Annotated in this window: 48 protein-coding genes and 1 riboswitch (1 of these 49 running past the window's edge); of the genes, 15 read left to right on the top strand and 33 right to left on the bottom strand. The window is 74.7% G+C overall.

Going from position 1 to position 56,695, the window contains the following annotated elements; genetic code table 11:
- Window positions 1-151: 151 nt before the first annotated feature.
- The gene (pcrA, locus tag ACSUPT_RS18460) at window positions 152-2,617 is read right to left on the bottom strand and encodes a DNA helicase PcrA (protein ID WP_351963386.1); all 2,466 of its coding nucleotides are present in this window, start codon (window positions 2,615-2,617) and stop codon (window positions 152-154) included.
- A gap of 298 nt (window positions 2,618-2,915) precedes the next feature.
- A riboswitch (cyclic di-AMP (ydaO/yuaA leader) is annotated at window positions 2,916-3,065 on the top strand.
- A gap of 8 nt (window positions 3,066-3,073) precedes the next feature.
- Here pcrA and ACSUPT_RS18455 point away from each other — a divergent pair.
- Window positions 3,074-4,168, top strand: a complete 1,095-nt coding sequence (locus tag ACSUPT_RS18455) for an NlpC/P60 family protein (protein ID WP_436944991.1) — start codon at window positions 3,074-3,076, stop codon at window positions 4,166-4,168.
- A 148-nt stretch (window positions 4,169-4,316) separates the two neighbouring features.
- On the opposite strand, the gene ACSUPT_RS18450 is transcribed toward ACSUPT_RS18455, so the two are convergent.
- Window positions 4,317-4,670 carry a hypothetical protein gene (locus ACSUPT_RS18450; RefSeq protein ID WP_351963384.1) on the bottom strand — a complete coding sequence of 118 codons (354 nt, stop codon included), beginning with the start codon at window positions 4,668-4,670 and terminating at the stop codon, window positions 4,317-4,319.
- A 257-nt stretch (window positions 4,671-4,927) separates the two neighbouring features.
- Between ACSUPT_RS18450 and ACSUPT_RS18445 the strand changes: the two genes are divergently transcribed.
- Window positions 4,928-6,031: an NlpC/P60 family protein gene (locus ACSUPT_RS18445; protein WP_436944990.1), complete on the top strand. Its 1,104-nt coding sequence runs from the start codon at window positions 4,928-4,930 to the stop codon at window positions 6,029-6,031.
- Between the two features lie 93 nt (window positions 6,032-6,124).
- Here ACSUPT_RS18445 and ACSUPT_RS18440 read toward each other — a convergent pair whose 3' ends face one another.
- From ACSUPT_RS18440 to ACSUPT_RS18430, 3 genes are all read right to left on the bottom strand, one after another.
- Window positions 6,125-7,231, bottom strand: coding sequence for an alpha/beta hydrolase (locus ACSUPT_RS18440; protein ID WP_365726660.1), 1,107 nt, complete (start codon window positions 7,229-7,231; stop codon window positions 6,125-6,127).
- A gap of 145 nt (window positions 7,232-7,376) precedes the next feature.
- On the bottom strand, window positions 7,377-8,174 hold the full coding sequence (locus tag ACSUPT_RS18435; RefSeq protein WP_436944989.1) for a LuxR C-terminal-related transcriptional regulator: 798 nt from the start codon (window positions 8,172-8,174) through the stop codon (window positions 7,377-7,379).
- A complete protein-coding gene (locus ACSUPT_RS18430) occupies window positions 8,171-9,457 on the bottom strand; it encodes a PspC domain-containing protein (protein ID WP_436944988.1) in 1,287 nt (428 codons plus the stop codon). Before ACSUPT_RS18430 ends, ACSUPT_RS18435 begins: the two co-directional genes overlap by 4 nt.
- 341 nt (window positions 9,458-9,798) lie before the next feature.
- On the opposite strand from ACSUPT_RS18430, the gene ACSUPT_RS18425 reads away from it, so the two are divergent.
- Both ACSUPT_RS18425 and ACSUPT_RS18420 read left to right on the top strand, forming a co-directional pair.
- Window positions 9,799-11,151 carry a PspC domain-containing protein gene (locus ACSUPT_RS18425; protein ID WP_436944987.1) on the top strand — a complete coding sequence of 451 codons (1,353 nt, stop codon included), beginning with the start codon at window positions 9,799-9,801 and terminating at the stop codon, window positions 11,149-11,151.
- Window positions 11,138-11,401 (top strand): hypothetical protein, encoded by a 264-nt coding sequence (locus tag ACSUPT_RS18420; protein ID WP_361654675.1) that lies wholly within the window; start codon window positions 11,138-11,140, stop codon window positions 11,399-11,401. Before ACSUPT_RS18425 ends, ACSUPT_RS18420 begins: the two co-directional genes overlap by 14 nt.
- On the opposite strand, the gene ACSUPT_RS18415 is transcribed toward ACSUPT_RS18420, so the two are convergent.
- Both ACSUPT_RS18415 and guaA read right to left on the bottom strand, forming a co-directional pair.
- A complete protein-coding gene (locus ACSUPT_RS18415) occupies window positions 11,308-11,769 on the bottom strand; it encodes a DoxX family protein (RefSeq protein WP_361654995.1) in 462 nt (153 codons plus the stop codon). The genes ACSUPT_RS18420 and ACSUPT_RS18415 overlap by 94 nt on opposite strands.
- A gap of 471 nt (window positions 11,770-12,240) precedes the next feature.
- Window positions 12,241-13,839, bottom strand: coding sequence for a glutamine-hydrolyzing GMP synthase (gene guaA, locus ACSUPT_RS18410; RefSeq protein ID WP_436944985.1), 1,599 nt, complete (start codon window positions 13,837-13,839; stop codon window positions 12,241-12,243).
- A 324-nt stretch (window positions 13,840-14,163) separates the two neighbouring features.
- Between guaA and ACSUPT_RS18405 the strand changes: the two genes are divergently transcribed.
- A complete protein-coding gene (locus tag ACSUPT_RS18405; RefSeq protein ID WP_399216994.1) occupies window positions 14,164-14,535 on the top strand; it encodes a chorismate mutase in 372 nt (123 codons plus the stop codon).
- A 486-nt stretch (window positions 14,536-15,021) separates the two neighbouring features.
- Complete coding sequence (locus ACSUPT_RS18400; RefSeq protein ID WP_351963375.1) at window positions 15,022-16,044, top strand: LPXTG cell wall anchor domain-containing protein; 1,023 nt, start codon at window positions 15,022-15,024, stop codon at window positions 16,042-16,044.
- A gap of 241 nt (window positions 16,045-16,285) precedes the next feature.
- On the opposite strand, the gene ACSUPT_RS18395 is transcribed toward ACSUPT_RS18400, so the two are convergent.
- The 6 genes from ACSUPT_RS18395 to ACSUPT_RS18370 form a co-directional block, all read right to left on the bottom strand.
- Entirely contained in the window at window positions 16,286-18,115 is a 1,830-nt protein-coding gene (locus ACSUPT_RS18395; protein WP_436944983.1) for an FAD-dependent oxidoreductase, read from the bottom strand.
- 140 nt (window positions 18,116-18,255) lie between these two features.
- Window positions 18,256-19,953, bottom strand: a complete 1,698-nt coding sequence (locus ACSUPT_RS18390; RefSeq protein WP_436944981.1) for a succinic semialdehyde dehydrogenase — start codon at window positions 19,951-19,953, stop codon at window positions 18,256-18,258.
- A gap of 104 nt (window positions 19,954-20,057) precedes the next feature.
- On the bottom strand, window positions 20,058-21,776 hold the full coding sequence (locus tag ACSUPT_RS18385; protein WP_436946233.1) for a protein kinase domain-containing protein: 1,719 nt from the start codon (window positions 21,774-21,776) through the stop codon (window positions 20,058-20,060).
- A 141-nt stretch (window positions 21,777-21,917) separates the two neighbouring features.
- Window positions 21,918-23,555 (bottom strand): serine/threonine-protein kinase, encoded by a 1,638-nt coding sequence (locus ACSUPT_RS18380; protein WP_436944980.1) that lies wholly within the window; start codon window positions 23,553-23,555, stop codon window positions 21,918-21,920.
- A 273-nt stretch (window positions 23,556-23,828) separates the two neighbouring features.
- On the bottom strand, window positions 23,829-26,615 hold the full coding sequence (locus tag ACSUPT_RS18375) for a protein kinase (protein WP_436944978.1): 2,787 nt from the start codon (window positions 26,613-26,615) through the stop codon (window positions 23,829-23,831).
- Window positions 26,616-26,762: 147 nt separating this feature from the next.
- On the bottom strand, window positions 26,763-29,234 hold the full coding sequence (locus tag ACSUPT_RS18370; protein ID WP_436944977.1) for a serine/threonine-protein kinase: 2,472 nt from the start codon (window positions 29,232-29,234) through the stop codon (window positions 26,763-26,765).
- 157 nt (window positions 29,235-29,391) lie between these two features.
- Here ACSUPT_RS18370 and ACSUPT_RS18365 point away from each other — a divergent pair, with 157 nt between their 5' ends.
- Window positions 29,392-30,741: a serine hydrolase gene (locus tag ACSUPT_RS18365; protein WP_436944975.1), complete on the top strand. Its 1,350-nt coding sequence runs from the start codon at window positions 29,392-29,394 to the stop codon at window positions 30,739-30,741.
- Here the strand turns inward: ACSUPT_RS18365 and ACSUPT_RS18360 are convergent.
- Complete coding sequence (locus ACSUPT_RS18360) at window positions 30,639-32,345, bottom strand: glycerol-3-phosphate dehydrogenase/oxidase (RefSeq protein WP_351963368.1); 1,707 nt, start codon at window positions 32,343-32,345, stop codon at window positions 30,639-30,641. The genes ACSUPT_RS18365 and ACSUPT_RS18360 overlap by 103 nt on opposite strands.
- 243 nt (window positions 32,346-32,588) lie before the next feature.
- Between ACSUPT_RS18360 and ACSUPT_RS18355 the strand changes: the two genes are divergently transcribed.
- Window positions 32,589-33,833, top strand: a complete 1,245-nt coding sequence (locus tag ACSUPT_RS18355) for a nucleotide sugar dehydrogenase (RefSeq protein ID WP_351963367.1) — start codon at window positions 32,589-32,591, stop codon at window positions 33,831-33,833.
- A 161-nt stretch (window positions 33,834-33,994) separates the two neighbouring features.
- Window positions 33,995-34,519 (top strand): hypothetical protein, encoded by a 525-nt coding sequence (locus ACSUPT_RS18350; protein WP_436944973.1) that lies wholly within the window; start codon window positions 33,995-33,997, stop codon window positions 34,517-34,519.
- Window positions 34,520-34,605: 86 nt separating this feature from the next.
- Here the strand turns inward: ACSUPT_RS18350 and ACSUPT_RS18345 are convergent, their stop codons facing one another.
- From ACSUPT_RS18345 to ACSUPT_RS18330, 4 genes are all read right to left on the bottom strand, one after another.
- On the bottom strand, window positions 34,606-35,730 hold the full coding sequence (locus ACSUPT_RS18345) for a GuaB3 family IMP dehydrogenase-related protein (protein ID WP_351963365.1): 1,125 nt from the start codon (window positions 35,728-35,730) through the stop codon (window positions 34,606-34,608).
- Window positions 35,731-35,840: 110 nt separating this feature from the next.
- Window positions 35,841-37,346, bottom strand: coding sequence for an IMP dehydrogenase (gene guaB, locus ACSUPT_RS18340; RefSeq protein WP_436944972.1), 1,506 nt, complete (start codon window positions 37,344-37,346; stop codon window positions 35,841-35,843).
- A gap of 189 nt (window positions 37,347-37,535) precedes the next feature.
- Window positions 37,536-38,141 carry a sigma-70 family RNA polymerase sigma factor gene (locus ACSUPT_RS18335; RefSeq protein WP_351963363.1) on the bottom strand — a complete coding sequence of 202 codons (606 nt, stop codon included), beginning with the start codon at window positions 38,139-38,141 and terminating at the stop codon, window positions 37,536-37,538.
- A 246-nt stretch (window positions 38,142-38,387) separates the two neighbouring features.
- Window positions 38,388-38,999 carry a response regulator transcription factor gene (locus ACSUPT_RS18330; protein WP_003948568.1) on the bottom strand — a complete coding sequence of 204 codons (612 nt, stop codon included), beginning with the start codon at window positions 38,997-38,999 and terminating at the stop codon, window positions 38,388-38,390.
- A gap of 368 nt (window positions 39,000-39,367) precedes the next feature.
- Between ACSUPT_RS18330 and ACSUPT_RS18325 the strand changes: the two genes are divergently transcribed.
- Window positions 39,368-39,688, top strand: coding sequence for a WhiB family transcriptional regulator (locus ACSUPT_RS18325; RefSeq protein WP_351963362.1), 321 nt, complete (start codon window positions 39,368-39,370; stop codon window positions 39,686-39,688).
- 88 nt (window positions 39,689-39,776) lie between these two features.
- On the opposite strand, the gene ACSUPT_RS18320 is transcribed toward ACSUPT_RS18325, so the two are convergent.
- The gene (locus ACSUPT_RS18320) at window positions 39,777-40,670 is read right to left on the bottom strand and encodes a LysR family transcriptional regulator (protein WP_351963361.1); all 894 of its coding nucleotides are present in this window, start codon (window positions 40,668-40,670) and stop codon (window positions 39,777-39,779) included.
- Window positions 40,671-40,767: 97 nt separating this feature from the next.
- Here ACSUPT_RS18320 and ACSUPT_RS18315 point away from each other — a divergent pair, with 97 nt between their 5' ends.
- Window positions 40,768-41,448 carry an MOSC domain-containing protein gene (locus tag ACSUPT_RS18315; protein WP_436946232.1) on the top strand — a complete coding sequence of 227 codons (681 nt, stop codon included), beginning with the start codon at window positions 40,768-40,770 and terminating at the stop codon, window positions 41,446-41,448.
- Between the two features lie 117 nt (window positions 41,449-41,565).
- Window positions 41,566-42,339 carry an SDR family NAD(P)-dependent oxidoreductase gene (locus ACSUPT_RS18310; RefSeq protein ID WP_351963360.1) on the top strand — a complete coding sequence of 258 codons (774 nt, stop codon included), beginning with the start codon at window positions 41,566-41,568 and terminating at the stop codon, window positions 42,337-42,339.
- 147 nt (window positions 42,340-42,486) lie between these two features.
- Here ACSUPT_RS18310 and ACSUPT_RS18305 read toward each other — a convergent pair whose 3' ends face one another.
- Window positions 42,487-43,380 (bottom strand): LysR family transcriptional regulator, encoded by an 894-nt coding sequence (locus ACSUPT_RS18305; RefSeq protein WP_351963359.1) that lies wholly within the window; start codon window positions 43,378-43,380, stop codon window positions 42,487-42,489.
- A 99-nt stretch (window positions 43,381-43,479) separates the two neighbouring features.
- On the opposite strand from ACSUPT_RS18305, the gene ACSUPT_RS18300 reads away from it, so the two are divergent.
- Entirely contained in the window at window positions 43,480-43,848 is a 369-nt protein-coding gene (locus ACSUPT_RS18300) for a YybH family protein (RefSeq protein WP_365728537.1), read from the top strand.
- 108 nt (window positions 43,849-43,956) lie between these two features.
- On the opposite strand, the gene groL is transcribed toward ACSUPT_RS18300, so the two are convergent.
- From groL to ACSUPT_RS18285, 3 genes are all read right to left on the bottom strand, one after another.
- Complete coding sequence (gene groL / locus ACSUPT_RS18295) at window positions 43,957-45,585, bottom strand: chaperonin GroEL (RefSeq protein ID WP_351963357.1); 1,629 nt, start codon at window positions 45,583-45,585, stop codon at window positions 43,957-43,959.
- Window positions 45,586-45,703: 118 nt separating this feature from the next.
- On the bottom strand, window positions 45,704-46,012 hold the full coding sequence (gene groES, locus ACSUPT_RS18290) for a co-chaperone GroES (protein ID WP_010471835.1): 309 nt from the start codon (window positions 46,010-46,012) through the stop codon (window positions 45,704-45,706).
- Window positions 46,013-46,475: 463 nt separating this feature from the next.
- Window positions 46,476-47,462 carry a polysaccharide deacetylase family protein gene (locus ACSUPT_RS18285; RefSeq protein ID WP_403505460.1) on the bottom strand — a complete coding sequence of 329 codons (987 nt, stop codon included), beginning with the start codon at window positions 47,460-47,462 and terminating at the stop codon, window positions 46,476-46,478.
- A gap of 93 nt (window positions 47,463-47,555) precedes the next feature.
- On the opposite strand from ACSUPT_RS18285, the gene ACSUPT_RS18280 reads away from it, so the two are divergent.
- The gene (locus ACSUPT_RS18280; RefSeq protein ID WP_436944970.1) at window positions 47,556-48,746 is read left to right on the top strand and encodes a class I SAM-dependent methyltransferase; all 1,191 of its coding nucleotides are present in this window, start codon (window positions 47,556-47,558) and stop codon (window positions 48,744-48,746) included.
- Here ACSUPT_RS18280 and ACSUPT_RS18275 read toward each other — a convergent pair.
- From ACSUPT_RS18275 to tsaB, 5 genes are read right to left on the bottom strand one after another with little or no spacing between them, the layout of a single operon-like run.
- Window positions 48,688-49,353, bottom strand: coding sequence for a hypothetical protein (locus ACSUPT_RS18275; protein ID WP_436944968.1), 666 nt, complete (start codon window positions 49,351-49,353; stop codon window positions 48,688-48,690). The genes ACSUPT_RS18280 and ACSUPT_RS18275 overlap by 59 nt on opposite strands.
- Before the next feature lie 44 nt (window positions 49,354-49,397).
- Complete coding sequence (locus ACSUPT_RS18270) at window positions 49,398-49,661, bottom strand: hypothetical protein (RefSeq protein WP_436944966.1); 264 nt, start codon at window positions 49,659-49,661, stop codon at window positions 49,398-49,400.
- Window positions 49,658-50,758, bottom strand: a complete 1,101-nt coding sequence (tsaD, locus tag ACSUPT_RS18265; protein WP_351963353.1) for a tRNA (adenosine(37)-N6)-threonylcarbamoyltransferase complex transferase subunit TsaD — start codon at window positions 50,756-50,758, stop codon at window positions 49,658-49,660. The genes ACSUPT_RS18270 and tsaD overlap by 4 nt, the downstream gene beginning before the upstream one ends.
- The gene (locus ACSUPT_RS18260) at window positions 50,751-51,449 is read right to left on the bottom strand and encodes a GNAT family N-acetyltransferase (protein WP_436946231.1); all 699 of its coding nucleotides are present in this window, start codon (window positions 51,447-51,449) and stop codon (window positions 50,751-50,753) included. Before ACSUPT_RS18260 ends, tsaD begins: the two co-directional genes overlap by 8 nt.
- A gap of 20 nt (window positions 51,450-51,469) precedes the next feature.
- Window positions 51,470-52,123: a tRNA (adenosine(37)-N6)-threonylcarbamoyltransferase complex dimerization subunit type 1 TsaB gene (tsaB, locus tag ACSUPT_RS18255; protein WP_351963352.1), complete on the bottom strand. Its 654-nt coding sequence runs from the start codon at window positions 52,121-52,123 to the stop codon at window positions 51,470-51,472.
- A gap of 102 nt (window positions 52,124-52,225) precedes the next feature.
- Between tsaB and ACSUPT_RS18250 the strand changes: the two genes are divergently transcribed.
- On the top strand, window positions 52,226-52,804 hold the full coding sequence (locus ACSUPT_RS18250; protein ID WP_399217007.1) for a L,D-transpeptidase: 579 nt from the start codon (window positions 52,226-52,228) through the stop codon (window positions 52,802-52,804).
- Between the two features lie 59 nt (window positions 52,805-52,863).
- On the opposite strand, the gene ACSUPT_RS18245 is transcribed toward ACSUPT_RS18250, so the two are convergent.
- The 5 genes from ACSUPT_RS18245 to ACSUPT_RS18225 form a co-directional block, all read right to left on the bottom strand.
- Window positions 52,864-53,079 (bottom strand): hypothetical protein, encoded by a 216-nt coding sequence (locus ACSUPT_RS18245; RefSeq protein ID WP_351963351.1) that lies wholly within the window; start codon window positions 53,077-53,079, stop codon window positions 52,864-52,866.
- Window positions 53,080-53,390: 311 nt separating this feature from the next.
- On the bottom strand, window positions 53,391-53,942 hold the full coding sequence (gene tsaE, locus ACSUPT_RS18240; RefSeq protein ID WP_351963350.1) for a tRNA (adenosine(37)-N6)-threonylcarbamoyltransferase complex ATPase subunit type 1 TsaE: 552 nt from the start codon (window positions 53,940-53,942) through the stop codon (window positions 53,391-53,393).
- 10 nt (window positions 53,943-53,952) lie between these two features.
- Window positions 53,953-55,173, bottom strand: a complete 1,221-nt coding sequence (locus ACSUPT_RS18235) for an alpha/beta fold hydrolase (RefSeq protein WP_436944963.1) — start codon at window positions 55,171-55,173, stop codon at window positions 53,953-53,955.
- 10 nt (window positions 55,174-55,183) lie between these two features.
- A complete protein-coding gene (gene alr / locus ACSUPT_RS18230; protein WP_351963348.1) occupies window positions 55,184-56,368 on the bottom strand; it encodes an alanine racemase in 1,185 nt (394 codons plus the stop codon).
- A gap of 161 nt (window positions 56,369-56,529) precedes the next feature.
- Window positions 56,530-56,695, bottom strand: partial view of a helix-turn-helix domain-containing protein gene (locus ACSUPT_RS18225; protein WP_436944961.1) — the 3' end only. It continues 1,055 nt past the right edge of the window; the window shows 166 of its 1,221 coding nt (coding positions 1,056-1,221); the start codon falls outside the window, past its right edge; its stop codon occupies window positions 56,530-56,532.

Here is a 56,695-nt window from a genome sequence, read left to right as displayed (position 1 = left end):
CCACCCCAGGCCCGCGCGGGCACCCCACGTCAGGTGGCCGGACACCCGCCCCCGTGCCGCGCGCGACGGGCATCCCGCGACGGCACCACGCGTCGGGCGAGGCGGCGGCCGGCCGGTGCCCGGCCAGGCCGCCCCGCCTCCGCCCGTACGGCTACAGCTTCTCGACCGGCGCGAACCGCAGCACCAGCCGCTTCGGCTTGGCGTCGCCGAAGTCGATGGTGGCCTGGGCCCGGTCGCCCGAACCCGTCACCTCCATCACCGTGCCCAGCCCGAACTGGTCGTGCGTGACCCGGTCGCCGACCGCCAGGGAGACCACCGGCTTGTCGCCCGCCCGCCGCGTGGCGAAACCGGACGGGCCCGAGCGGGCGCGCGACGCCGACAGGGACGCGGCGACACCCGACGCGGGGCCCGACGGGCCGGACGAGGCGGCGGCCGTCCTGCCGGTGCGCTTCCACTCCAGGTACTGCGGCGGAATCTCCTCCAGGAACCGCGACGGCGGGTTGTACGACGGCTGGCCCCACGCGCTGCGCATCGCGGACCGCGTCAGATAGAGCCGCTCCCGCGCGCGGGTGATGCCCACATAGGCGAGGCGGCGCTCCTCCTCCAGCTCCTTGGTCTGGCCGAGGGCCCGCATGTGCGGGAAGACGCCGTCCTCCATGCCGGTCAGGAACACGACGGGGAACTCCAGGCCCTTGGCCGTGTGCAGGGTCATCAGCGTGATGACGCCGTCGCCCTCCTCGTCGCCGTCGGGGATCTGGTCCGAGTCCGCGACGAGCGCGACCTGCTCCAGGAACTCCGCGAGCGTGCCCGTCCCCTCGCCCTCGCCGCGCTCCTGCTCGAACTCCAGGGCGACGGCGGCGAGCTCCTGGAGGTTCTCCACGCGGGTCTCGTCCTGCGGGTCCGTCGACGCCTGGAGCTCCGCGAGGTAGCCGGTGCGCTCCAGGACGGCCTCCAGGACGACGGCGGGGCCCGCGCCGGACTCGACGATCGTGCGCAGCTCCTCCATCAGCGTGTTGAACCGCTTCACGGCGTTCGCCGAGCGGGCCGCCATGCCGTACGCCTCGTCCACCCGCTTCAGGGCCTGCGGGAAGGTGATCTTCTCGCGCAGCGCGAGCGCCTCGATCATGGCCTCGGCCCGCTCGCCGATGCCGCGCTTGGGCACATTGAGGATGCGGCGCAGCGGGACGGCGTCCTCCGGGTTCGCCAGGACGCGCAGGTACGCGAGGATGTCGCGGACCTCCTTGCGCTCGTAGAAGCGGACGCCGCCGACGACCTTGTAGGGCAGGCCGACGCGGATGAAGACCTCTTCGAAGACACGTGACTGGGCGTTGGTCCGGTAGAAGACGGCGACGTCGCCGGCCTTCGCCTCGCCCGCGTCGGTGAGCCGGTCGATCTCCTCGGCGACGAACTGCGCCTCGTCGTGCTCGGTGTCCGCGACATAGCCGGTGATGCGGGCGCCCTCGCCGGCGTTGGTCCACAGGTTCTTGGGGCGGCGGCTCTCATTGCGCTCGATCACGGCGTTCGCCGCGGAGAGGATCGTCTGCGTGGAGCGGTAGTTCTGCTCCAGCAGGATCGTCGTCGCGTCCGGGTAGTCCTCCTCGAACTGGAGGATGTTGCGGATCGTCGCGCCGCGGAAGGCGTAGATCGACTGGTCGGCGTCGCCGACGACGCACAGCTCGGCGGGGACCGGGTCGTCGTCGCCGCCCGGCTGGCCGACCAGCTCGCGCACCAGCGTGTACTGCGCGTGGTTGGTGTCCTGGTACTCGTCGACGAGGACGTGGCGGAAGCGGCGGCGGTAGTGCTCGGCGACGTCGGGGAACGCCTGGAGCAGGTGGACCGTCGTCATGATGATGTCGTCGAAGTCCAGGGCGTTGGCCTCGCGCAGCCGCGCCTGGTACATCCGGTACGCCTCGGCGAGGGTCTTCTCGAAGCCGTCGGCCGCCTGGTCGGCGAAGGTCTCCTCGTCGATGAGCTCGTTCTTGAGGTTGGAGACCTTGGCGCTGAACGACTTCGGCGGATACCGCTTCGGGTCGAGGTCCAGATCGCGGCAGACCAGGGCCATCAGGCGCTTGGAGTCGGCGGCGTCGTAGATCGAGAACGACGAGGTGAAGCCGAGCTTCTTCGACTCGCGGCGCAGGATGCGCACGCACGCGCTGTGGAACGTCATGACCCACATGGCGTTCGCCCGCGGGCCGACGAGCTGCTCGACGCGCTCCTTCATCTCGCCCGCGGCCTTGTTGGTGAACGTGATCGCCAGTATCTGGCCGGGGTGCACATGGCGCGTGGCGAGGAGATGGGCGATGCGGTGGGTGAGCACCCGCGTCTTGCCGGAGCCCGCGCCGGCGACGATCAGCAGCGGCGTGCCGTGGTGGACGACGGCGGCGCGCTGCTGCTCGTTCAACCCGTCGAGCAGGGCCTCCGGGCTCACGACGGGGCGGGGCGAGCCGTCCCGGTAGTACGGGTCGCGGGCCGGGGGCACGTCGAACTTCCCCTCGAAGAGGTCGTACGGGACCTCCTCCGCGGCCGGGGGGACCTCGGAGTCCTCGGGCGGCGGGGGCTCCTCCGCGGGGTGGTTGCGGAGATCCGCCAGGAAGCTGTCGTCAAAGAGGCTGCTCATCGCCTACCGAGTCTAGGCGGCCCCACTGACAGGCCGGGCCGGAACGCGGACCCTCACGCTCAGCGACGCGGAAGCGACGGTGCGCGGGCGCACGGGTGCCGGCAGCGGCCGCGTACGGGTGAGGACGCCGGTTACGGCCAGGACACGGAAACGTATCGGGCATATCGCGCGACGTCCTTCACAGCCCCGCCGCGGGTTGGCTAGCGTGCTCGCACGAGCGGCCCGTCCCCCGTTTCGGCGACCCGCGCCGACCGGGCCGCCCCCGCCGAATCCGGCGCGCCGCCGCCTGCCCGCCCACGGCAGGCGCGCGCACCCTCCGGAGCCGGGGACCCACCCAGTACCACCGGGGTGAATCGGCTCACGCCGCTGCCGCGGCGGGGCCGTAGGGCACCTTCCGTTCGCGCCCGAACCCGTCAGCTAACCCGGTAGGCGGTCCATGGAAGGAGATGCCGAGCCTTGGCATCGCATCGCAAGCCGCGCAGCCGGAGCACCGCACGCATCATCGGTGCCCAGTCCCCCGCTGTCGGTTTCACCACGGCCGCCGTGGCGTCCGTGACCCTGCTGTCGGCGCAGAGCGCGGCCGCCGCTCCGGCGGCCGGTACGGCTCCGGCCGGCAAACCGAGCGTCGAGGAGGTCCAGCGGAAGGTCGACGACCTGTACCGGCAGGCCGGTACGGCGGCCGGCAGGAACCACCGGCCCGGGGACGCCGCGGGCGCGCAGCCGCGCGCGGTCGACGCGGCGCCGGCCGGGGCGCCGCGCACCCGTCCGGGGGCGCTCGGCCCGAGGGCGTCGCTGCCGCTCCCGGACGCTTCGACGGCGGCCGGGGACCGGGCCCGGCCGCTGGACCTGCCCGCGGAGCCGCGGGGGCGGGCGGGCGAGTACCCGGCCGGGCGGGCGGAGGCGGCGCCGGAGCGGCAGCCGGCCGACGCGCAGGCGTCGCTCCGGGCGGCGAAGCGGACCACGCGCGCGAAGCTCGCGGAGGCGCGGGCCGTGCTGCACCGGGTGACGGCCGGCGACCGGGAGCAGTTGCCGCCGGGGCCGGCGTGGGAGCGCACGGGTGCGGGTTCCGGCACGGAGGCCCTGCCGGGGGGCGCGTCCGGGGCGGTGGCCGGTCCGGACGCGAGCGCTCCCGCACCGGAGGGTGCGGAGGGCGCGACGCGGCTCTGCGGCGGCGCGGCGGGTACGGGCGGCGGCTCCTATGCCGCCAAGGCCGAGAAGGTGCTGGCGTTCGCCCGCGCGCAGCTCGGCAAACCGTACGTCCGCGGGGCGGCGGGCCCGTCCTCGTACGACTGCTCGGGGCTGACGCAGGCGGCGTGGAAGGCGGCGGGTGTGGAGCTGCCGCGCACCGCGCCGGACCAGGCGGAGGCGGGCCGGCGGGTCGACGCGGACGAGCTGCTCCCCGGTGACCTGCTGTTCTTCGGCGACGGGCTGCGCCACGTCGGGATCCACCTCGGCGACGGGCGCGTGATCCACGCTCCGGAGCCCGGCGCCGCCGTCCGCGAGGAGCCGGTCGCCTCCCTGCCCTTCCGGTCCGCCGTCCGTCCCGCCTGACGGCCGGGTGCGGCCCCGGCCTCGCACAGGGCCGGGGCCGTCTGCCTGGCGCGGGACCGGACCGGCTGCGGGGCCGGGGCCTGGGCGCCGGACCGGGGCCCTGCTGCCGACCGGCTGCGGGGCCGGATGCTCCGGTCCGCCGGGGCGGTCAGGTCCAGAGGGTGGCGATGAAGATGTTCGCCGTCGTCAGGGCGCCCACGGCGAGGAACGGGCCCTTGCCCGCGCGCTCGTCGTCCCGCTTCACGTAGACCAGGCCGAGGATCACCACCAGCAGCGCCAGCTTCACGCCGATCTTGACGTTGTCGACGGCGGCGCCCTCGGCCTGGTTGAGGCCGACCAGGACCATGCCGGTGACGAGCATGGTCAGGGCGCCGTGCAGCATGGCCGGAACCATGCGGGCCGTGCCCGGTCCGATCGCCTTCATCTGGGTCAGGAAGCCGCCGAGGAGGGCGGCGATGCCGATGACGTGCAGGGCGACGAAGACGTTGATGAGGACGTTCATGGGCCGGAGCCTAGTCCCGGCCATACCACCGCCCGTCAGCCAGGGCCACCTCTTTCGCCACAACGATCACACGCGATACGGAATGCATGGTTCCGATCGTCGGAGTGCGATCGCAAGGCGTCCCGGAACCGCCAGCTACCGCCAATTCCGGTCACCCCGTCACCTCTCCCCCGGCCGCGCCCCTAGCGTCCTCCCCCAGCGGCCCGGCCCTCGCCGGACGCGCCGCAGTACAGCACCGAAGGGAAGTGACCACCCCCGTGGCAGCGCATCGGAAGCCCAGGCAGCGCGCGTTCGGCGGACAGGCCGGGCGCACGGCCGCCACCCTGGCCCTGGCCGGGGCGGCGACCGCCACCGCCTTCGAGGGCCCGGCGCACGCCGACCCGCGCCTCACCGCCGCCCAGGTCAAGGCCCAGGTCGACCGGCTGCACCGGGAGGCCGAGGCCGCCACCGAGAAGTACAACGGCGCCAAGGAGAAGGCGGACACGGCGCGGGCCAGGCTCGACGCGCTGCGCGACGAGGCCGCCCGGCGCACCGAACGCGTCAACGCCACGCGCGACGCCCTCGGCTCCACCGCCGCCGCCCAGTACCGCGCGGGCGGCCTGAGCCCCGCCCTCCAGCTGGCGCTCTCCTCCGACCCCGCGCGGTATCTGCGGGGCGCGGCGCTCGCCGAGCGGATCGGCGCCCGGCAGGCCGACACGATGGCGGCGCTGCGGGCCCAGCTCGTGGGCATCGACCGGCTGCGGTCGGAGGCGGACGGGCACGTACGGGAGCTGCGCGGGCACGAGGCGGAGCTGCGGCGGCACAAGGCGGCCGTGCGGAACCGGCTGGCCGCCGCCGAGAAGCTGCTGGCCCGCCTGACCGCCGCCGAGCGCGCCGCGTACGAGGCCGCCGAGCGCGCCAAGTCCGGCCCCGCCGCCTCCGGCCGCCCCGACGGCTCGGACCAGGACCGCGCCGCCCGCGCCGGCGGGGAGACCCGTACGGCGTCGGCGCCGGGCGGCGTCCAGGCGCCCACGTCGCGCGCGGCGCGGGCCGTGTCGTACGCGTACGGGGCGATCGGCAAGCCGTACGTCTGGGGCGCGACCGGCCCGTCCGGCTACGACTGCTCGGGGCTGACGCAGGCCGCGTGGCGGGCGGCCGGGGTGTCACTGCCCCGCACGACGTACTCGCAGATCAACGCCGGGCAGCGGGTCGCCCGCTCCGAACTGGCCCCGGGCGACCTGGTGTTCTTCTATCCGGGCGTCAGCCATGTCGGCCTGTACATCGGCGGCGGCAAGATGATCCACGCGCCCCGCACGGGCTCGACGGTCCGCGTGGCCTCCATCGACGAGATGCCCTGGGCGGGCGCGACCCGCGTCGCCTGACGGCCTGCCCGCGCGGCCCGCTCGCCGACGGGCGCTCAGCGGGGTGCGTGCGGCGGGGCCCCGGTCAGCGGCGGCCCGTTCGCCGGGGGACGCTCAGCGGCGGAGGGAGGACGCCGTCGCGCCCGCGCCCTCCAGGCGGCCGGTGAGCCAGGTGAAGACCGAGGGGACCTGGTCGGCCCAGGTGGAGGTGCGGTGGCCGCCGGTGACGCGGCGGACCTCGATACGGGTCGGGGGCTCGGCCGCAGCCCGCAGGTCCAGGCCCTGGCGGTAGCCGTCGTCGCCGTCGCCCGTGACCAGTAGCGACAGCCGGGGCGGGGCGGGGGCCTCGCGCAGGAGCGTCAGCGGGTTGTTGGCGTGGCGCAGGGCCGGGTCCTTCGCGGTGATCGAGTCGGGTTCGGCCGCCGGGTCGTTGTAGCCGGACATGGTGACGGCGTACCGGTAGCGGTCGGGGTGCGCCAGGGCGATCTTCGCCGCGCAGTGGCCGCCCGCCGAGAAGCCGGCGACCGCCCAGCCGTCGGCGGTGGGGACGGCGCGGAAGTGGTCGGTGACCATCTTCCGTACGTCGACGCTGACCCAGCTCTCGGCGTTGACGACGCCCGGCACGTTGGCGCAGCCCGCGTCGGCGTCGCCGAGCAGCTTGGTCCGGGGCGCCACGAGGATGAACGGCGCCACCGTCCCGTTCCGCATGAGCGGCTCCAGCCGCTCGGTGACGCGCAGTCCGGCGAACCAGGACGCCGGGGTGCCCGGGTAGCCGGAGAACAGCTCCACCACCGGGAACCGGACGTTCCGGTAGGCCGGGTCGTCGTACTGCGGCGGCAGCCACACGTACACCTCGGCGGTGACACCGGAGACCTGGCCCCTCAGGAGCGTGGTGCGCACGCGCCCGTCGGGGACGGCGGCGGCGGGGCGGAACGTCTGGGCGGTCTTCGGCAGATCGGCGATCCGTCGCCCGCCGAGCCCGTCCCGGCCCAGGTCGGGGGCGGCGGCGACATGGTCCCCGCCGCCCAGGAGGTCGTCCCAGTCGCTGAACAGGCCGTTGGTGTTGTTCACCGCGACGAAGACCACCAGGACCGCGGTGACCTGGGCGAAGCCCACCATGGCCAGCCGCGCCAGGCCCCGGACGAGAAGCGGCCCGCGCACCCGGCCCCACAGCGCGAGCGGCAGCACGACCGCCAGGACGGCGAGCACGATCACCGTCACGAGAAAGGGAGTACCCGTCAGGCTCATCACGGCCAGTAGGAGGGCGTGGCGGCCTCGCTGGTTGCCGCGCTTTTGCGCCGGTTGCCCCACAAAGGCGACGGACCGGCGGCCCGCGGTCACACCTGGCGGCGGCCGTGGCCCGCGGTCACACCAGGCGGCGGGCCGTGGCCCAGCGGGTCAGCTCGTGCCGGTTCGACAGCTGCAGCTTGCGCAGCACCGCCGACACATGCGTCTCCACCGTCTTCACGGAGATGAACAGCTGCTTCCCGATCTCCTTGTACGCGTAGCCGCGCGCGATGAGCCGCAGCACCTCCCGCTCCCGCTGGGTGAGCCGGTCCAGGTCCTCGTCCACGGGCGGCGCGTCCGTGGACGCGAACGCGTCGAGCACGAACCCGGCCAGCCGGGGCGAGAACACCGCGTCGCCCTCCTGGACCCGGAAGATCGAGTCGATCAGGTCCCGGCCCGTGATGGTCTTGGTGACATATCCCCGGGCACCGCCCCGGATGACGCCGATGACGTCCTCCGCCGCGTCCGACACGGACAGCGCGAGGAAACGCACCGGACGCTCCGCCGCCGACGCCAGGGCCGCGCAGCGGCGCAGCACCTCCACCCCGCCGCCGCCCGGCAGGTGCACGTCGAGGAGGACCACCTCGGGCCGGGCCGCGCGGATGACTGCCACGGCCTCGTCCACGTCGGCGGCCTCGCCGACGACCTCCACACCGGTCTCCTCGGTGCGCCCGATCTCCGCCCGCACGCCCGCCCGGAACATGCGGTGGTCGTCGACGAGCACCACCCGCGCCCGGCGCTCGCGCTCCTCCCCGCCCGGCACCGGGTCCGCCGCCGGACCCGCCGGCCCGCGGTCCGCCGCCGGGCCGACCGGCCGCGGCCGCCGCCCCGTGCCCCCGGCCGGGTCCCCGTCCGGCTGTCCGTCCACCGTCGTCATCCGTCCGCCTCCTGCACCCTGTCCATCTCCAGCTCGACCTCCGTGCCCTCGCCCGGCGCGGTGCGCACGCGCGCCGTGCCGCCGTTGCGCCGCATCCGGCCGACGACCGACTCCCGCACGCCCATCCGGTCCTCGGGCACCGCGTCCAGGTCGAAGCCCGGCCCCCGGTCCCGCACGGAGACGAAGACCCTGGTGCCCTCGGCCTCCGCGTACACCGTCACGGCGCCGCCCCCGCCACCGTACTTGGCGGCGTTGACCATCGCCTCGCGCGCGGCCTGCATCAGCGCGGCCACCCCTTCGTCGACCGGGCAGTCGCCGACGACCACGACCTCCAGCGGCACGCCGTGGGCGTCCTCGACCTCGGCGGCGGTCCTGCGGACGGCGGCGGCGAGCGTGTCCGGCTCGTCGGCCTCGTCCTTGCCGGTGCCCTCCGGCCGGTACAGCCAGTTCCGCAACTCGCGCTCCTGGGCGCGGGCGAGCCGGCGGACCTCGGCGGCGTCGTCGGCGTTGCGCTGTATCAGCGTCAGCGTGTGCAGCACCGAGTCGTGGACGTGCGCGGCGACCTCGGCGCGCTCCTGCGCCCGGATGCGCATGGTCCGCTCCTCCGACAGGTCCTGCGACATCCGTATGAGCCACGGTCCCGCCAGCAGCGCCATGCCCGCCAGTACCGCCATGGCGGCCGTCAGCGCCGTGCCGAGCTGGGCGACGGAGCCGCGCACGAGCAGGAACACGGTGAGGCCCATGCCGACGAGCGCCACCCCGGCCAGCCCGCGCGCCAGGTGGAACAGCCGCTTGCGGCGGTCCGAGTCGGCCCACTGGGCGCGGCGGGCGTTGTCGGCCTGCCGCCACACGAGGACGACGCCGACGCCGACGAGGAGGGCGGGCCACACATACCGTCCGGCCTCGCCGCCGAGGTCGACGGTGCCGACGAACACGGCCGCGCCGACGAGCAGCACGACCAGTGCGACGACCTGTCCCCGGTCGGGCTTGCGCAGGCGCCGCCGCCCGTCCGGGGTCGTCTCGAACAGCGTCCTCGGCTCATGGGAGCGCCCGCCGACACCGAGCGGGACGGCGATCCAGAACGTCGCGTACAGCAGCACGCCGAGCGGGCCGTGCGCGAGCAGCAGCCCGAGGAACGCCAGGCGCACCCATACGACCGGCAGGCCCAGGTGGCCGGCCAGACCGCGCGCGACACCGCCGAGTATCCGCCCGTCGGCGCTGCGGTACAGCCTGCGCACGGGCGGATCGTCGGTCGTCTCGGGCATGCGAGCGGTGACGGGCATGGACCGATCGTCACACGCCCCGGGCACCGGGACATCAGGGTCGATCCCTGAACCAGCCCTGAGAATGCCCTGATCGACCCTGAGGCCCGCCCCTGGCCGGCGGCCACCGGCCGTGGGCGCCGAGCCGGGGCGACGAGCCGGGAGGCCGCCGACCGGTTGCCGCTCCGCCGTGGTGACCGGGTCGGGGGAAGGCCCGGCGCGTCATGCCTCTGCCGCGCCGGACACGGTCTGAGCGGCGCGGCCACGCCCGGCGGAGCCTCGGGGTCCGGTGGCGGAATATCAGGGACGGGCCAGGGTCGTGCCGGATGCCGCCGCGGGCCGCGGCCGGTCACCATGGTCGTATGACGAGCGCGACGCCCACTGCACCGGAGGCGCCCGAGGCCCCGCCCCACCAGCCGCCGCTGCGGCGCACCCCGCGGCAGAGGATGGTCGCCGGGGTGTGCGGTGGGCTCGGGCGCCACTTCGACCTGGATCCGGTGGTGTTCCGCGTGGCGACCGGCGTGCTCGCCGCGGCCGGGGGCATCGGCCTCATCTTCTACGGCTTCGCCTGGCTGTTCGTCCCCGCGGACGGCGAGGAGGAGAACGAGGCGCGGCGGCTGCTGACGGGCCGTGTCGACGGCGCGTCCCTGATCGCCCTGCTGATGGCGGTGGCCGGCTGCGGTCTGTTCCTGTCGATGGCCGCGGCCAACAGCGGCATGATCGGCTTCGCGGTGCTGCTGGTGTGCGCGGTGAGCGGCGCGGCCGTCTGGTCGGAGCGGCGGCGGCACGCGGCGCCCGCGGAGCGGACGGAGGCGGACGCGCACCCGGCGGGCCCGGACGCTCCGCCGGAGACGCAGGCGCCGCCCCCGCCGGACTCCCCGTCCTGGTGGCGCGACCGCATCGTCAAGGACGGCTCGACCGGGCCGTTCCCGGTCGGTTATCTGTGGGGTCCCGCCGACGGGGCGGCGCCCGGCGCGGGGCACCGGCACGTGCCCTGGGGCCTCGCGCCGCCCGCCGCCCCCGCTCCGCAGGCGCCCGCCGCGCCGCGCGGGCCCCGGTCCATCGGCGGTCTCGTCCTGTTCCTCGCGTCGGTGGCCGGCTGCATAGGCACCACGGCCGCCTGGGGCGGGCATCCGCTGGGCGTGAGCCTCCAGTTCGGGCTGGTGTCGGCGCTCGCGGTGTTCGCCGCGGGTCTGGTCGTCAGCTCCCTGCTGGGCCGCACCGGGTTCGGGACGGTGCTCATGACGGTCGTGACGGCGGTGCTGCTGGCCGCCGTGTCGGCCGTGCCGCGGCAGATCGGCACGGTGTGGACCCGCACGGAGTGGTCCCCCGCCTCGGTGGCGGACATACGGCCGCGCTACACGGTGGACTCGGGTGTCGGGACGCTCGACCTGGCCGCCTTGGACGTGCCGCGCGGCCGGACGGTGAAGGTGGCCGCCGACGCGGGCGCGGGACGGATCGTCGTGACCGTGCCCTCCGACGTGACCGTCAAGGTCCGCGCGCGGGCCGCCCTCGGGGACGTACGGCTGCCCCCCGTGCCGGCCGCGGACAGTGGCGGTACGGGTTCCTCGGCAGGCGGGGACCTGGGGGTGGCCGCCGACCGGGACGTCACCCGGACCGTGCCGCCGCCTCCGGGTGTCCGGGCGGGCGGCACGGTGGAGCTGGATCTGCGGATCGTCGTCGGTCAGTTGGAGGTGGCACGTGCTGCGTCATGAGTTCCGCCCGGGCCGGCTGGTCGCCGGGGTGACGGGCCTGGCCGTCGCGGTCGTGTACGGCGGTGACGCGGCGGGCCGCTGGGACGCCGAGTGGTACGCGGCGCTGCCGATCCTGGGCGGCGGGATGGCGTCGGCCGCGCTGGCGGGCTGGGCCGGCTACCGGCTGCGGCGGCGGCGCGCCGCGAGGGCCGCGTCGACGGACGGCGCGGACGCCCCGGCGAGGACGAGCGGCAGCCACGCCATCAGATAGGCGAGGTCGTTGCCGTAGTAGTAGGGGTCGCTCTGCCAGCTGACCGTCAGCCACAGGCTCAGCGAGATCAGCGCACCGCCGGCCGCGGCGACCCGTGCCCACAGCCCGGCGAGCGTGCCGAGCCCCACGGCGACCTCGCCGACGCCGATCGCGTAGCCGAACAGGACGGGGTCGCGCAGCGCCGTGTCCACCAGCCAGGGCACGGCCGAGCCGTCCCGTACGGACCGCATCAGCTCACCGAGGGAGCCGGTGCCGGAGGCGGCCAGGAAGCCGGGGTCCGTCAGCTTGTCGAGCCCCGCGTAGACGAACGTCACACCGAGGAACACCCGCAGCGGCAGCAGCGCGTACCGGGAGGCGGCCGCCCGCAGGGCACCCGGGCCCCCGGGCCCGCCCCGCGTGCCCGGACCGGCCCCGCCGCTCCCGCCCGCAGGGCGCCCCCTGCGGCCGCCCGCGCCGCCACCGGGCCGCTCGCCCCGGCCGCCCGCGCCGCCACCGGGCCGCTCGCCCCGGTCGTCCGACACCCGGTCGTCGTCCCGGTCCTGGCCGGCCTCCCCGCTCCCGTACCGCGCCAGGCCGTCCCGCCCCAGGCCGTCCCGCCCCGGGCCGGGGAATGCCCCTCCCCGCTGCCCGCGGCCGTCCCGGCCGGGGCCGTTCGGTGTGTGTGCCATGGTCCTCACCCTCGTTTCGCCACCGCGCGACGCGCGCGTGCCGTGTCCGCCAGTACGGGGCGGGGGCCGCGCCGGTTCACCCCGACACCACCAGCGTGCCCGCGGAAAGCGGCGAGCCGCCGCCCACGGCTGTGGACGGCGGCTCGGCGGACGGCTGGGGTCACCCGGAGGTCACTCCCACTCGATGGTGCCCGGCGGCTTGCTGGTGACGTCGAGGACGACGCGGTTGACGTCCTTGACCTCGTTGGTGATCCGCGTCGAGATGCGGGCCAGCACGTCGTACGGCATGCGCGTCCAGTCCGCCGTCATGGCGTCCTCGGAGGACACGGGGCGCAGCACGATCGGGTGGCCGTAGGTGCGGCCGTCGCCCTGGACGCCCACGGAGCGGACGTCGGCGAGCAGCACGACGGGGCACTGCCAGATGTCGCGGTCCAGACCGGCCGCCGTCAGCTCCTCGCGGGCGATGGCGTCGGCCTCGCGCAGCAGGTCCAGGCGCTCCTTGGTGACCTCGCCGACGATGCGGATGCCGAGGCCGGGCCCGGGGAACGGCTGGCGCTGGACGATCTCCTCCGGCAGGCCGAGCTCCTGGCCGACCATGCGGACCTCGTCCTTGAACAGCTTCCGCAGCGGCTCGATCAGCTTGAACTCGAGGTCCTCGGGGAGGCCGCCCACATTGTGGTGGGACTTGATGTTGGCCGTGCCGGTGCCGCCGCCGGACTCCACCACGTCCGGGTAGAGGGTGCCCTGCACCAGGAACTCGACGGGCTGGTCGCCGGACGCCTCCGCGATGATCTCGGCCTGCGCCTGCTCGAAGACGCGGATAAACTCCCGGCCGATGATCTTGCGCTTCTCCTCGGGGTCGGTGACCCCGGCGAGCGCGTTGAGGAAGCGCTCCTGCGCGTCGACGACCTTCAGCTGGACGCCCGTCGCGGCCACGAAGTCCTTCTCGACCTGCTCGGTCTCGCCCTTGCGCATCAGGCCGTGGTCGACGTACACGCAGGTCAGCTGGTCGCCGATGGCGCGCTGGACGAGGGCGGCGGCCACGGCGGAGTCGACGCCGCCGGACAGGCCGCAGATGGCGCGCTTGTCGCCGACCTGCTCGCGGATCGCGGCGACCTGCTCCTCGATGACGTTCCCCGTGGTCCAGGACGGCTGGATGCCGGCGCCCCGGTAGAGGAAGTGCTCCAGGATCTGCTGGCCGTGCGTGGAGTGCATCACCTCGGGGTGGTACTGCACGCCGTACAGCTTCTTCTCGTCGTTCTCGAAGGCGGCGACCGGCACGACGTCCGTGGACGCGGTGACGGTGAAGCCCTCGGGGGCGGCGGAGCAGGCGTCGCCGTGCGACATCCACACCGACTGCTCGGCGGGCGTGCCCTCGAAGAGGGTGGAGCCGCTCTTGCTGACGTGCAGCGGCGTACGGCCGTACTCGCGGGCGCCGGTGTTGTCGACCGTGCCGCCGAGGGTGGTGGCCATCAGCTGGAAGCCGTAGCACATGCCGAAGACGGGGACACCGGCCTCGAAGAGGGCGCGGTCGAGGCGGGGAGCGCCCTCCTCGTACACGGAGGACGGGCCGCCGGAAAGGATGATCGCCTTCGGGTTCCTGGCGAGCATCTCCTCCACCGGCATGGTGGACGGGACGATCTCGCTGTAGACCCGGGCCTCACGGACGCGACGGGCGATGAGCTGGGCGTACTGCGCGCCGAAGTCGACAACGAGGACTACGTCCGGGTTGGTGTCGAGCGAGGCGGCAGCGGGGGTCGCTGATGACACTACGGCGGCCTTCCGGCGGTGGGAGGGGGTCGGTATCAGTCAATTCTACCGGCGTGGCCGACAGTCCTTTCGTCTCACCATCCGAACCGTGCGGGGGCGCGGCTGGCCCCGGCGCCGTCCGCGGGTCCATACTGGCGGCCATGCACACGCACGCGACCTTCGTCTTTACCTATGGCACCGGCTGGTCCGGCTGCCGTGGTCGTGCTGCTTGAGCAACTGACGACTTCACCAGGCGCCCCGGGCCGAAAAGGCCCGGGGCGTCTGCCGTCTCCGCCGGGCCGTACGCGTCCCGGGGCCCCGTCCGAGAACGAGGAGCCCCCAGCGATGACCCCGACGACCACCACCCCCGCCGCCCCCGCGGGCACCCGCACCGAGGACCGCGGCACCGGCCGCGCCCCCGACCGGGCCGCCGCCAGGTCCGCCGCCGACGTCACCGGCGCGCGGACGGACGCCGCCGCCGAGCTGATCACCGGCGCCCGTGAACGCATCGACGCGCTGGACGACCGGATCATCGGCCTCATCCAGGAGCGCATGGCCGTGTCGGCCGTCATCCAGGAGGCCCGCGTCTCCTCCGGCGGGCGCCGGGTGAACCTCGCCCGCGAGATGGAGGTCCTGGACCACTACAGGACCGCCCTCGGCAAGCCCGGTACGGCGCTGGCGATGACGATGCTGGAGCTGTGCCGGGGCCGCGTCTGACGGGGGTGCGTCTGACGGGGGTGCGCGTCCCGCCCGTGCGCGCTCCCGCAACTCTCACCCGTACGGAGCGTGACCCGGGCCACACCGGGTCGTTGGTCCCGGTGTCCGCGCCAGCGCGTGACTTCGCCGGAGCGTGTGGCGCATCGCGTGTGCGCCGTGGGACCGCGCTCCGGCGTGTGTGACCGGACGGCAGGGGACAGCAGCCCGGTCACCCCAGAGGGGCGGTCGGCCCGGGGACGCCCGGTGCCGGCCGCCCCCTCCATGTGTCCGCGCGCCGTCCCGTACACCTGTGACCGCCCCGCGGGCGGACCGACACGCGACACGTGACGCAGCACACATAAAGAATCTGTCAGTTCGCGGGCAACCATCCCCCCTCGTCGCAGGTCATGCATGCGAAACCACGGCCTCGCCTGTCCCACGGACAGCGCGGGGCCCACCACGCTCCCGTGCCGCATCCGGTGGTACGCCCCGACCACGAGGTCTGACTTGAAGCTTCGCCGCGCCATGGCCGTCGCCGCCGCGACCGCCGTCATCACGCCCGCCGCCTTCCTGATGGCCCCGGCCGCGTACGCGACGGACTCCACGCCGTCCGCGACGGAGTCCTCCGCGCCGGCCGCGACCCCCTCGCAGGACGCGGCGACGTCCGAGACGACGTCCCCCGCCGAGGACGAGAAGTCCCAGGAGACGGGCACGCCCGAGGAGCTGTCGAAGACCGAGGAGCCGAAGACGGAGGCCCCGGCGGCCGGCGCCACCACCCCGGCGCCCTCCGGCAGCGCGTCCGCCCCGGCCCCGTCCACCACGCCGAGCGGCTCCGCGTCGCCGTCCGAGCCGGCGATGGAGTGCGAGAAGTTCGAGGACAACGAGGGCCTGCGCACCTCGCTGGTCGGCCTGCCGTCGAAGGTCGTCGCCGGTTCCGGCTGGCAGAACTTCTCCTTCCGCGTGGAGAACAAGACGGGCCACGACGTCGAGGGCGTCGACGCCTACCTGTACGCCGACGCCATCGACGGCGAGGACTTCGACTCCATGGCGCAGTACCTCACCGTCCAGGCCCACATCGGCGGCACCTGGGTGAACATCGCGGACGAGGACGGCTACTTCGGCACCTCCAACGCCCTCAAGGAGAACGAGTTCACCGAGGCGCAGATGCGTCTGAAGGTCGACGCCAAGGCCCCCGCCGGCTACGGCTTCGCCTTCGCCTCCGGTGTCAGCTTCACCCAGGACGGGCTCTGCGAGTTCGGCGAGGAGATGGAGTACGAGTTCGAGATCCTCGCCGCCGGCACGGACGCGGGCGACGTGGACGACGCCGAGGGCAAGCCGGGCAAGGGCGACAAGAAGCCCGACACCAAGCCGCAGGGCGAGCTGGCCGAGCTGCCCGTCACCGGCACGCTCGCCGAGACCGGCTCCAGCTCCATGCTGCCGACCATCGGCATCGCGGGCGGCATCGCCATCGTCGCCGGCGCCGGTGTCGTCTTCGCGCTGAAGCGCCGCCAGAACGGTGCCGCCGCGTAACGGCACCGTCTGAGGACTGGGGAGGCGCTGCGCTCGGAGGGGGGCGCAGCGCCTCTCTGTGTTTTCCGGGGGGCGCCACGCCTCGTCCTCCGGGGGCGGCCCCACCTCGTTCTCCGGGACCGTGCCGCCTCCGCGGCTTCCGGTCGTGCCGGCTCCGGGGCGTGCCGCCTCCACGGCTTCCGGCGTCGTGCCGGCTCCGGGCCGTGCCGCCTCTGGCACGTCGTGGGGGCTTCCGCGGGCGCTACGCGTCCGTCTTCCTCGGCGGGACCTTCGGCATCCCCAGGAAGGGCAGGCGGAGGGCGCCGTAGGCGTGGGGCGGGACCGCCGGGGAGACGGGTGGCACGGGGGCCAGGCGCCGGTACGGGGCGTCCTGGGCGGGGCGCGGGTCGGGTTCGCCCTTGTTGGGCCACAGCGACATGGCGCGTTCCGCCTGGGCCGTGATCGTCAGGGACGGGTTCACGCCCAGGTTGGCGGAGACCGCCGCGCCGTCGACGACGGAGATCCCCGGGTGCCCGTACAGCCGGTGGTACGGGTCGATGACGCCGTCCCGCGCGGTGGCGCCGATGGGGCAGCCGCCGAGGAAGTGCGCCGTGAGCGGGGTGCCCATCAGCTCGCCGATGTTGGAGCCGGCGAAGCCGTTGATCTCCTCGGCGATCAGGGTGGCGGCGCGGGTCGCCTCGGGGATCTGCTTCGGGTTCGGGGCGCCGTGCCCCTGGCGGGCGGTGAGCAGGCCCTTGCCGATGCCGCCGCGCTTCAGGTGGGTCGTCAGGGAGTTGTCGAGCGACTGCATGACGAGCCCGATGATGGTCCGCTCCGACCAGCGGCGGTTGGACAGCGACCGCAGGGTCTGGAGCGGGTGGCGGACGCTGTTGCCGAGCCAGGCGGCGACGCGGTTCTTCGCGTAGGGCACCTGGAGGATCGACAGGGACCCCATGGCGTTGGAGCCCTTGCCGTAGCGGACGGGCTCGATGTGGGTGTTCTCGTCGGGGTGGATGGACGAGGTGATGGCGACGCCGCGGGTGAAGTCCAGGGGCGCGCCGTGCCGCTTGCGGTAGCGGCGGTCGGTGGTGAGGGAGCCGACGAGGGCCTCGGAGTTGGTGCGGGTCAGCTCCCCGAGCCGGTCGGAGATCCGCGGCAGCAGCCCCTGGTCCTTCATGCGGTGCAGCAGCGTCTGGGTGCCGTACGTGCCGGCCGCGACGACCACGTACCGGGCGCGGTAGGTGCGCGGGGTGCCCGTGCGGCGGCGGTCGGTGGGGACGGCGCGGACGAGGTGGCCGCCGTCGCGGTCCTCGGTCACGGCGGTGACGGTGGTCATCGGGTGGATGACGGCGCCGGCCCGTTCCGCGAGGTGGAGGTAGTTCTGCGTGAGGTTGTTCTTCGCGCCGTGCCGGCAGCCGGTCATGCACTCGCCGCACTCGGTGCAGGCCCGCCGCGCGGGCCCGGCGCCACCGAAGTAGGGGTCGGGCACCTCTTCGCCGGGGGCGGCCTCGGCGGTGCCGTCGGCGTCCTTGCCGTCGCCGAAGAACACCCCGACGGGCGCCAGGTGGAAGGTGTCGCCGACGCCCATGGCCCGCGCCGCCGCCTTGAGGTGGACGTCGGAGGGGGTCATGGTCGGATTGAGTCGGACGCCCAGCATCCGCTTGGCCTGGTCGTAGTACGGGGCGAGCTCGGCCTGCCAGTCGGTGATGCCGGCCCACTGCCGGTCCTGGAAGAACGCGGGCGGCGGTACGTAGAGGGTGTTGGCGTAGTTGAGGGAGCCGCCGCCGACGCCGGCGCCCGCGAGGACCATCACGTTGCCCAGCAGGTGCACGCGCTGGAGGCCGTACAGGCCGAGGGCCGGGGCCCACAGGTAGTTGCGCAGGTCCCAGGAGGTCTTCGGCAGGGTGGCCGGGGTGAAGCGGCGGCCGGCCTCCAGCACGCCGACGCGGTACCCCTTCTCGGTGAGGCGGAGCGCCGAGACGGAGCCTCCGAACCCGGAGCCGATGACGATGACGTCGTAGTCGTACGCGCGGGGGCCGCGGGCGTCCGGGGCGGATTCCGGCTGGTTCTGGGCAGGGGGGACCTCGGGCATGGCTCTCCTCGTACAGAAGGACCGAAAGAGGGAGGGAAGGGCGGGGCGGCGGCCGCCCGCCCCGTCGCGGCGGGGCGCGGCGCGGCGGACGTGTGCCGCCCCGTCCCGGCGCGGGCGGACGTGTGGCGCCCCGTCCGTCGTCAGCGCAGGCGCAGGGCCTTCATCACCTTCAGGCTGCGGCTCATGAACGCCGCGTACTTCTCGTCGTCCATCCCGAACGCGGGCGCCAGCGGCATCAGACGCTGCTGGGCGACCGTCTGGGCCTCCGTGTACTTGAGGATGCCGTCCGAGCCGTGCCGGCGCCCCAGCCCCGAGTCCTTCATCCCGCCCATGGGGGCCTGGACGCTGCCGTACGCGGCGCCGTAGCCCTCGTTGACGTTCACCGTCCCGGCGCGCAGGCGGGCGGCGACGGCGAGGCCCCGGCGGGCGTCCTTCGTCCAGACGCTGGCGTTGAGGCCGTACGCGGTGTCGTTGGCCCGCGCGATCACCTCGTCCTCGTCGGTGAACCGGTACACGGAGACGACCGGGCCGAAGGTCTCCTCCGCGCACACCGCCATGGAGTCGTCGACGCCTTCGAGGATGGTCGGCTCGTAGAAGAGGGGGCCGATGTCGGGGCGGGCGACACCGCCGGCGAGGACCGCGGCGCCCTTGGCGACGGCCTCGTCGACATGCCGCGTGACGGCCTCCAGCTGCCGCTCCCCGACCAGGGAGCCCATGTCGGCGCCGTACGCGAGGGACGTGCCCAGGCGCATCGCCTTCGTCCGGGCGACGAACCGCTCCAGGAAGGCGTCGGCGATCGACTCGTGGACGTACAGCCGCTCGATGGAGATGCACAGCTGCCCGGCGGAGGAGAAGCAGGCGCGGACGGCGCCCGCGGCGGCCTTCTCCACATCGGCGTCGCGCAGCACGAGCATCGGGTTCTTGCCGCCCAGCTCCAGGGAGACCCCGACGAGCCGGGCCGCCGCGCCGCGGGCGACCTCGCGGCCGGTGCGGGTCGAGCCGGTGAACGACACGTAGTCGGCGTGCTGGACGACCTCCGGGCCGACGACCGGGCCCTCGCCCAGCACGACCTGGAACACCTCGGGCGGCAGTCCCGCCTCGACCAGCAGGTCGCGCGCCCACAGGGCGGTCAGCGCGGTCTCCGTGTCGGGCTTCATGACGACGGCGTTGCCGGCGGCGAAGGCGGGCAGGGCGTCGCCGACGGACAGCTCCAGCGGGTAGTTCCACGGAGCGATCTGGCCGACCACCCCGCGCGGCTGGCGCAGCTCGGTCACCTTTGTGAGCACCGGAACGGCTCCGGTGCGGCGCTTCGGGCCCAGGTACGCGGAGGCCTTGACGCCGTAGTGGCGGGCGGCGATGGCGACCGCCTGGATCTCCTCGTGGGCGTGCAGCCGGGCCTTGCCGGTCTCCAGCTGGATCAGGTCGAGGACCTCCGCCTGGCGCTCCAGCACCAGGTCGTGGAAGCGGAGCAGCACGGCGGCGCGGCGGCGGACGGGCCAGGCAGCCCACGCGGTCTGGGCGGCGCGGGCGCGGGCGAACGCCTCGGCCACGTCCTCGGGAGTGGACTCGGGCAGCTCCGCGAGCCGCTTCCCGGTGAACGGGGTGTGGTTCGCGGTGCGCCCGGAGCCGACGACGCCCTTGGTGAGCCGGGCGACCAGGTCGGGCGTCACGACATCGGCGGCGGTGCGGGCCCCGGCGGGGGCGGGGGCCACGGGGTTGGTGGGAGACGCGGGGTGCCCCCGTCGCGGGGCGGGCACCGCCGACGCCGGGGCGGCCGGCGTGGACGCGGCGGGGGGCGTGGGTCCGTTGGCGTGGGCGGAGGCCTGCGTGTCCGTCATGGGGGCGAGGGTATGCGGGGTACGGGCCGTTTGGGTACCCGGCGGTAACGTCTTTTCACCGTGCGTCCACATCACGCCAGCGTTCACTGGCAAATAAGCCCTGATCAGCGCGTTGTCAGCAGCAGGACGACTCCGAGAGTGACCGCGACGGCGATCGCCGCGACCAGGGCGGCGACCAGCGGCCCGGTGGCGGGCCCACCCGCGCGGCGCGCCTCGCGGGCCCCGTCGTGCGGCGGTACGCGGTCGGGCGCCGCGCCGTCGGAGGGCGGGGTTCCGTAGGGCGCCGCGTCGGAGGGCGGGGACCCGTAGGGGGACGCGCCGGGGACCCCGTACGGGGAGGCGTCGGGGGATCCGTAGGGGGAGGCGTCCGGGGTCCCGTAGGGGGAGGCGGCGGGGGGCGGGATCCGCGGTGGGGCGCCCTCCCGTGGGAGCCCGCCGGGCGGCGTGGCGGATGCGGGCGGGGACGGCGACGGGGCCGGGATGGAGGACGGAGCGGGGGCCGGGGCCGCGTACGGCCGTTCGGCGCCCTGCCCCGGGCGGTCCTCGGTGGCGACGGCGTCGGGGAGCACGGCGTCCTGGGGCTCGACGCCCGCAGGCGGCGCCACGGGCAGGGCGGGCGCGGCGGGACCCCGGTCCGGCGCGCCGCCCACCGGCCCGAGCGGCGACACGCCGGGCAGGTCGGCCGCCTCGGGGACGTCCGGCACCTCTGGCACCAGGGGCACCTCCGGTACGGCGGGCGCGTCGCGAGGGGCGGGCGACGACCGGCCGGGCAGCACCCTGGCCCGGTGCCGCACCCGGTCCCGGGCCCGCGCGGGCGGTACGGCGTGCGAGCGGGCCCCGGTCGGCGCGTCCCCCTGCCCCACCTGGGCGCCCGGCCGGGCCTCGTCGGGCCGGTCGTGGGCGGCCGGCGGGTCACCGGGCAGCGCCCCGCCCGGAGCCGCCACCGCCGCCGCGCCCATCCCGGCCGCGCCGAGGACGGCGCCGCCCGCGCCCGTCGCGTACGCCCGCAGCAGCCGTTCCGCCTCCGCGCCGTCGAGCCTGCGCGCCGGGTCGCGTTCCAGCAGCCCCCGTACGACCGGCAGCAGCGGCCCCACCACGGCGGGCGGCCGGATCTCGGCCTCCACGACGGCGTGCAGCACCCCGCCCAGCGAGTCGCGGTGGAACGGCGAGCGGCCCGTCATCACCGCGCACAGCAGGACGCCCAGCGACCACAGGTCCGCCGCCGGCCCCGCCCGGTGGCCCTGCATCCGCTCCGGCGCGGTGTACTCGGGCGAGCCGACGAACATGCCCGCCTCGGTCAGCGTGGTCGCCCCGGCCAGCTGGGCGATCCCGAAGTCGGTGAGGACGACCCGCCCGGTGGCCTCCTCGACCAGGACGTTGGCCGGTTTCAGATCCCGGTGCAGCACCCCGATCGCGTGCGCGGCGCGCAGCGCGGACAGCAGGGCCAGACCGATCCCGGCCGCCTCCCGCGCGTCCACCGGGCCCCGTACGGCGATCCGCTCGGCGAGCGACACGCCCTCGACGAGCTCCATCACGATGTACGGGACGCCGTCCTCCTCCACCACGTCGTGGACGCACACGATGTGCGGGTGGTGCACCCGGGCCACCGCCCGCGCCTCCCGCAGCGTGGCGTCCACGGCCGCGTCAGCCCCGCCGCCCGCACCCGCCCCGCCCGGCGCGCCGCCGCTGCCCCCCGCGTCCACGTGCAGTTCCTTGACGGCCACCTGACGGCCCAGCAGCTCGTCGTGGGCGCGCCACACGGTGCCCATGCCGCCGCGCCCGAGGCGGGCCTCCAGCCGGTAGCGGCCCATGATGCGGCGCATCTCGCGCGACGCCGGCCCGGGCGGCTGGTGCCGCCCCGCCCCGCGCTCCCCCGCCTCGCCCTGTTCCCCCTGGTCCCCCTGCTCCCCCGCTCTCCACCCTCCGACCGACACGGCCCATCTCCTCCGCTCGCGCCGAGGAGGTCACCCCCCGGCGGGTCGCCAGTGGCGCAGCACGATGTCGAACTGCTCCCGTGTGGTCGCCCAGTCTTCCTCGGGAGACGACATGTACAGCGCGTACTCGGTTCCGTCGTCCGTGTAGTACACCTGATCAATCGCGTGGCGCTTACCGGGGTGTGTCCTTTTCTCGTACCAGGTGAACTCCCAGAGACAGGATTCCAGCTGATCACGGAACGTATTCTGGTCGAGCTTCACACGGCGGTATTCCGGCAGCCTCTCCCGCAGGGACTTCTCCACATCGAGCATGTGCATATACGGGTTCTCGAAATCCGGCGTGTCGTCGACGCTGACGCGAATGCGATGCCTGCCGTTGTCCGGCGTGTAGTCGATCTGGTCGCCGTCCATCTGCCTTTTCCAGCCGACCGGTACGGCCAGGCTGAAGCCCAGCGGGTCCTGGACGCGCTGCCACCCCTCCGGGAGCCCGCCGGGTATCGGCGCGGCCGTGGCGTCTCCGGAGGGCGTCGGTTCGGCGGCGATGTTCGTGGTGGCCGGGCCGCCCCTGTCGGCGTACCGCATGACGGCGAACCCGGCGCCCGCGCCGACGGCCGCCGCGAGCAGCACCACCATGGCGGCGCGACGCCAACGGGCCGCGCCCGCCCGGACGGTGGTGGCCGGACCGTGCGGCGCGGCGGGCGGCGCGGTGGCGGTGGCGGTGTCCCCGGCGGCCCCTTCGGGCCGGCGCGCGATGCCGTCCGCCACCTCCCGCAGCTCCTCCGGTGACACCGACCGGGTCGGTACGAACGCCTGCGCGGCGCTGGGCGTGCGGCCCTCCATCGCCTCGATCAGCATCCGCTCCAGCTCACCGGCGGTGGGCCGGTCGGCCGGGTCCTTGCGGAGCAGCGCCGTGATCACCGGGGCGAGCGGGCCCGCGTGCGCGGCGTCCCCGGCCTCCTCGGTCACCACGGCCTGCATGGTGCTGATCGGCGATGAGCGGCGGAACGGCGACTCGCCCTGGACGGCCGTGTACAGCGTGGCGCCCAGCGCCCACAGGTCGGAGGCCGGGCCCGGGTCGGAGCCGCGCACCCGTTCCGGCGCCAGATAGTCGATGGAGCCGACCAGTTCACCGGTCCGGGTGATGGTCGAGTCGCCCTCGATGGCGGCGATGCCGAAGTCGGTGAGGAGGACGCGCCCGTCGCGGGCGAGCAGCACATTGCCCGGCTTGACGTCCCGGTGGAGCACCCCGGCGGCGTGCGCGGCGCTCAGCGCGCCGAGCACGTGCAGTCCGATCCGCGCGGCCTCCCGGGGTGATATCCGGCCATCCGGCGCGGACTTGACCGTGTCGGCGAGGGAGGAGCCGTCCACGTACTGCATGACGATCCACGGCCGGTCGTCGTGTTCCAGCACGTCGTGGACGGTGACGACAGCGGGGTGGGTGATCCGCGCGGCGGCCCGGGCCTCCTTCTGCGTACGGGCGTGCAGGACGACCCGGTCCGCCTCGGAGACGAACTGTCCGGCCGTCAGCTCCTTGACGGCGACGGTACGGTGGAGCACCTCGTCGTGGGCCCGCCACACCTTGCCCATCCCGCCCCGGCCGATGGTCTCGCCCAGCCGGTAGCGCCCCGCGAGCACCAAGCCCCCGCCCATGCCCTGAGTCTGTTCCACGTGTCTCCGCTCAGCCCCGCCCCGCTGCTTCGGAGCAAGGTTACGGAGGGTGTGCGACGCGCGGAACCTCGGGGCGGCCACGGAGACCGCAACGTGATACGGGTCCCGCTGATTGGCGCGATTTCGCCACTGTGGGTGATCTGAACGAGTGAACAGACGCCCCGTCAGTCCACCGACTCGCGAGCTGCTGTGGCCTGTTCGCAGCGCTCCGTGACCCCTCCTCCGCCCGACCGCGGTCGAGGTGGCCGCGCCGTCCGGCGCGGCGAGGCCCCGTCAGCGGGTGGCGTGGTAGGCCTTGGTGGCCTGTTCGAAGACCTCCGTGACCTTGTCCCGCTCGGCCTCGGGGCCGATGACCTGGACGACGTGGTAGCGGTCGCCGATCAGCAGCGCGCGGTTGCGCACGTACACCTGGCGTCCGTTGGCGTCCTGCCAGGTGAACTGACCCTCCGCCATGGCCTGCCGGCCGATGTCCACGCGCCGCAGTCCGGTCGCGGTCGCCCAGGTCGAGTCCCGCCACGGCTGGAGCTCGCGCTCCTTGCTGCGCTGGTACTCCAGCGGGTCGGCGCCGGCCGTGCGGACGGTGTCGCGGCCGGGGACGATGATCAGCGTGTAGTCGCCGTCCGAGTAGCGGACCTGCCCGATGTCGTTGATGGGGCTGCGGCGCCAGGTGCTGTCGACGGCGACGCGGAAGCCCTCCGGGTCGGTGCGCACGACGTACCCCTCCGGCACGGCGGGCGCGGTGGGCGTCCCGGCGTTGGTGGACGGCGCCTGGCCGGTGGGCGACGGGCTCCGCGGGGCGGGCGCCCCGGCGCCGGTCGGGGTCGGGTCGTGCGGGGTGGTGGCGGTGGGGCGTGCGGTGCCGGTGGGACGCTGCGACCGGTCCTGCGTACCGGCCTCGGGCATGAACAGCACGGCGTACGCGATGGCGCCGGCGAGGCCGAGCAGTATCAGCAGCAGGAGGGTGCGGCCGAGCGCGCGGGGGCTGCCGCCCCCGGGATGCCGGTCCCGCTTGTGGCGGTGCCGGGCGGGCGCGGCCGGGACCGCCTCGGGGACGGGGGCCGCGGCGCGGGCGGAGGCGCGGGTGCGCCCGGCGGTGCGGGTGCGGGTGCGGCGCCTGCGGACCAGGTCGCCGCGGCGGCGCAGGATGGGCAGGCGGGCCGCGTCGGCGGAGGGCATCGGCACGACGTGGGCGCCCGCGTCGGGCTCGGGCGCCGACCGGACGAGGGAGCGCAGCCAGCCGCGCAGCTCCTCGAAGTCGGGCCGCTCGGTGGGGTCCTGGCGCAGCAGCGACTCGACGACGGGGCGCAGCGGGCCGCACTCCTCGGCGTACGCGGGCGGCTCGGAGCACACCATCTGGACCAGCTCGGCGGCATTGTCCTCGGGGTACGGGGCGTGTCCTTCGAGGACCCGGAACAGCAGCGCGCCGAGCGCCCACAGGTCGGTCGCCGGCCCGATGGGCGGGGCGAGCCGCCAGGTGCCGTACACGGGGCCCGCCTGCTCGGGAGCCCAGCGCTCGGTGACCGCGCCGACGAGGGCGATGCGCGTCTGGCGGGCGCGCTCGGCGGCGAGCGGCGTGGTGGGGCCCCGGTAGACCTCGTCGGCGTCCCCGGCGGGGGCGGTGCCGGGCTCGTCGCGGGGGCGCGGGGGGCGGCCGACCGGCGCTCCGGGGTGCTGCGGGGTCCCGCGCCGCGCGTCGGCGCGCAGGCCGGCGCGGGCGCCGCCGTACGGGGCGACGTCTCCGTACGGGGACGCGCCGCCGCCCGCCGGGACGGGGCCGTCCCGCCACGTGCCGGTGAGCAGCGCGCGCGGCGGCCGGACCTCGCCGTCGTCCTCGTCGTCCTCGTCCCCGTGGGCGTCGTCGGGCCCGTAGGGGCTGTGGGGGTCGTACGCGGTGTACGCCCCGTGGCGCGCCGGGCCGTGGGCGCGGCCGGAGTCCCGGTCGCCGTACGCCTCGTGGTCGCCGTACGCCTCGTGGTCGCCGTAGTCGTCGGTGTCGTCCCCGTCCTCGGCGAACCGGTCGGCCGCCTGGGCGACGTACTGGGGCTCGTAGCCGCTGGGCAGCGCCGGCGGGCCGGGCGGGAGCGGCGCGGGGGCCATGGCGCGCGGCGCCCCGTAGGGGTCCTCGTACACGTCGTCGTACGCGTCGTCCTCGTCCCGGTCCTCGTCGTACGCCCGCACACGCCCGCTGAGGATCCGGCCCCCGGAGCCGTCGTACGCGTCGTCGTCCTCGTGGTCCCCGGCCTCCTCGTGGTGCTCGGCGGGACGGGCGCGATCGTCCCCGTAGGGGTCGCCGTCTCCGTACGCGTCGCCGTCCTCGTAGGGGCCGTCCTCCTCGTAGGGGCCGTCCTCCGCGTAGGGGCCGTCCTCCGCGTAGGGGTCGCCGTCCGGCTCGGCGTACGGGGTCTCCGCCTCGTCCGGCAGGGGCACGGGCGCGTAGCCGCACAGGGCCTCCTCGGCGGCGCCGGTGGCGAGGCCGCTGAGGACCACCCGGCCGTCGTCGCAGACGAGGACCGTGCGGGCGGTGATGTTGCGGTGCGTCCAGCCGTGGGCGTGCAGCGCGCGCAGCGCCGTGACCACGTCGTTGGCGATCTCGGCGGCCCGGTAGGGGGTGAGCGGCTCGTCGCGGACGAGGGCGGCCAGCGGCCGGGCGGCGATCAGTTCGCTGACGATCCAGAGCGAACCGTCCTCGGTGAAGACGTCGAAGACCTGGTCGAGGCGCGGGTGGTCGGGGATGCGGGCGACGGCCTGGACGGCCTCGACGGCGCGCCGCACGGCCGGGTCCGCGGCGGCACGCGCCGCGGCGCGCCTCGGCGCGTGCCCGTAGGGGCGGCCGTAGTCGTCGGCGTCGAGGACCTCGGCGTCCACGGTCTCCGGCAGGGGCAGCTGCCGGACCATGACCTCCTGGCCGCTGTACGTGTCGAAGGCACGGGTCTCGACCGGCCCGTACGCGCCGGCGTACCCCGTCCCGTCGCCGTAGCCGTAGCCGTCCCCGTCCTCGTCGTCGGGGAGGACGGGCAGGCGATAGCGGTCGGCGAGCACCCTTCCCGCGTAGTCGTCCACGACGCCTCCCCAGCAGCGCGCTGTCCCCCCGGCTCCGCCGTTCGCACGCACGTGGTGCGGAGCCGTCGATCCTGGTCCTTGCCTGTGCAGTTACCCGTTCGCTTCAGCTTCGTACGGTCCGCGCGCTCTCACGATACGTGCCGAGGCTCAGTCCGTGGGCCGGAACGTCGCGAACGCGGTGTTCCGCAGGGTGGTGCACTCGGGGCCGTTCCACTCCGAGGACTTGCACGAGATCATGATCGCGTAGCCGTGCTCGGCGTCCACCTTGAAGCCCCGGTTGAGGACCCACACGCGCATGCCGCCCTGGTTCCGCTCGAACTGCCAGTCGGCGACGGTCGGATAGCCGTTGTACGAGACCGGCTTGATGCCGTGGTGCTTGTAGCCGTTGCTGCTGGCGGCGACGGCGCCCATGGCGGCGGTCCACGCGGCGGCCGCGTCGCCGCCGGGGCTGTCGGTGTAGTCGACCTGCACGCGCGGGAAGCCGCCCGACGCGCTGAAGATGCCGCCGGAGCCCCGGCCCGCGACACCGGTCATGCGGAAGTCCGCGGGCATCGCCATGGAGAAGTGGAACCGCTTGTCGGTGACCGTCTTGTACCCGGCGGGAAGCGCGGGCTTGCCGCCCGTGCCCGTGCCGGGCGACGCGGTCGGCTTGGTGCCGGTCCCGGCTGTGCCCGCCGTGCCGCCCGGGTCGCCGGCGCCGCCCGCGGTCTGGCCGCCGTCCTGCTCCTTGCCGGTCTCCCCGTCGGGGCCCGTGCCGCTGCCGCCGGTGCTCCCGTTGGAGCCGCCGCCGGTGGTGGCGCCCGCCGATGCGGCCTTGTCGCCGCCCTGGGTGCCGCCGCCCTTGGCGGTGGTGCCGTCGTCGCCGCCGAGGGTGACCGCCAGGATGGTGGCGATGACCGCGAGGACGGCCACCAGCGCGATGGTGACCAGCGTGCGGCGGGGCACCACGTCGGTGATCGGCGCCCGCACGGGCGCGGGCGGACCGGAGCGCTCCGGCTTGGCCTGCCGGGAGGCGGCGGCCGCCGCGGCGGCGTTCCGCACGGAGCGCAGGGCTCCGCGCAGCCGTTCGGCGGTGGCGTCGCCGGGAGCCGAGGCGCCGGCGCCGGTGCCGGCCGCGGTCGTGGCGGCCGGGGTCGCGGTGGGCGTGGCGGCCGGGCCCGGCGGCGGAACCGGCGGGAGCGGCACCACGCGCGTGGCCTCGGGGGACGGCTCGGGCGCCGCCGCGGAGGCCGCGGTCACCGCCAGGACGTCGTTGAGCAGCTTGCGCGCTCCGGCGTCGTCCAGGCGCTGCGCGGGGTCCTTGGCGAGCAGCCCGTAGATGACCGTGTCGAGCGGCCCGGCGTTCCTCGGCGGGTCCAGCTGCTCGGTCATCACGGCGGTGAGCGTCGCTATGGCGGAGCCCTTGTCGTACGGCGGGTGGCCCTCCACGCAGGCGTAGAGGAGGCCGCCGAGCGACCACATGTCGGCGGCGGGGCCGGGGCGCTGGCCCCGGGCGCGCTCGGGCGAGATGTAGGAGGGCGCGCCGACGAGCATGCCGGTCGAGGTGATGGACGGGTCGCCCTCGACCTGGGCGATGCCGAAGTCGGTGAGGACGACGCGGCCGTCGTCGGAGATGAGGACGTTCGACGGCTTCACGTCGCGGTGCAGGATGCCCTGGCGGTGCGCGGCGCGGAGCACGTCGAGGATGGCGAGGCCGACCTCGGCGGCGCGGCGCGGGGTGAGCGTGCCGTCCTCGCGGATGACGTCGGCGAGGGACCGGCCCTCGATGAGCTCCATGACGATCCAGGGGCGGTCGTCCTCGTCGACCACGTCGTAGACCGTCACGGCGCTGTTGTTGCGGATGCGGGCGATGGCCTTGGCCTCGCGCAGCGTCCGGGTGATGAGGCGTCGCTTCTCGTCCTCGTCGATGGCGTTGGGGAAGCGCAGTTCCTTCACCGCGACGGTACGGCTGAGGGTCTCGTCGACGGCGCGCCACACGGTGCCCATGCCGCCGCGCCCGAGGACGGCGCCGAGCCGGTAGCGCCCGGCCAGCAGCCGGCCCTCGGTGGTCACATGGGGGGCCACGGGCTTCTTCACCAGGTCGGCCCGGGAGGCCGCGCCCGCCTTGCCGTCCCCGGCCGCCTTGCCGGTGGACGCCGTGGACGCCGCGGGGGCCTCGGCCGGCGCGGGCCCGGCGGTCGTGTCCCGTGCGGACGGCTCCGCCGGCGCGGGGTCCGCCGCAGCGGGCGCCTCCCGCGTCGCGGCGTCCTCGCGGCCCTCGCGCGTCGGCGCGGCGCCGGACGGGGACGCGCCTTCCGGCGCCCCGCCCGTGACGTCGGCGCCCTTCACCGGAGCACCCTCCGCCGAAACGCCTTCGGCCGGAGCGCCCTTCACCGGAGCGTCCTTCACGGCGTCACCCTTCACGGCGTCAACCCCCGCGCCACCGGCGTCCTTACCGCCGTCCGCGGCGGCGTCCTCGCCGCCGCCCTTGCCGGCGTTCGCCCCCGCGTCGTCCGTGGAAGCCGCGGCCTGACCGGCCTCGTCACCCTTCACCGTCGCACCCTTCGAGGTCGTGCCCTCGCCGTCGGCGCCCCGCTGAGGTTGCCGCGCCGCGTCCCGCGACTGCTCCGCTCCCGACATGCGTCCCCTCTGCGATCCTGTTCCTCGCCCGCGCCTGCCGCGTCCGCGCGATGCGGTAACCCGCCCTGGTGGAGCCTTCATTGTCCCTCACTCCGGGACCGGTGGTGGTGCCGGGTCCGGCGTCCGCGAGGATGACGGTGAGGGAGGGTGCCGCGCGATGTCGAAGTTCAGGACGAGACTCGTGGTGCCGTTGGTTCTGGCCATCTGCGGACTGACTGTCAGTGACCCCCCGGCCACACCGCCCTCGGCCCTGACGCGGCTGGTCACAGCGGGCGGGGCCCCGGCCGCGGCGCTCCTGTCGGAGACGTACGGGTCCTCGGGCACCGCGCGGTTCGAGACGACGGGACCGGCCATCGGACGCGCCGACCACTTCCGCGCGGGCAGCCTCACCAAGACGTTCGTCGCGACCGTGGTCCTCCAGCTGGCGGCGGAACGGCGGCTGGACCTGGACGCCCCGGTGGCCGCCGTCGCCCCCGGTCTGCTCCCTCCCCCGCTGGACCGGCGGGTCACCGCGCGCCGCCTGCTCACCCACACGAGCGGCCTGCCCGACCTCACCCGCCCCTCCTCGCCGGCCGTCCCCCCGGAGGGGCTGCGCGCCGCCCTCGGGTCCCGTACCGCGAAGCCCCCCGGCGCCTTCGCCTACGCCAACACCAACTACGTCGTCCTCGGACGGATCGTCGAACACCTCACGGGCCGCTCCTACGCCTCCGAGGTGCGCCGCCGCGTCATCGTCCCGCTCGGCCTGGACGGCACCTCCTTCCCCGGCGCCCGTACGGACCTGCCCGCCCCGCACGGCCGGGGCTACGACTCCGCGGGGCGCGATGTGACCGACCTGGACCCGCGGGTCGCGGGCGCGGCCGGCGAACTGGTCAGCACCCTCGCCGACCTGAACCGCTTTTACTCCGCGCTCCTCGACGGCCGCCTCCTCGCCCCGCCCCAGCGGGCCGCGCTCCTCGACACCTCGGCCGCACAGGGCCGCTACGGCATGGGCCTGTTCCCCACGCTGCTGTCCTGCGGCGTCACGGTCTGGGGTCACAACGGCCGCATCCCGGGCAGCTACGTCCGCACGGCGGCCACCCGCGACGGCCGCCACCTCCTCACCTTCCGCGCCAACACGGACACCCTCTCCCCCGGCCCACCCCTGGAACGCGCCCTTCTGGAAGCCGAGTTCTGCCCGCCCAAGGACGGCACCACGCCCCCGGCGGACGCCCGGCCCCAGGCCCGGTCCGACGCACCGCCCACGACCCACGCCCGGCCCCAGGCCCCGCCCACGACCCACGCCCAAGCCCCGGCGGACGCCCGGCCCCGGGCCCGGTCCGAGGCGCCGCCCGGGACCCGGCCCGGCGTCCCGGACGTGCGGGGCCGGGACACCAGGGCCTCCGGTCAGCGCCCTTGCGCCGCCCCCTACAGCGGCACGATGTCCGGTGCGCCCAGCCGCGCGGCGTCCGCCGTCTGGTCGTCGGGCTGGCGCTGCGACTCCCGCTCGGCCTCCACCCGCTTCTCGTAGTGCTCCACCTCCCTGGCGACCTGGTCCTCGCCCCAGCCGAGCACCCGCGCCATCAGTCCGGCGCACTCGCGGGCGCAGCCGGTGCCCCGGTCGAAGGTCTCGATGGAGATGCGGGTGCGGCGGGTGAGGACGTCGTCCAGGTGCCGGGCGCCCTCGTGGGAGGCGGCGTACTGGATCTCGGCGCGCAGATAGTCGTCGGCGCCGGTCAGGGGTTCGCCGAGCGCCGGGTCCTCGGCGATCAGGTCGAGCAGCTCCTCCGCCAGGGTGCCGTACCGGTTGAGCAGGTGCTCGACGCGCACGACGTGCAGGCCGGTCCGGGCGGCGATGCGGGCCCGCGCGTTCCACAGCGCCCGGTATCCCTCGGCGCCGAGCAGCGGCACCTCCTCCGTGACGCAGGGGGCGACGCGCATGTCCAGGCCGTGGACGGCCTCGTCGACGGCGTCCTTCGCCATGACGCGGTACGTCGTGTACTTGCCGCCCGCGACCACGACGAGTCCCGGCACGGGGTGGGCGACCGTGTGCTCGCGGGACAGCTTGCTGGTGGCGTCGGACTCGCCGGCCAGCAGCGGCCGTAGGCCCGCGTAGACGCCCTCCACGTCGTCCCTGGTCAGCGGGGTGGCCAGGACGCTGTTGACATGGTCGAGGAGATAGTCGATGTCGGCGCTGGACGCGGCCGGGTGGGCCTTGTCGAGGTCCCAGTCCGTGTCGGTGGTGCCGATGATCCAGTGGCGGCCCCACGGGATGACGAACAGGACGCTCTTCTCGGTGCGCAGGATGAGGCCGGTCGTGGAGTGGATGCGGTCCTTGGGGACGACCAGGTGGATGCCCTTGGAGGCGCGGACGTGGAACTGGCCGCGCTCCCCGATGAGCGCCTGCGTGTCGTCCGTCCAGACACCGGTGGCGTTGACGATCTGCTTGGCGCGGATCTCGTACTCGCCGCCCGCCTCCACGTCCGACACGCGCGCGCCGACGACCCGCTCGCCCTCCCGGAGGAAGCCGATGACACGGGCCCGGCTCGCCGCGTGCGCCCCGTACGCCGCGGCGGTCCGCACCAGCGTGGCGACGAACCGGGCGTCGTCCATCTGGGCGTCGTAGTACTGGAGGGCGCCGACCAGGGCGTCCTTGCGCAGGGCGGGGGCGACGCGCAGGGCGCGGCGGCGCGAGAGGTGGCGGTGCACGGGCAGGCCGCGCCCGTGGCCGGACGAGACGGACATCGCGTCGTACAGGGCGACGCCCGAACCGGCGTACAGCCGCTCCCAGCCCTTGTGCTGGAGCGGATAGAGGAACGGCACGGGCTTGACGAGGTGCGGCGCCAGCCGCTCCAGCAGCAGACCGCGCTCCTTGAGAGCCTCCCTGACCAGCGCGAAGTCCAGCATCTCCAGATAGCGCAGGCCGCCGTGGATGAGCTTGCTGGATCTGCTGGACGTGCCCGAGGCCCAGTCGCGGGCTTCCACCAGGCCGGTGGCGAGGCCGCGGGTCGCCGCGTCGAGCGCCGTACCGGCCCCGACCACACCGCCGCCCACGACCAGCACGTCCAGCTCACGCTCGGCCATGGCCGCCAGGGCCGAGGCCCGCTCCGCGGGTCCCAGTCTCGCTGTCCTCACCGCTGCCTCCCGTCGCCGCCGTCCCCCTGTGTGCTCGGGCTCACAGACTCGATTCTGTCCCCGCACACCGACATCGGCCACCGGCCCGGCGCCACCCTGTGGACAACACTCGGGCGACCCACGACCACGCAATACCGCATAACGGTCATATTTACGCCTAGTCTGACATTGCGTCCGCTCGTTCTGTCCACAGGACTTGCGCGTCTCGCCCCCTCCGGCTACTGGGAAGGACGGCTCACGCCCATGCCCGCAGACCTCGCCGTCATCGGCCTCGGCCACCTCGGACTGCCCCTCGCCCAGGCCGCCACCGCCGCGGGTATCGCCACGATCGGCTACGACACCGACCCGCGGCCGGCCGCCGAACTGGCCGCCGGAAGGCCGCCGGTCGACGGCTCCCTCACCCCGTCCGAGATCCGGCGCATGCTCTCGTCGGGTTTCCGGCCCCTCACCAACCCGGCGGAGCTGGGCCGCGTCCGCACCGCCGTCATCTGCGCGCCCACCCCGCCCGGCACCGCACACGGCACCCTGGACCTGACCGCCGTCACGGCCGCGGCCCGCGCGCTCGCCGCCCGGCTGCGCCCCCACACGACCGTCCTGCTGGAGTCGCCCGTACCGCCCGGGACCACCGAGGACGTGCTGCGCCCCCTCCTCGAGGAGGGCTCCGGGCTGCGCGCCGGCCGGGACTTCCACCTCGCGTACTCCCCCGCCCGCCTCGATCCGGGCGACCGCGCCCACGGCCACGCCCATACGCCGAAGGTCATCGGCGGCCTCACCCCCGCCTGCACCGAGTCCGCCGCCGCCTTCTACGGACGCCTCACCGACAAGGTCGTCCGGGCGCGCGGCCCCCGGGAGGCCGAGACGGTCAAGCTGCTGGAGACCAACTACCGGCACGTCAACATCGCCCTGGTCAACGAGATGGCGGTGCTCTGCCACGACCTGGGCGTCGACCTGTGGGACGTCATCCGCTGCGCCGAGACCAAGCCCTTCGGCTTCCAGGCCTTCCGGCCCGGCCCCGGGGTCGGCGGCCACGGCGCGCCCGTCGACACGATCGGCGCGTACCGCCCGCTGCGGCTGGTGGAGACGGCGAGCCGGATCAACGAGCGCATGCCGCAGTACGTCACCCAGCGCTGCGCCACGCTCCTCAACGAGCACGGCAAGTCGGTGCGCGGCGCGCGGGTGCTGCTGCTGGGCATCACGTACAAGCCCGACCTCGCCGACCGGGAGGGCTCCCCCGCGCCGGAGATCGCCCAGCGGCTGATGGACATGGGCGCGGCGGTCAGCTACCACGACCCGTACGTCCCGGTCTGGCGGGTGCGCGACCTGCCGGTGCCGCGCGCCGACTCGCTGTACGAGGCCGCGGCGGGCGCCGATCTGACGATCCTGCTCCAGCACCACCGCACGTACGACCTGCAGGGCCTCGCCGTGAAGGCCCAGCTGCTGCTGGACACGCGCGGCGCCACGCCGGTCGGCGCCGCCCACCGCCTCTGAGCCGGGGCCCCGCCGGTCTCGGCTTGCTTCCGGGCCGGTCACGGTCGGAAATCGCCGGGGCCGCTGTCACAGGGGGCTGCTAGTGTCCGCCTCTGATTCGCGCGCGGCCGTGCACACGTCAGGTGCCGGCCGCCTCGCTCCGTTCAGGGGGGATTCCCAGCATGAGCCAGTCCGTTCCGCCGCCGCCGAAGTCCGGCAACCCGTTCGCCGCCGGTCCCGGCACCGACCCGGCGGGACAGCCGCAGCCCTTCCCCCAGTACCCGGTGCAGCCCCCGGCGCCCGCGCGGAACAACCTGGTCCTCGGCCTGCTCGCCGCGTTCGGCGCCGCCCTGGTCGCCGCCGGCGCGTACGGCGGCATCGCCGGCGCCATCGACCGGGAGGTCGGCTACGCGGCGGTCGGTGTCGGCCTGCTCGTCGGCTTCCTCGCCGGCAAGGTCGGCGGCCGCAACCCGGTCCTGCCGTTCGTCGCGGCGGTCATCGCGGCCGGCGCGGTCTACCTGGGCCAGCTGGTCACCATCGCGGTCCTGCTGGACAAGCTGGGCGAGGGCTCGTTCGCCGAGATCTTCTTCCAGAACTTCGGCGGCGTGATGGAGCTGTGGAAGCTGGCGGCCGACGGCATGACGTACGTCTTCATCGCCATCGGCGCGGTGGCGGCCTTCGCGGGCGCCAGGAAGGGCGCCGCGTAACCGGCGCCTCCTCAGGCCGCGACGCCACGGGGAGGGGCCCGCACCCGACTGGTGCGGGCCCCTCCCCGTAGCCGTGAAGCGGCAGGTCAGCGGCGGTGCTGCGAGTCCGCGACGGTGACCTCGACGCGCTGGAACTCCTTGAGCTCGCTGTAGCCCGTCGTCGCCATGGCGCGGCGCAGCGCGCCGAAGAAGTTCATCGACCCGTCGGGCGAGTGGGACGGACCGGTGAGGATCTCCTCGGTCGTCCCGGCGACACCGAGGTCGACCAGCTTGCCGCGCGGCACGTCCTCGTGGACGGCCTCCATGCCCCAGTGGTGGCCCTTGCCGGGCGCGTCCGTGGCGCGGGCCAGCGGGGAGCCCATCATCACGGCGTCGGCACCGCACGCGATCGCCTTCGGCAGGTCGCCGGACCAGCCCACGCCGCCGTCGGCGATGACGTGGACGTACCGGCCGCCGGACTCGTCCATGTAGTCGCGGCGGGCCGCGGCCACGTCGGCGACGGCGGTGGCCATCGGGACCTGGATGCCCAGGACGTTGCGGGTGGTGTGGGCGGCGCCGCCGCCGAAGCCGACGAGCACGCCGGCCGCGCCGGTCCGCATCAGGTGCAGGGCCGCCGTGTACGTGGCGCAGCCGCCGACGATGACGGGGACGTCGAGCTCGTAGATGAACTGCTTCAGGTTCAGCGGCTCGGCGGCGCCGGAGACGTGCTCGGCGGAGACCGTCGTCCCGCGGATGACGAAGATGTCGACGCCCGCGTCGACCACGGCCTTGGAGAACTGGGCCGTGCGCTGCGGGGAGAGCGCGGCGGCGGTGACGACACCGGCGTCGCGGACCTCCTTCAGACGCTGCCCGATCAGCTCCTCCTTGATGGGGGCGGAGTAGATCTCCTGCAGACGGCGGGTCGCGGTCTCCTCGTCGAGCTCGGTGATCTCGTCCAGGAGCGGCTGCGGGTCCTCGTAGCGGGTCCACAGGCCCTCGAGGTTGAGCACGCCGAGACCGCCGAGGCGGCCGATGGCGATCGCCGTCTGCGGGGAGACGACGGAGTCCATGGGGGCGGCCAGGAAGGGCAGCTCGAAGCGGTAGGCGTCGATCTGCCACGCAATCGAGACCTCCTTCGGGTCCCGCGTGCGCCGGCTCGGTACGACGGCGATGTCGTCGAAGGCGTACGCCCTGCGGCCGCGCTTGCCGCGCCCGATCTCGATCTCAGTCACGATGTGTGGCCTTTCCCTCTGCGTCTGCGCCTACCAGTATCCCCGACGCGCGCGCGAAGGGGCGGCCCGGGCAGTGCCGGGCCGCCCCTTCGGCGGTGTCGGGAGGGCGCTCAGCGCTTGCTGCTGTAGTTCGGCGCCTCGACGGTCATCTGGATGTCGTGCGGGTGGCTCTCCTTGAGGCCCGCCGACGTGATGCGGACGAACCGGCCGCGCTCCTGGAGCTCGGGCACGGTGCGCCCGCCGACGTAGAACATCGACTGGCGCAGACCGCCGACCAGCTGGTGGACGACCGCGGAGAGCGGGCCGCGGTAGGGCACCTGGCCCTCGATGCCCTCGGGGACCAGCTTCTCGTCGGAGGCGACGCCCTCCTGGAAGTAGCGGTCCTTGGAGAAGGACTTGCGGTCGCCGCGGGACTGCATGGCGCCCAGGGAGCCCATGCCGCGGTACGACTTGAACTGCTTGCCGTTGATGAAGAGCAGCTCGCCCGGGGACTCCTCGCAGCCCGCCAGGAGCGAGCCGAGCATCACCGTGTCGGCGCCCGCGACGAGGGCCTTGGCGATGTCGCCCGAGTACTGCAGGCCGCCGTCGCCGATGACCGGGATGCCGGCCGCCTTGGCGGCGAGGGACGCCTCGTAGATGGCGGTGACCTGCGGGACGCCGATGCCAGCGACGACGCGGGTGGTGCAGATGGAGCCGGGGCCGACGCCGACCTTGATCGCGTCGGCGCCCGCGTCGACGAGCGCCTGGGCGCCGTCGCGGGTGGCGACGTTGCCGCCGATGACGTCGACGGCGGAGTTCGACTTGATCTTGGCGATCATGTCGCCGACCAGCTTGGAGTGGCCGTGGGCCGTGTCGACCACGATGAAGTCGACACCGGCCTCGATCAGGGCCTGGGCGCGCTCGAACGCGTCGCCGGCGACACCGACGGCCGCGCCGACGATGAGGCGGCCCTCCTTGTCCTTCGCGGCGTTCGGGTACTTCTCCGCCTTGACGAAGTCCTTGACGGTGATGAGGCCCTTGAGGATGCCGTCGTCGTCGACGAGCGGCAGCTTCTCGATCTTGTGGCGGCGCAGCAGCTCCATGGCGTCCACACCGGAGATGCCGACCTTGCCGGTGACCAGCGGCATCGGGGTCATGACCTCGCGCACCCGGCGGGCGCGGTCGGTCTCGAAGGCCATGTCGCGGTTGGTGACGATGCCGAGCAGCTTGCCCGCCGGGTCGGTGACCGGGACGCCGCTGATGCGGAACTTGGCGCAGATCGCGTCGGCCTCGGCGAGCGTGGCGTCGGGGTGGATCGTGATCGGGTCGGTGACCATGCCCGACTCGGAGCGCTTCACCAGGTCGACCTGGTTCGCCTGGTCGGCGATCGACAGGTTCCGGTGGAGGACGCCGACGCCGCCCTGGCGGGCCATGGCAATGGCCATCCGGGACTCCGTCACCTTGTCCATCGCGGCGGACAGCAGCGGGATGTTGACCCGGACGTTGCGCGACAGCTGCGAGGAGGTGTCGATCTGGTCGGGAGCCATGCCCGACGCGCCCGGCAGCAGCAGCACGTCGTCGTAGGTCAGCCCGAGCGCGGCGAATTTCTCGGGCACTCCGTCGACGTTGGCAGTCATGACACCTTCCCCAATGGCCTTGATCGGTGCGGATGTCCATGCTAACGGGCTGCGGGCGTGTCTCATTCCACGAGCAAGATCACCCGGCAGCTTTGTACGTTCACACGTATGACATCCGCCATACGGCTCCGCGCCACCCCGCTCCGGTAGGCGGTACGGCCGCCCAGCCGCGTACGGCCCGGCGTGGGCCTACTGCTCCGCGAGGGCGCGCAGGCGGCTGAGGGCGCGGTGCTGGGCAACCCGTACGGCCCCCGGGGACATGCCGAGCATCTGGCCGGTCTCCTCGGCGGTCAGTCCGACGGCGACACGCAGGACCAGCAGCTCCCGCTGGTTCTCCGGGAGGTTGGCGAGCAGGCGCCTGGCCCATTCGGCGTCGTCGCTGAGGAGGGCGCGCTCCTCGGGGCCGAGGGAGTCGTCGGGGCGCTCGGGCATCTCGTCGGAGGGCACGGCGGTCGAGCCGGGGTGCCGCATGGCGGCCCGCTGGAGGTCGGCGACCTTGTGTCCGGCGATGGCGAAGACGAACGCCTCGAAGGGGCGGCCCGTGTCCTTGTAGCGGGGCAGGGCCATGAGGACGGCGACGCAGACCTCCTGCGCCAGGTCCTCGACGAAGTGGCGGGCGTCACCGGGCAGCCGGTTCAGCCGGGTACGGCAGTAGCGCAGGGCCAGGGGGTGGACATGGGCGAGGAGGTCGTGCGTCGCCTGTTCGTCGCCCTCCACCGCGCGGTGCACGAGTGCTCCGATCGTCCCCGGCCCGGCGGGGGGCGTCGGGGTGGCCGGCGTCTGGTCGTCGCGCATCGGTCCATGGTGCCTTGACCGCGTCCGCTCCGAGGCACCGCGTCCAGCCTTGTGCACCGAAGCGTTATGAGCAGGTGCGCCGGAAGTCATCCCCTGCGCCCTCCCCTCCCGCTCGATCGACTCGTCCCCGAGGAACTCCACCCCTCAAGGATGCGGCATCGCGCAGGAAACAGACATCGGGCCTGCGCCGCCCCGCCCGCCACCCGGCGGACGGGGACCGAAACGGCCTCGTCAGGGGCCGGGCTGCTACCGGACCAGGCCCCAGCGGAAGCCGAGCGCCACGGCGTGGGCGCGGTCGGAGGCGCCGAGCTTCTTGAACAGCCGGCGGGCGTGGGTCTTGACCGTGTCCTCGGAGAGGAACAGCTCGCGGCCGATCTCGGCGTTGGACCGGCCGTGGCTCATGCCCTCCAGCACCTGGATCTCGCGGGCGGTCAGCGTCGGCGCGGCGCCCATCTCGGCGGAGCGCAGCCGGCGCGGGGCGAGCCGCCAGGTCGGGTCGGCGAGGGCCTGGGTGACCGTGGCCCGCAGCTCGGCGCGCGAGGCGTCCTTGTGCAGGTAGCCGCGGGCGCCGGCGGCGACGGCGAGGGCGACGCCGTCGAGGTCCTCGGCGACCGTGAGCATGATGATCCGGGCACCGGGGTCGGCGGAGAGCAGTCGGCGGACGGTTTCCACACCGCCCAGGCCGGGCATGCGCACGTCCATCAGAATCAGGTCCGAGCGGTCGGCGCCCCAGCGGCGGAGGACTTCCTCGCCGTTGGCCGCCGTCGTGACGCGCTCGACGCCGGGCACGGTGGCGACGGCGCGGCGGAGCGCTTCTCGGGCAAGCGGGGAGTCGTCGCAGACGAGGACGGAAGTCATGGCCGTCCTCCGCAGCTGATGCGCGTCACCTTGGGCCTCCAGGCTGGTTACGAATCGTCACCTGTGCGGTTGACGCCCTCGGACGGCTGCCCGAGCGCTTGTTCTTTCAACCGCCTCCGCACTCTCAACGACGGTCACTCGAAAGAGTTACGGGTAGGAGCACCTCTTCAACACAGAGCGTGAGGAGGCGCGTACGGAGCAGAGCACCGCAGGTCACCGCCGCTCCACTCAGAGCTATGCCCCATTTAGCGGCTTTTCCTTCCCTTTGGCGGTGTCTGTAGCTAGATTCGCAATGAGTCATATTTACATCTACTGCGACAAGTAGTCCGCTCAGTAAGCTCAGTACCGGCATCAAGGGGACATGCGCCATGGCAGATTTCTCCCGCCTTCCCGGACCCAACGCCGACCTGTGGGACTGGCAGCTGCTCGCGGCCTGCCGAGGGGTCGACAGTTCGCTGTTCTTCCACCCCGAGGGAGAGCGTGGCGCGGCACGGAGCGCGCGTGAGAACTCGGCGAAGGAGGTCTGCATGCGCTGCCCGGTGCGCGCCGAGTGCGCGGCCCACGCACTGGCCGTGCGCGAGCCCTACGGCGTATGGGGCGGCCTCACCGAGGACGAGCGCGAGGAGCTGATGGGCCGGGCGCGGACCCGGCTGGTCTCCACGTCGGCGGCGACGGCGGGGAACAACTGACGCCGCGTCGGCCCCGATGATCTGAAGGAACGTTTCAGCAGGCACCCGTACGGGCCCCGGCGGGGCCGGGTGGCCCGCGGGCGGGGCGCTACGCGCGCGTGGCGGCGTCGGCCAGGCGGTCCAGGGTGGCGGCGACGGCCGGGACCTGCGCCAGGTCCGGCAGGGTGAGGGCGACGATCTCCCGCTCCACCGGCGGCTCCACCGCCACGGTGCGCGCGCCCCGGGGCCGTACGGACTCGACGGCGAGCTCCGGCAGGACGGCCACGCCCAGGCCCGCGCCGACGAGGCCCACCACCGCCGGGTAGTCGTCGGTCGCGAAGTCGATGCGGGGCGTGAAGCCGGCGTCCTCGCACACCTCGACCAGCTGGCGGCGGCAGCGGGGGCAGCCGGCGATCCACGGCTCGTCGGCCAGTTCGCCGATCGAGACGGCCCGCGCGCCCGCCAGCCGGTGCCCCTCCGGGACCAGGCCGACGAGCCGGTCGGTGAGCAGCGGCCGTACGACCAGGTCGTCCCACTCGGTGCCGCCGCCCGCGTACCGGAAGGCCAGCGCGATGTCGCAGTCGCCCTCCCGGAGCATCTCGACCGAGCGGGGCGGCTCGGCCTCCACGAGGGAGACGCGGGTGCCGGGGTGCGCGGCGCGCAGGGCGGCGAGCGCGGTGGGGACCAGGCTGGAGCTGCCGCTCGGGAAGGAGACGAGGCGGACCCGGCCGGCGCGCAGGCCCGCGATGGCGGCGACCTCCTCCTCGGCGGCGGTGAGCCCGGCGAGGATGCCCGCCGCGTGCCGGACCAGCGCCTCGCCGGCCTGGGTCAGGCGCATCTCGCGGCCGGTGCGGATGAGCAGCGGCGTACCGGCGGACGACTCCAGGGCCTTCATCTGCTGGCTGACGGCGGGCTGGGTGCAGCCCAGCTCGCGCGCCGCGGCGGAGAAGGAGCCAGTGGCGGCGACGGCGCGGAGGACTCGGAGGTGACGGGCTTCGATCACCCTTTGAATATAAGGGCAGCTTTAGGCGGATGCGCGATATCGCATGGATTCTTTGAGTCTGGGCGGTTAGCGTGCCGCCATGACCGAGACGACGAGCATGCGGGTGCTGACGGTGAACGCGGGGCGCGCGCGGAAGGTGGACTACACCAGCGCGCCGAGCGGCGAGACCGGTATCGGGAAGGTGCCGGTGGTGGGGGCCGTACGGGTGGAGGACCCGGGCCCCAAGGGGCTCGCGGGCGGCGGCGTGGCCGGGGACGCGGTGTGCGACCTGCGCCACCACGGGGGTACGCACCAGGCGGTGTACGCCTTCGCGCGCGAGGAGCTGGACCGCTGGGAGCGGGAGCTGGGCCGGCCGCTGGCGAACGGCCTGTTCGGGGAGAACCTGACCACGCTGGGCGTCGACGTGGACGGGGCGCTGCTCGGGGAGCGGTGGCGGATCGGGGCCTCGCTGGTGCTGGAGGTGACGGACGCGCGGATCCCCTGCCGTACGTTCGCGGGCCGGATGGGTGAGCCGGGGTGGGTCAGGCGGTTCACGGAGCGGGGGGCGCCGGGGGCGTATCTGCGGGTGGTGGAGCCGGGCGAGATCCGGGCGGGCGACCCGGTGGAGGTGGTGTACCGGCCCGATCACGAGGTGACGGTGGCGCTGGCGTTCCGCGCGCAGACGACGCGGCGGGAGCTGCTGCCGCTGGTGCTCGCGGCGGGCGGGGCCGCCCATCCCGAACTGCTGGAGAGCGCCCGGACGTACGCGGCGAGCACGGCCGGGGTGTCCGCTTCCTGAACGCCGGCGTACCACGGGGTGAGCTGTTCCGTACGGGTCGTGTGCCCCGTACGGGACGAACCGGGGCCCTTCCGGGCGCGTGCCGCGACGGGCGGGCGGGGCACTAACGTGCCGCGTATGACGAGTGCACTGATTACTGGCGCGACCGCGGGTATCGGGGCCGCGTTCGCGCGGCGGCTGGCGGCCGACGGCCATGACGTGATCCTGGTCGCCCGCGACGCGGAGCGGCTCAGGGAGCAGGCGACCGAACTGCACGACCGGCACGGCGTGGAGGCGGAGGTGCTGCCGGCGGACCTCGCCGACGACGCGGGCATCGCGGCCGTCGAGGCGCGGCTCGCCGACCCGAAGCGCCCGGTGGACCTGCTGGTCAACAACGCGGGCTTCGGCAACAAGGGCCGGTTCCTCGAAGTGGACATGGCCGACGAGCTGCGGATGCTGAAGGTGCACTGCGAGGCGGTGCTGCGGCTGACGGCCGCGGCGACGTCGTCGATGCGGGAGCGGCGGCGGGGCGGCGTGGTGAACGTCGCGTCCGTCGCCGCTTTCGTACCGCGCGGCACGTACGGCGCGTCGAAGGCGTGGGTCGTGCAGTTCACCCAGGGCGCCGCGCGGGACCTGGCGGGGAGCGGGGTGCGGCTGATGGCGCTGTGCCCCGGATTCGTACGGACGGAGTTCCACCAGCGGGCCGGGATGGGCACGGACAACATCCCGGGCTGGATGTGGCTGGACGCCGACAAGGTGGTGTCGGACGCGCTCGCGGACCTGGCGCGCGGGCGCACCCTGTCGATCCCGGACCCGCGGTACAAGGCGCTGATGGGCGTGGTGAAGCTGGCCCCGCGCGGTCTGCTGGGCGGCTTCACCTCCCGCGCGGGCCGCAAGTACGGGCCGCGGTAGCGGGGTTCCGGGCGGGTGCGGGCGGCCCGCGTCCGGTGCGCGGCGACGCACCGGACGCGGGCCGTGTCGCGTCACGCCCCGTCGGGGCGCGCGGCGCTGGGCGGCCGGCGGAGGGCGGCCGTCGGCACGTCGCCCCGGGACGCGGGCCTACGGGGTGGGCGCCTGCGTGTCGAACGCCCGGCGGCTGTGGGCGAGGAACGCGCGGACCGCCGGGTCGCGGGTGTTCTTCCAGACCAGGGCCAGCAGCGCCGGATCGCGCGCGTCCTCGATGAGACGGGCCGTCAGGCGCCCGCCGTGCGGCGCCGCCATCGACTCGCTGAGCACGGCGACGGCGAGCCCGCGCGCGGCCAGGTCGGCGATGGCGTCCCCGGCGCCCGCCTGCAGGGTGATGGCGGGCCGTACGTCCGCGTCGGCGCACGCCCGGTCGAAGACGGCGCGCAGTCCGGTGCCGGGCGGCATGCAGACGACCGGGTGGGCGGCGAGGTCGCGCAGGGTGACCCGGGGCAGCGCCGCCAGGGGGTGGCCGGGCGGGACGGCCGCGACGAGCCGTTCGCTGAGGAGGGCCAGCGCCTCCAGCCCCTCGGGCGGCGGGGCGGGGGTGCCGACGAGCGCCAGGTCGAGGGTGCCGGCGCGGACCGCTTCGACGAGCCGGTCCGAGTCGTCCTCCCGCAGCAGGACCTCCACGCCGGGGTGGGCCTCGTGGAAGGCGGCGAGGGCGTCGAACAGCGGGGTGAGGGTGCAGCCGACGACCATGCCGAGCGCGAGCCGGCCCCGGACCAGGCCCGTCACCTCCCCCACCGCCCGCCCGAGCGCGTCGGCGGCGGCGAGCGCGGCGCGGGCGTGCGCGAGGGCGGCCTCCCCGGCGGCGGTGAGCGTGACCGTGCGCGCCGACCGGTCGAACAGTTCGGCGCCCAGCTCCTTCTCCAGGCCGCGGACGCGCGCGCTCACCCCCGACTGGCTGATGTGGACGCGCTCGGCGGCGCGGGTGAAATTGCGCTCCTCGGCGACCGCGACGAAGTACTCCAGCTGCCTCAGATCCATGAGCCCGGATTCTAGTCGCGAGCAGAACCATCTGTTGGACTTCTGATCGCGGGCTGGCGAGGCTGGGAGGCGCAAGCCCGCACATGCCAGGAGGAAGCCATGCCGGAGCAGTACGAGAAGGCCATGCGGCCCGAGGACCTCACCCGCCTGTTCGTGGAGCGGTCGAACGCGGGCGACGCGGCCGGGGTCGCCGCGCTCTACGAGGAGGACGCCGTGATGGCGTACCCGCCGGGGCAGCGGACGGTGGGCCGGGAGGCCATCCGGGCGCTGTGGGAGCGGGTGCTGGCGGACCGGCCCCGCTTCGAGCCGGAGCCGCCGCTGCCGACGCTGGTCTGCGGCGACCTCGCGCTCACCTCGACGCCGCCGAAGGACGGGGCGGGGGCGCGGGCGCAGGTGGCGCGGCGCCAGCCGGACGGGAGCTGGCTCCGGGTGCTGGACCAGCCGGAGTTCACCCGGCCGCGCGACTGAGGCCGCGCGGCCGATCCGGGAACGGGCGAGGCCCGGCCCCCCTCGCGGGGGTACCGGGCCTCGTCGTATGCGGGCCGGCCGGGGCCGTCTCGCACGGATGACCGTGGGTCAGTGGGAGTGGCCGTGGCCGTGGCCGTGACCCGCGTCCGCCGGCTCCTCTTCCTTCTTCTCCACCACGAGGGTCTCGGTGGTGAGGAGGAGGGAGGCGATCGACGCGGCGTTCTCCAGCGCCGAGCGGGTGACCTTCACCGGGTCGATGACGCCGGCCTTGACCAGGTCGCCGTACTCGCCGGTGGCGGCGTTGAAGCCCTGGCCCTTGTCGAGCTCGGCGACCTTCGAGGTGATGACGTAGCCCTCGAGGCCGGCGTTCTCGGCGATCCAGCGCAGCGGCTCGACGGCGGCGCGGCGGACGACCGCGACACCGGTGGCCTCGTCGCCGGTCTTGCCGAGGTTGTCCTCCAGCACCTTCACGGCGTGGACGAGCGCGGAGCCACCACCGGAGACGATGCCCTCCTCGACCGCGGCGCGGGTCGCGGAGATGGCGTCCTCCAGACGGTGCTTCTTCTCCTTCAGCTCCACCTCGGTGGCGGCGCCGACCTTGATGACGCACACGCCGCCGGCGAGCTTCGCGAGGCGCTCCTGCAGCTTCTCGCGGTCCCAGTCGGAGTCGGTCGTCTCGATCTCGGCCTTGATCTGCGCGACGCGGCCGGCGACGTCCTCGGACTTGCCGCCGCCGTCGACGATGGTGGTGTCGTCCTTGGTGACGGTGACGCGGCGGGCGGTGCCCAGCACGTCCAGGCCGACCTGGTCGAGCTTGAGGCCGACCTCCTCCGCGACGACGGTGGCGCCGGTGAGGGCGGCCATGTCGCCGAGCATCGCCTTGCGGCGGTCGCCGAAGCCGGGCGCCTTGACCGCGACGGCGTTGAACGTGCCGCGGATCTTGTTGACGACCAGCGTGGAGAGGGCCTCGCCCTCGACGTCCTCGGCGATGATCAGCAGCGGCTTGGAGCCACCGGACTGGATGATCTTCTCCAGCAGCGGCAGCAGGTCCGCGATGGCGGCGATCTTGCCCTGGTGGATCAGGATGTACGGGTCGTCGAGGACGGCCTCCATACGCTCCTGGTCGGTGACCATGTACGGCGACAGGTAGCCCTTGTCGAACGCCATGCCCTCGGTGAAGTCGAGCTCCAGGCCGAAGGTGTTGGACTCCTCGACGGTGATGACGCCGTCCTTGCCGACCTTGTCCATGGCCTCGGCGATCAGCTCGCCGACCTGCTGGTCCTGGGCGGACAGCGCGGCGACCGCGGCGATGTCGGACTTCTCGTCGATCGGGCGGGCCGTGGCGAGCAGCTCGTCGGAGACGGCCTTGACCGCGGCGTCGATGCCCTTCTTCAGGGCGGCCGGGGAGGCGCCCGCGGCGACGTTGCGCAGACCCTCGCGGACCAGCGCCTGGGCCAGGACGGTGGCGGTGGTGGTGCCGTCACCCGCGATGTCGTTGGTCTTGGTCGCCACCTCCTTCACCAGCTGGGCGCCGAGGTTCTCGTACGGGTCCTCGACCTCGACCTCGCGGGCGATGGTGACACCGTCGTTGGTGATGGTGGGCGCACCGAACTTCTTGTCGATGACGACGTTGCGACCCTTGGGGCCGATCGTCACCTTGACGGTGTCGGCAAGCTTGTTGACGCCGCGCTCAAGGGCGCGACGGGCGTCCTCGTCGAACTTCAGGATCTTCGCCATGGGAGCGATTCAGCCCTCTCGGTACTGGGTGGAGAAAGAACGGCGCCCCTCGCCGCCCGGCGCACGTGCGGCAGCACAGCAGCGGGGGCCAGGGGCGCGGTTCACGGCACGTGGTGGATTACTTCTCGACGATGGCGAGCACGTCGCGGGCCGAGAGGACGAGGTACTCCTCGCCGCTGTACTTCACCTCGGTGCCGCCGTACTTGCTGTAGAGCACGATGTCGCCGGTCTTCACGTCGAGCGGCAGGCGCTCGCCGTTCTCGAAGCGGCCCGGGCCGACGGCCAGGACGACGCCCTCCTGGGGCTTCTCCTTGGCGGTGTCCGGAATGACCAGGCCAGAGGCCGTGGTCTGCTCGGCGTCGAGCGGCTGGACCACGATGCGGTCCTCGAGCGGCTTGATGGCAACCTTGGAGCTGGTGGTCGTCACGATCCGACCTCCCCCTTCGGAGATCTCACGGGGTCAACTGTCTGAGGTGGCGACCAGGTCGATCCGTCGTCGCGGGTGCCGGACCTGCCCGTCGCTGTGTTGGCACTCTCCTGTGGGGAGTGCCAGGGCCGAGACTATGACCGCGATTAGCACTCGGTCAAGCGGAGTGCCAGTCACGGCCGCGCGCCGCGCTCCCACCCGCACTGACGTGCGAGGCAGACCGCGTCCCCGCCGCGGCGAGGCGGGCCCCGGCACGCCACGCCGGGCCGGTACTCCACGCTGGGTCCGGCACTCCATGGCGGCCCGGTACTCCACGCCCCGTCCGGCACTGCACGCCCGGCCCGGCACTCCACGCCCGGTCCGGCACTCCATGGCGGCCCGGCGCTGCACGCCCGCTCCGGCACTCCATGGCGCGCGCCGCGCCCGGCGGCGGGTGCGCCCGACCGGAGCGCCAGGGCGCCGGCTAGACGTAGTCCTCCAGGCGGGCCACCGCGTATCCGCGCGCGGTGATGGTGTCCATGGCGCGGCGGATCATGTCGGCCATCGACCCCTTCCACTCGCCGCGCCCCCGGAAGTGGGTGAGGACGATGTCGCCGGGGTGGAGGTCGCGGTCCCATTCGCGCCACTCCATGCGGTCGGGGAACGCCTCGGCGGACCACAGCGGCACCGCCTTGATGCCGCAGTCGCGGGCGGCGCGCAGCGTGTCGGCGTCGTAGTTGCCGTACGGCGGGCGGAAGAGGGTGGGCCGCTTGCCGTACTGCCGCTCGATGACGTCCTGCTGGCCGCAGATCTCGCGCTTCTGCTCCTCGTACGACAGCGCGGGCATGTACGGGTGGGTCAGCGTGTGGTTGTGCAGGGCGACGCCGAGGCCCTGCATGCGCTTGAAGTAGCCGTAGTCCTCCTTGACCAGGTAGTCGCTGAGGAAGGCGCTGTACGGGATGTCCAGCTCGGACATCATCCGCAGCAGCTCCGGGTCCTTGTCGGAGCCGTCGTCGATGGTGAGGAAGACGACGCGGTCCTTGGTCGGGACGGTGGTGAAGACCGGCGGGAGGCTGGGGTCGCCGACCCCGAAGCCCTTGCGGAAGGTGATCTCCGGTTTCGTCCTGGGCGGGTCGGGGGGCAGGAGCGGGGTCTGCTTCAGCCCCCAGCGGCGGGCGACGGCCGCGCGGCGCGCCTGGGCCTTGCGGAACCGCTCGACGTACGCGGTCAGCGCCCCGGAGGCGGTGTCCGGCCGCGCCTGCGGGCCCTGCGCCCGGCCCGGCCCCTGGCCGGCCTGTGCCTCGCGGCCGTGCTGACCGGGCGGGGCCGCCGCCGCGCCGGGCGGGCGGGTCCCCTCCGCGGCGCAGGCCGTCCCCAGGGCGGCGACGAGCAGGCCCGTGACCATCCCCGTACGCACACGAGCCTTGGTCCGATTTACCGATGATGGAGGCTTTTGTCGTACAAGCTGCATGGCGCCGCATCCTGTCAGCGCGGCACCGCCGCACCCCGGCGACACCGCCGCCGGGCCGGCGCCCATCCCCCGGCCGGCCCACACTCGGCCAGAATGGGACGGGTGACCGATCTCGCCGCCTTCGAAGCCCTCCTCACCGACGAGGGCCGGGGCCTCCTCGCCGACCTGCGCCACTACGACCCCGCACAGGAGCTGGCCGTCGCCTCCCGGCTGCGCCGCGACCACCCCGCGGAGCTCGTGTCGGCGGCGCTCGGGCAGGCCCGGCTGCGGCAGCGGGCGGTGGCGAAGTTCGGCGCCGACGACGCGTACGCGATGTTCTTCACGCCCCACGGCGTCGAGCAGTCCACGCGCGCCTCCGTCGCCCGGCACCGGGCGGCGGCCTTCACGCGGCTCGGGGTGCGCAGCGTCGCGGACCTGTGCTGCGGCGTCGGCGGCGACGCGATCGCGCTGGCACGGGCCGGCATCGCCGTCCTGGCGGTGGACCGCGACCCGCTGACCGCGGCGGTCGCCCGCGCCAACGCCGCGGCGCTGGGCCTGGCCGACCTGATCGAGGTGCGCTGCGCCGATGTGACGGAGATCGACACCTCCCCGTACGACGCCGTGTTCGTCGACCCGGCGCGGCGCGGCGGACGGGGCCGGATCTTCGACCCGGAGGCGTACTCGCCGCCCCTGTCGTGGGCGGTGGACGCGGCGCGCCGGGCCCCGCACGCGGCGCTGAAGGTCGCGCCGGGCATCCCACACGAGGTGATGCCCGAGGAGGCCGAGGCCGAGTGGATCTCGGACGGCGGCGATGTGAAGGAGGCCGTGCTGTGGTTCGGCACGGCGCCCGGTTCGGTGCGGGCCACGCTGCTGCCGTCCGGCGCGTCGCTCGCCGTGCGCGGTACGCCACCCGCGCCGCCGGTGCGGAAGGTCGGCCGCTATCTGTACGAGCCGGACGGCGCCGTCATCCGCGCGCACCTGGTCGCGGAGGTCGCCGCGCGGCTGGACGGCGGCCTGGTGGACGAGACCATCGCGTACGTCACGGCCGACGAGCTGCGCCCGACGCCCTACGCGGCCGCGTACGAGATCACCGACGAGCTGCCGTTCAACCTGAAGCGGCTCAAGGCGCTGCTGCGGGAGCGCGAGGTGGGCACCCTGACGGTGAAGAAGCGCGGCTCGGCCGTGGAGCCGGAGGAGGTCCGCCGCCGGGTGAAGCCCAAGGGCCCCCACGCGGCGACGGTGTTCCTCACGCGTGTGGCGGGCGCTCCGACGATGCTGATCGGGCAGCCGGCGGGCCGGGGCTGACGAGCCGCAGGGCCAGCCGGTAGTGGGCGACCGCCTTCGCGGCGCCCGCCAGCCCGTGCACCCACAGCAGCAGCCCGGCGCCGACCCCGTAGGCCACCCCGGTGTACGAGGAGGAGCCGGGCCGCGCGGTGTACGGCACCGCCAGGCAGAGCCACAGCCCGGCCGCGCCCAGCGCGAACGACACGAGCAGCCACGCGAGGCTCCGCCCCGGCGCCCGGTGCCGGGCGTCGCGCGCGGGCACGGGCGCGAGCGCGGCCCACCGGACGAACAGCCGCCGGGCGGCCGCGTCCCGGCGCAGGCCGGCGACCTGGAAGTAGGCGGCCGGAATGAGCGCCCCGACACCCAGAGCGGCGGGGACCACGGCCACGAGGACCCCGAACGGGGCCAGGGCGTCGTCGGCGATCCGCAGCGCGGCGCCGATCAGTCCCCAGCCGGCCTCCAGCACCAGCAGCCACACCAGGAACACCGCCAGGCGGCCGCCGCCGAGCGCCGTCCGCCCCAGCTCGCCCATGGCGCGGTCCCGGTCGGCGAGCATCGCCTCCCGGTCGGGCCAGCTCCGCAGGTGCTCGGGCGGCGGGGGCGGCGGCAGGGCACGGAGGGAGGGCACGGGGCGAGCCTAGCCAGCCGCCCGCGCGCCGCCCGGGGCGGGTGCTATCCGGCCACGTCCCGCGACACGAACCGCCAGCGGTGCACCGGGCGCGTCAGCAGCCCGGCCGGCGGCTCGGGCAGCTCCGGCAGCTCCGCGTCCTCGTCCGGGGCGTCCCACCAGGTCAGGACGAGGACCCGGTCCTGCGCGGCCGTGAAGGTCTCGCGGCGCAGCGGTAGGGCCTGAAGCTCCTGGGCCCGCGCCCACTCCAGCAGCTCGGCGCCCCGGCCGGGCACGGCGCGGGCCTCCCACATGAGCGTGACCGTCACGAGTACAGGTTCTCCTTGCTGATCTCGTGCAGGTGGTCGTGGTCGTGGTCGTGGCCGCCCGGCACGTGCGGGTCGGTGACCGGCAGCGACGAGTCGGCGGACAGCTCCAGGTCGGAGGCGGGCCGGTTGCGGGCGACCATCTCGGCGCCGAGCGCGGCGACCATGGCGCCGTTGTCGGTGCACAGGCCGGGGCGCGGCACGCGCAGCCGGATGCCGGCCCGCTCGCAGCGCTCCTCGGCGAGGGCCCGCAGCCGGGAGTTGGCCGCGACGCCGCCGCCGATCATCAGATGGTCGACGCCCTGGTCCTTGCAGGCCCGCACGGCCTTGCGGGTCAGCACGTCCACGACGGCCTCCTGGAAGGACGCGGCCACGTCCCGGACGGGCACGTCCTCGCCGGCGTTGCGCTTCGCCTCGACCCAGCGGGCGACGGCGGTCTTGAGGCCGGAGAAGGAGAAGTCGTACGCGGGGTCGCGCGGCCCGCTCAGTCCGCGCGGGAACGCGATGGCGTCCGGGTCGCCCTCCTTGGCCAGCCGGTCGATGACGGGCCCGCCGGGGAAGCCCAGGTTCAGCACGCGGGCGATCTTGTCGAACGCCTCGCCGGCCGCGTCGTCGATGGTGGAGCCCATGGGCCGCACGTCGGAGGTGATGTCGGGTGCGAGCAGCAGCGAGGAGTGGCCGCCGCTGACCAGCAGCGCCATGGTCGGCTCCGGCAGCGGGCCGTGCTCCAGCTGGTCGACGCAGATGTGCGAGGCCAGGTGGTTCACCCCGTACAGCGGCTTGTCCAGGGCGTACGCGTACGCCTTCGCCGCCGAGACGCCGACGAGCAGGGCGCCCGCGAGGCCGGGGCCCGCGGTGACGGCGATGCCGTCGAGGTCGCGCGCCGAGACCCCGGCGTCCTTCAGGGCCCGCTCGATGGTCGGGACCATGGCCTCCAGGTGGGCCCGGGAGGCGATCTCGGGGACGACGCCGCCGAACCGGGCGTGCGCGTCCACGCTCGACGCGACGGCGTTCGCCAGCAGGGTGGTGCCGCGGACGATGCCGACGCCGGTCTCGTCGCAGGAGGTCTCGATGCCGAGGACGAGGGGTTCGTCAGCCATGGGTCTCAGCGCTCTCAGGGGTCGTCAGGTCGGTGGGGTGGTTCGGGTCGTCGGTGGTTTCCGGCTCCGGGCCGGGGGAGGCCGGGTCCTGGACGGTCAGCCGCATCACGAGCGCGTCGACGTTGCCCGGCTGGTAGTAGCCGCGGCGGAAGCCGATGGGCTCGAAGCCGAACCGCTCGTACAGCCGCTGGGCGCGGGTGTTGTCCACCCGCACCTCCAGGAGGACCTCCTCGCACTCGAAGGCGGTGGCGTGGTGGAGGAGTTCGGTCAGCAGGCGGGCGCCGAGGCCGGTGCCCCACTGGTCGCGGGCGACGGCGATGGTCTGGACGTCGCCGAGGCCGCCGGCCGCCGCGAGGCCCGCGTACCCGACGATACGGGCGGGACGCCCGGCGTCCGCGGGGCCGCGCTCGCCGGAACGCTGGTGCGGGCGCGCGCCGGGCAGCGCGGGGCCGGTCTGCGGGCGGGCCTCGGCGCGCGTCCGCGGGAGGACGTCGGGGCCGTCCTGCGGGAGGGTGTCGGGGCGCTCGTCCGGGCCGTCCCCGGGGAGTTCCTCCGCGACGATGTACCGGCGGGTCGAGCGGGGGCCGCGCGCGTGGGCCAGCTCGGACCAGAACATCCCCTCCGACCACGCGTCGTCGGGGAACAGCTCCCGTTCGAGTTCCAGCACCGGCGCGATGTCCCACCAGCGCATCTCACGCAGTACGGGCCCGGTCACTTCGGCGTGACCACCTTGTAGTTCTTGGGGACCTGCGCGTCGGGGCGGCGCAGGTACATCGGGCGCGGCTCCAGCAGCTCCTCGCCCGCCGCGAGCCGTTCGGCGGCCAGCGCGGCGAGCGCGGCGGCGGACTGGTGCTCGGGGTCGCGGGCGTCGGGGAAGACCTCGCCGTACAGCCGCGCGCCCGCGCCGACCGCCGGGAGGCCCGCGACCTGCTCCGCGATGTCGGCGGGCCGGTCGACGGAGGGCTCGGTGGCGCGGGTGCGGTGGTCGTCGTACCGCGCCCAGTACACCTCCTTGCGGCGCGCGTCGGTCGCCACGACGAACGGCTCGTCGATCCCGGAGGCGTACGCGAGGCCGTCGAGCGTGCACAGCCCGTGGACGGGGACGCCCAGCGCGGAGGCGAACGTGGCGGCCGTGACCAGGCCGACCCTCAGCCCCGTGTACGGGCCGGGTCCGACGCCGACGACGACGCCCGTGACGGCGCCGAGCTTCAGCCCGGCCTCGCCGAGGACGCGGTGGACGGCGGGGAGCAGCAGCTCCCCGTGGCGCCGGGCGTCGACCTGGCTGGACTGGGCGATGACCGACTGCCCGTCGTGGAGGGCGACGGTGACGGCGGGGGTGGCGGTATCCATGGCGAGCAACAGCACGCGAACAGCCTACGGCGCCCGCGGGCCGGGCACGGCGCCCCCGTACCGGCCGGGCGCTGGTGCTACGGTCACATCGATACGTCGTATGAGAGGTGGAGCAGCGTGGCAAGGAGCAGCTCGGGATTCGTGGCCGGGCTCACGGCGGCGGCGCTCGCGGCGGTCGGCTTCCTCGCCTACCAGGCGTCGGCCGCCGCCCCCGCCGATCTGCGGCCGGGCGCGAAGGCGACCGCCTCCGCGTCGCCGCCCGCCTCCCCCGCCCCGTCCGCGCCGGGCGCGCCGGGGCAGGTCGCGAAGGACCCGCTGGCGCTGCCGCCGCAGTCCGGTTCGGGCGAGCGGGTCGTGTACGCGCTGGCCGACCGGCGGGTGTGGCTGGTCGACGAGAACGGCAAGGTCACCCGGACGTTCCCGGTGATGCCCAGCACGGTCAGCCCGGCGCCCGGCACGTACGCGGTGACGTCCCGCTCCGGTGTGGTGCGCGGCTCCGACGGGGTGCAGGTGGAGCACGTGGTGCGGTTCGCGACGGTGGACGGGGTGACGGTCGGCTTCAGCGCCGCCGTGGACGGCTCCATGTCCAGCCCGGACCCGAGCCGCCGTACGGGCGGGGTGCGGATGGCGCGGGCGGACGGCGACGCGCTGTGGACGTTCGCGACGGTCAACGCGAAGGTCGTGGTCGTCCCCTGAGCCCCTGTACGCGCGGCCTCGCCGCGCGGGTGAGGCGTGACCGGCGCCCCGCGGCCGCTTCAGGCGGCGCGGGGCGTCTCGCTGTCCCGGCCTTCCCGTCCCGACTGCCCGTCCTCGTCCCGGTCGGGCCCGGAGGTCTCCGCCTGGGGCGTCGCGGGGCCGGGCGCCGCGGGGCGGGGCGGGGTGGACACGGCGTTGGCCGCCGCGCAGGACGCCAGCAGATCGCGCATGGACACCTCCGACGGCTGCCGCGATTCCGGCTGCTGCTGCGGCATGGTTGCCTCCTGGCTCCGCTGGCGGACGAGCGAGTTAGGTAAACCTAACCACCGACTGGTATCCATGTGACCACGCCTCGGAGGTGCGGCGCAACAATTTACCGACGTCTTGTCGGAACGTACGGCAGGCGTTCAGCGAGCGATCCGGCGCAACCGGTTGGGCAGGCGTTCAGCGGGCGATCCGGCGCAACCGGTTGCGGGCAGGGCTCCTCCCCCGAGGACTTCGCCCAGGGGGCCCCGGAGCGATGGGCGTCCCCCTGGTCGAGCACCGGCGCATCCCGTGAAACCGGCGGCGCACCGATACGCGCCGCTCAGCGCAGCCGAAGGTCCACGCCCTCCCAGCGTGCCCCCACGCCGGTCAGCGTCACCTCGCGCCGGTCGTCGTCCGTCGCGCCGACGACCCGGTCGATCACCACGTGCAGCCGGTCGTCCGTCAGGTCCTCGACCTTGCCGTCGCCCCACTCGACGACCACCACGGACTCGGGCAGCGAGACGTCGAGGTCCAGGTCCTCCATCTCGTCCAGGCCGCCGCCCAGCCGGTACGCGTCCACGTGCACCAGCGCGGGTCCGCCGGTCAGGGACGGGTGGACGCGGGCGATGACGAACGTCGGGGACGTCACCGCGCCGCGCACCCCGAGGCCCTCGCCGAGGCCGCGCGTCAGGGTCGTCTTGCCGGCGCCCAGCTCGCCGGTGAGCATCACGAGGTCGCCGGGGCGCAGCAGTCGGGAGAGGGCGCGGCCGAGGTCCTGCATCTCGTCGGGCGAGTGGACCGTGAGGCGGGCGGTGGCGGTGGCGGGCGTCCCGGCGGGTGCGGGGGTCGGGGTCCCGGCGGCCCCGGTCGTGTCGGTGTGCGCAGCTTCCATACCTGCAAACCTAACCGCTGCCGCCGGCCGTCCCCGCGTCGTCCGGTGCGAGCGCGCCCGCCCGCGCCAGCAGCTCCACCAGCCGCGCGGTGACCGCCTCCGGGTGCTCCAGCATCACCAGGTGCCCGCCGTCGGGCACGACGACCAGTTCGGCGCCCGGCAGCAGAGCGGCGATGGCCTCCGTGTGGGACAGCGGGGTGACCAGGTCCTTCTCGCCCGCCAGGGCCAGGACGGGGATCCCCGCGCCGGACAGGACGGCCAGCGCGTCGGCCTTGTCGTGCTCGGCGAACGCCGGGTAGAACTCCGCGACCACGTCGATCGGCGTCGCCTCGATCATGCGCTCGGCGAACCGGGCGACGACCGGGTCCACGTCCCGCGACCCGAAGCTGTACCGCTTGACCAGGCCCGCGAACAGGTCGGCCGTCGCGCGCCGGCCGCGCTCCACCAGCTCGGCGCGCGCCCCGAGGGCCCGCAGCACACCCGGCAGGACACGCCGTACGGCCTGGGCGGGGGCCGCCGGGAGGCCGTACGTCAGCTCGGCGAGCCGTCCCGACGACGTACCGACGAAGGCGACGCCGGCGACCCGGTCGCGCACCAGCTCCGGGTACTGGTCGGCCAGCGCCATGACGGTCATCCCGCCCATGGAGTGCCCCACCAGCACCAGGGGCCCCTCGGGGGCGGCGGCGTCGACGACCGCCTTCAGGTCGCGTCCGAGGCGGTCGATGGAGACGGGCCCCGTGCCGCGCGCGGAGCGGCCGTGGCTGCGCTGGTCCCAGTAGACGGCCCGGACCCGGCCGCGCAGCGCGGCGCGCTGGAAGTGCCAGGAGTCCTGGCTGAGGCAGTAGCCGTGGCTGAAGACGACGGTGGGGCCGCCCGGGGCGTCCGGCTCCTCGATCTCGTAGTGCAGGGCCGTGCCGTCGTCGGCGGTGGCCGTGCCGGGGGCGCCGCGCAGGGCGCCGTAGGGGGCGGAGGCGTCCAGGGCGAGGCGGGCCTTGCGGCGCACGCCCCTGCCGACGGTGAGCCGCTCCAGGGCGACCCCGGCGGCCGCGCCCGCCGCGACGACGCCGATGGCCGCGCCCGCGAACCCGGCGCGGCGCCGCCAGGCCGTCCCGGTGCCCGCCGCGCCCTCGGCCGCCTCGGCGAGCGCGGCGCCGACCGCGCAGGCCGCGCCGACCGCCGGGGCGGCGGAGGCCGCCGCGCCCGTACCCGTCCCCGTACCGGTCTGCGTCACGGCTCCCCCACTACCCCCGCTCGTGGAGGTGGACGCGCGGGACGCGGGAACCGACGCGGGTGACGATCTCGTACGCGATGGTGTCCGCCGCCCGCGCCCAGTCCTCGGCCGTGGGCTCGCCGTCGTCGCCGGGCCCGAACAGCACCGCGCGGGCGCCCGGCTCGACCGTGTCGTCGCCCAGGTCCACCACGAACTGGTCCATCGCCACACGTCCGGCCACGGTCCGCACGGCCCCGCCCAGCAGCACGGGGCCGCGGCCCGAGGCGTGGCGGGGGACGCCGTCCGCGTAGCCGAGCGGCACCAGGGCGAGGTGCGTCTCGCGTTCGGTGACGTAGTGGTGGCCGTAGCTGATGCCGAGGCCGGGAGGGGCCTGCTTCACGGACGCCACGCTGGCGCTCAGCCGCATCACGGGCCGCAGCCCGAAGTCGGCGGGGGTGCCCAGCTCGGGGCTGGGCGAGATCCCGTACATCGCGACGCCCGTGCGGACCAGGTCGAAGTGGGTCTCCGGCAGCGTCAGGGTGGCGGGCGAGTTCGCCATGTGGCGCACCTCGGGCTCGACGCCGGCCTTCTCCGCGTACTCCAGCATGTCGTGGAAGCGGGCCAGCTGGGCGCCGATGGAGGGGTGGCCCGGCTCGTCGGCGCACGCGAAGTGCGACCACAGGCCGGTGACCCGCACATGCCCGTCGGCCTGCGCCTTCAGCGCCTCGCCGACGAGGTCCGGCCAGTCGGCGGCCAGGCAGCCGTTGCGGCCGAGGCCCGTGTCGGCCTTCAGCTGGACGCGCGCGGGCCGGCCGGCGGCGCGGCCGGCTTCGGCGGCCTCGTGGAGGGCCCACAGCCCGCTGACGCCGATGTCGATCCCGGCGTCCACGGCGGCGCGGAACGGCCCGCCGGGCGTCCACAGCCAGCACAGGACCGGCGCGTCGATCCCGGCGGCGCGCAGCGCGAGCGCCTCGTACGGCGTGGCCGTGCCGAGCCAGGCGGCCCCCGCGTCGAGCGCGGCGCGGGCGCACGGGACGGCGCCGTGCCCGTACGCGTCGGCCTTCACGACCGCCATGAGCCGGGCGCCGCTCGGCGCGACCCGCGCCCGTAGCGCGCGGACGTTCGCGCGCAGCGCGGCGAGGTCGATCTCGGCGCGGGCGCGGGTGTCGGGGCGCTCGGGCTCACGGGTGGCGCGGGGCTGCGGTGTCGTACTCATCGCGCCCAGTGTCTCAGGTACCCCCAGGAACCCCGGGCTCCACGCCCTGTCACCCACCTCACGCCCTTCCGGGCCACCCCGCTGACCTGGGTTCGCTCCCCGACGGCGACGAGAGTCGCCACCCTCATGCGGAACAACGCCGAGCACGTCGGCGCCCACGCTCAGTCGAGCGCGGCCAGCGCGTCGGACAGCGCGCGCCCCTGGTGGGCGCGGCGCCGCAGCAGCGTCGCGGCAACCCGGTGCAACTCCTCCCAGGCGTGGGGGCGTCCGATCTCCGAGGCGTCGGCGATGACGCCCAGCGCGGTCTCCAGCGCGGCCTCGGCCTCC

This window comes from Streptomyces sp. SudanB25_2051, from assembly GCF_964272635.1.
GTDB lineage: Bacteria > Actinomycetota > Actinomycetes > Streptomycetales > Streptomycetaceae > Streptomyces.
The sequence above is the reverse complement of the archived record's forward strand: the minus strand, read 5'-3'. Positions and strand labels throughout refer to the sequence as shown.

Bases quoted from the DNA above. Each gene is read 5' to 3' on its own strand.
- pcrA (WP_351963386.1), bottom strand. From the start codon at position 2,617: ATGAGCAGCCTCTTTGACGACAGCTTCCTGGCGGATCTCCGCAACCAC.
- ACSUPT_RS18450 (WP_351963384.1), bottom strand. From the start codon at position 4,670: ATGAACGTCCTCATCAACGTCTTCGTCGCCCTGCACGTCATCGGCATC.
- ACSUPT_RS18435 (WP_436944989.1), bottom strand. From the start codon at position 8,174: ATGACGACGGTGGACGGACAGCCGGACGGGGACCCGGCCGGGGGCACG.
- ACSUPT_RS18430 (WP_436944988.1), bottom strand. From the start codon at position 9,457: ATGCCCGTCACCGCTCGCATGCCCGAGACGACCGACGATCCGCCCGTG.
- ACSUPT_RS18425 (WP_436944987.1), top strand. From the start codon at position 9,799: ATGACGAGCGCGACGCCCACTGCACCGGAGGCGCCCGAGGCCCCGCCC.
- ACSUPT_RS18405 (WP_399216994.1), top strand. From the start codon at position 14,164: ATGACCCCGACGACCACCACCCCCGCCGCCCCCGCGGGCACCCGCACC.
- ACSUPT_RS18395 (WP_436944983.1), bottom strand. From the start codon at position 18,115: ATGCCCGAGGTCCCCCCTGCCCAGAACCAGCCGGAATCCGCCCCGGAC.
- ACSUPT_RS18390 (WP_436944981.1), bottom strand. From the start codon at position 19,953: ATGACGGACACGCAGGCCTCCGCCCACGCCAACGGACCCACGCCCCCC.
- ACSUPT_RS18385 (WP_436946233.1), bottom strand. From the start codon at position 21,776: ATGCGCCGCATCATGGGCCGCTACCGGCTGGAGGCCCGCCTCGGGCGC.
- ACSUPT_RS18370 (WP_436944977.1), bottom strand. From the start codon at position 29,234: ATGTCGGGAGCGGAGCAGTCGCGGGACGCGGCGCGGCAACCTCAGCGG.
- ACSUPT_RS18365 (WP_436944975.1), top strand. From the start codon at position 29,392: ATGTCGAAGTTCAGGACGAGACTCGTGGTGCCGTTGGTTCTGGCCATC.
- ACSUPT_RS18355 (WP_351963367.1), top strand. From the start codon at position 32,589: ATGCCCGCAGACCTCGCCGTCATCGGCCTCGGCCACCTCGGACTGCCC.
- ACSUPT_RS18350 (WP_436944973.1), top strand. From the start codon at position 33,995: ATGAGCCAGTCCGTTCCGCCGCCGCCGAAGTCCGGCAACCCGTTCGCC.
- guaB (WP_436944972.1), bottom strand. From the start codon at position 37,346: ATGACTGCCAACGTCGACGGAGTGCCCGAGAAATTCGCCGCGCTCGGG.
- ACSUPT_RS18335 (WP_351963363.1), bottom strand. From the start codon at position 38,141: ATGCGCGACGACCAGACGCCGGCCACCCCGACGCCCCCCGCCGGGCCG.
- ACSUPT_RS18330 (WP_003948568.1), bottom strand. From the start codon at position 38,999: ATGACTTCCGTCCTCGTCTGCGACGACTCCCCGCTTGCCCGAGAAGCG.
- ACSUPT_RS18325 (WP_351963362.1), top strand. From the start codon at position 39,368: ATGGCAGATTTCTCCCGCCTTCCCGGACCCAACGCCGACCTGTGGGAC.
- ACSUPT_RS18315 (WP_436946232.1), top strand. From the start codon at position 40,768: ATGCGGGTGCTGACGGTGAACGCGGGGCGCGCGCGGAAGGTGGACTAC.
- ACSUPT_RS18310 (WP_351963360.1), top strand. From the start codon at position 41,566: ATGACGAGTGCACTGATTACTGGCGCGACCGCGGGTATCGGGGCCGCG.
- ACSUPT_RS18305 (WP_351963359.1), bottom strand. From the start codon at position 43,380: ATGGATCTGAGGCAGCTGGAGTACTTCGTCGCGGTCGCCGAGGAGCGC.
- ACSUPT_RS18300 (WP_365728537.1), top strand. From the start codon at position 43,480: ATGCCGGAGCAGTACGAGAAGGCCATGCGGCCCGAGGACCTCACCCGC.
- groL (WP_351963357.1), bottom strand. From the start codon at position 45,585: ATGGCGAAGATCCTGAAGTTCGACGAGGACGCCCGTCGCGCCCTTGAG.
- ACSUPT_RS18285 (WP_403505460.1), bottom strand. From the start codon at position 47,462: ATGCAGCTTGTACGACAAAAGCCTCCATCATCGGTAAATCGGACCAAG.
- ACSUPT_RS18280 (WP_436944970.1), top strand. From the start codon at position 47,556: ATGGGACGGGTGACCGATCTCGCCGCCTTCGAAGCCCTCCTCACCGAC.
- tsaD (WP_351963353.1), bottom strand. From the start codon at position 50,758: ATGGCTGACGAACCCCTCGTCCTCGGCATCGAGACCTCCTGCGACGAG.
- ACSUPT_RS18260 (WP_436946231.1), bottom strand. From the start codon at position 51,449: ATGCGCTGGTGGGACATCGCGCCGGTGCTGGAACTCGAACGGGAGCTG.
- ACSUPT_RS18245 (WP_351963351.1), bottom strand. From the start codon at position 53,079: ATGCCGCAGCAGCAGCCGGAATCGCGGCAGCCGTCGGAGGTGTCCATG.
- tsaE (WP_351963350.1), bottom strand. From the start codon at position 53,942: ATGGAAGCTGCGCACACCGACACGACCGGGGCCGCCGGGACCCCGACC.
- alr (WP_351963348.1), bottom strand. From the start codon at position 56,368: ATGAGTACGACACCGCAGCCCCGCGCCACCCGTGAGCCCGAGCGCCCC.